At 70.4% G+C, this 57,671-nt stretch carries 40 protein-coding genes (1 of these 40 cut by a window edge); 16 read left to right on the top strand and 24 right to left on the bottom strand.

What is annotated here, in order from left to right; genetic code table 11:
* Positions 1–245 precede the first annotated feature (245 nt).
* Together WMF19_RS35905 and WMF19_RS35900 are read left to right on the top strand one after the other, a co-directional pair.
* Complete coding sequence (locus WMF19_RS35905) at positions 246–2,387, top strand: hypothetical protein (protein ID WP_437894487.1); 2,142 nt, start codon at positions 246–248, stop codon at positions 2,385–2,387.
* A 64-nt stretch (positions 2,388–2,451) separates the two neighbouring features.
* Positions 2,452–2,832, top strand: coding sequence for an STAS/SEC14 domain-containing protein (locus WMF19_RS35900; protein WP_272095325.1), 381 nt, complete (start codon positions 2,452–2,454; stop codon positions 2,830–2,832).
* Positions 2,833–2,907: 75 nt separating this feature from the next.
* Here the strand turns inward: WMF19_RS35900 and WMF19_RS35895 are convergent, their stop codons facing one another.
* Together WMF19_RS35895 and WMF19_RS35890 are read right to left on the bottom strand one after the other, a co-directional pair.
* Positions 2,908–5,214 carry an Rv1355c family protein gene (locus tag WMF19_RS35895; RefSeq protein WP_437894486.1) on the bottom strand — a complete coding sequence of 769 codons (2,307 nt, stop codon included), beginning with the start codon at positions 5,212–5,214 and terminating at the stop codon, positions 2,908–2,910.
* Positions 5,215–5,287: 73 nt separating this feature from the next.
* Entirely contained in the window at positions 5,288–5,716 is a 429-nt protein-coding gene (locus tag WMF19_RS35890) for a hypothetical protein (protein ID WP_437324276.1), read from the bottom strand.
* A 652-nt stretch (positions 5,717–6,368) separates the two neighbouring features.
* Here WMF19_RS35890 and WMF19_RS35885 point away from each other — a divergent pair.
* The 5 genes from WMF19_RS35885 (at position 6,369) to preA (ending at position 13,141) form a co-directional block, all read left to right on the top strand.
* Positions 6,369–7,817, top strand: a complete 1,449-nt coding sequence (locus tag WMF19_RS35885; protein WP_437793161.1) for a CoA-acylating methylmalonate-semialdehyde dehydrogenase — start codon at positions 6,369–6,371, stop codon at positions 7,815–7,817.
* Positions 7,817–8,689, top strand: a complete 873-nt coding sequence (locus WMF19_RS35880; RefSeq protein ID WP_437894485.1) for a nitrilase-related carbon-nitrogen hydrolase — start codon at positions 7,817–7,819, stop codon at positions 8,687–8,689. The genes WMF19_RS35885 and WMF19_RS35880 overlap by 1 nt, the downstream gene beginning before the upstream one ends.
* Before the next feature lie 201 nt (positions 8,690–8,890).
* Positions 8,891–10,294: a dihydropyrimidinase gene (gene hydA / locus WMF19_RS35875; protein ID WP_437894484.1), complete on the top strand. Its 1,404-nt coding sequence runs from the start codon at positions 8,891–8,893 to the stop codon at positions 10,292–10,294.
* A gap of 36 nt (positions 10,295–10,330) precedes the next feature.
* Entirely contained in the window at positions 10,331–11,749 is a 1,419-nt protein-coding gene (locus tag WMF19_RS35870) for an FAD-dependent oxidoreductase (protein ID WP_437894483.1), read from the top strand.
* A gap of 3 nt (positions 11,750–11,752) precedes the next feature.
* Positions 11,753–13,141, top strand: coding sequence for an NAD-dependent dihydropyrimidine dehydrogenase subunit PreA (gene preA, locus WMF19_RS35865; protein WP_437894482.1), 1,389 nt, complete (start codon positions 11,753–11,755; stop codon positions 13,139–13,141).
* A gap of 67 nt (positions 13,142–13,208) precedes the next feature.
* Here preA and WMF19_RS35860 read toward each other — a convergent pair whose 3' ends face one another.
* Positions 13,209–16,817 (bottom strand): DNRLRE domain-containing protein, encoded by a 3,609-nt coding sequence (locus tag WMF19_RS35860; protein WP_437901713.1) that lies wholly within the window; start codon positions 16,815–16,817, stop codon positions 13,209–13,211.
* A gap of 493 nt (positions 16,818–17,310) precedes the next feature.
* On the opposite strand from WMF19_RS35860, the gene WMF19_RS35855 reads away from it, so the two are divergent.
* Entirely contained in the window at positions 17,311–17,829 is a 519-nt protein-coding gene (locus tag WMF19_RS35855) for a hypothetical protein (protein WP_437324270.1), read from the top strand.
* 21 nt (positions 17,830–17,850) lie between these two features.
* Here the strand turns inward: WMF19_RS35855 and WMF19_RS35850 are convergent, their stop codons facing one another.
* Positions 17,851–19,074, bottom strand: coding sequence for a hydroxymethylglutaryl-CoA synthase family protein (locus WMF19_RS35850; RefSeq protein WP_437894481.1), 1,224 nt, complete (start codon positions 19,072–19,074; stop codon positions 17,851–17,853).
* 397 nt (positions 19,075–19,471) lie between these two features.
* On the opposite strand from WMF19_RS35850, the gene WMF19_RS35845 reads away from it, so the two are divergent.
* Complete coding sequence (locus WMF19_RS35845; protein ID WP_437894480.1) at positions 19,472–20,773, top strand: hypothetical protein; 1,302 nt, start codon at positions 19,472–19,474, stop codon at positions 20,771–20,773.
* A 138-nt stretch (positions 20,774–20,911) separates the two neighbouring features.
* Here the strand turns inward: WMF19_RS35845 and WMF19_RS35840 are convergent, their stop codons facing one another.
* The 6 genes from WMF19_RS35840 to hrpA all read right to left on the bottom strand — a co-directional run bounded on the left by WMF19_RS35840 (position 20,912) and on the right by hrpA (position 33,215).
* Positions 20,912–22,468, bottom strand: a complete 1,557-nt coding sequence (locus tag WMF19_RS35840) for an SUMF1/EgtB/PvdO family nonheme iron enzyme (protein WP_437894479.1) — start codon at positions 22,466–22,468, stop codon at positions 20,912–20,914.
* A 176-nt stretch (positions 22,469–22,644) separates the two neighbouring features.
* Positions 22,645–26,601 (bottom strand): serine/threonine-protein kinase, encoded by a 3,957-nt coding sequence (locus tag WMF19_RS35835; protein ID WP_437894478.1) that lies wholly within the window; start codon positions 26,599–26,601, stop codon positions 22,645–22,647.
* Positions 26,602–26,811: 210 nt separating this feature from the next.
* Complete coding sequence (locus WMF19_RS35830; RefSeq protein ID WP_437894477.1) at positions 26,812–27,543, bottom strand: hypothetical protein; 732 nt, start codon at positions 27,541–27,543, stop codon at positions 26,812–26,814.
* 8 nt (positions 27,544–27,551) lie between these two features.
* A complete protein-coding gene (locus WMF19_RS35825; protein ID WP_437894476.1) occupies positions 27,552–28,589 on the bottom strand; it encodes a hypothetical protein in 1,038 nt (345 codons plus the stop codon).
* Between the two features lie 254 nt (positions 28,590–28,843).
* Complete coding sequence (locus tag WMF19_RS35820) at positions 28,844–29,251, bottom strand: hypothetical protein (protein ID WP_437894475.1); 408 nt, start codon at positions 29,249–29,251, stop codon at positions 28,844–28,846.
* A 184-nt stretch (positions 29,252–29,435) separates the two neighbouring features.
* Positions 29,436–33,215 (bottom strand): ATP-dependent RNA helicase HrpA, encoded by a 3,780-nt coding sequence (gene hrpA, locus WMF19_RS35815; protein ID WP_437894474.1) that lies wholly within the window; start codon positions 33,213–33,215, stop codon positions 29,436–29,438.
* A 649-nt stretch (positions 33,216–33,864) separates the two neighbouring features.
* Between hrpA and WMF19_RS35810 the strand changes: the two genes are divergently transcribed.
* Positions 33,865–35,715 (top strand): hypothetical protein, encoded by a 1,851-nt coding sequence (locus WMF19_RS35810; protein ID WP_437894473.1) that lies wholly within the window; start codon positions 33,865–33,867, stop codon positions 35,713–35,715.
* A 104-nt stretch (positions 35,716–35,819) separates the two neighbouring features.
* Here the strand turns inward: WMF19_RS35810 and WMF19_RS35805 are convergent, their stop codons facing one another.
* From WMF19_RS35805 to WMF19_RS35795, 3 genes are all read right to left on the bottom strand, one after another.
* A complete protein-coding gene (locus tag WMF19_RS35805; protein ID WP_437894472.1) occupies positions 35,820–37,649 on the bottom strand; it encodes a glycoside hydrolase family 28 protein in 1,830 nt (609 codons plus the stop codon).
* A 380-nt stretch (positions 37,650–38,029) separates the two neighbouring features.
* On the bottom strand, positions 38,030–38,185 hold the full coding sequence (locus tag WMF19_RS35800; protein WP_437894471.1) for a hypothetical protein: 156 nt from the start codon (positions 38,183–38,185) through the stop codon (positions 38,030–38,032).
* Between the two features lie 647 nt (positions 38,186–38,832).
* On the bottom strand, positions 38,833–40,212 hold the full coding sequence (locus tag WMF19_RS35795; protein ID WP_437901712.1) for an LLM class flavin-dependent oxidoreductase: 1,380 nt from the start codon (positions 40,210–40,212) through the stop codon (positions 38,833–38,835).
* 580 nt (positions 40,213–40,792) lie between these two features.
* On the opposite strand from WMF19_RS35795, the gene WMF19_RS35790 reads away from it, so the two are divergent.
* Positions 40,793–42,934 carry a right-handed parallel beta-helix repeat-containing protein gene (locus WMF19_RS35790; RefSeq protein WP_437894470.1) on the top strand — a complete coding sequence of 714 codons (2,142 nt, stop codon included), beginning with the start codon at positions 40,793–40,795 and terminating at the stop codon, positions 42,932–42,934.
* A 297-nt stretch (positions 42,935–43,231) separates the two neighbouring features.
* Here WMF19_RS35790 and WMF19_RS35785 read toward each other — a convergent pair whose 3' ends face one another.
* Complete coding sequence (locus WMF19_RS35785) at positions 43,232–43,531, bottom strand: H-type lectin domain-containing protein (RefSeq protein ID WP_437894469.1); 300 nt, start codon at positions 43,529–43,531, stop codon at positions 43,232–43,234.
* Between the two features lie 188 nt (positions 43,532–43,719).
* On the opposite strand from WMF19_RS35785, the gene WMF19_RS35780 reads away from it, so the two are divergent.
* The 3 genes from WMF19_RS35780 (at position 43,720) to WMF19_RS35770 (ending at position 44,853) form a co-directional block, all read left to right on the top strand.
* A complete protein-coding gene (locus WMF19_RS35780; RefSeq protein ID WP_437894468.1) occupies positions 43,720–44,007 on the top strand; it encodes a helix-turn-helix domain-containing protein in 288 nt (95 codons plus the stop codon).
* A gap of 221 nt (positions 44,008–44,228) precedes the next feature.
* A complete protein-coding gene (locus tag WMF19_RS35775; RefSeq protein ID WP_437894467.1) occupies positions 44,229–44,531 on the top strand; it encodes a hypothetical protein in 303 nt (100 codons plus the stop codon).
* A gap of 127 nt (positions 44,532–44,658) precedes the next feature.
* A complete protein-coding gene (locus tag WMF19_RS35770; protein ID WP_437894466.1) occupies positions 44,659–44,853 on the top strand; it encodes a hypothetical protein in 195 nt (64 codons plus the stop codon).
* Here WMF19_RS35770 and WMF19_RS35765 read toward each other — a convergent pair.
* The 4 genes from WMF19_RS35765 to WMF19_RS35750 all read right to left on the bottom strand — a co-directional run bounded on the left by WMF19_RS35765 (position 44,840) and on the right by WMF19_RS35750 (position 49,190).
* Positions 44,840–47,041 carry a hypothetical protein gene (locus tag WMF19_RS35765; RefSeq protein WP_437894465.1) on the bottom strand — a complete coding sequence of 734 codons (2,202 nt, stop codon included), beginning with the start codon at positions 47,039–47,041 and terminating at the stop codon, positions 44,840–44,842. The two genes, WMF19_RS35770 and WMF19_RS35765, sit on opposite strands and share 14 nt — an antisense overlap.
* Before the next feature lie 161 nt (positions 47,042–47,202).
* A complete protein-coding gene (locus tag WMF19_RS35760; RefSeq protein ID WP_437894464.1) occupies positions 47,203–47,445 on the bottom strand; it encodes a type II toxin-antitoxin system RelE family toxin in 243 nt (80 codons plus the stop codon).
* Positions 47,442–47,699, bottom strand: coding sequence for a hypothetical protein (locus WMF19_RS35755; protein ID WP_437894463.1), 258 nt, complete (start codon positions 47,697–47,699; stop codon positions 47,442–47,444). The genes WMF19_RS35760 and WMF19_RS35755 overlap by 4 nt, the downstream gene beginning before the upstream one ends.
* 462 nt (positions 47,700–48,161) lie before the next feature.
* The gene (locus WMF19_RS35750; protein ID WP_437894462.1) at positions 48,162–49,190 is read right to left on the bottom strand and encodes an alpha/beta hydrolase family protein; all 1,029 of its coding nucleotides are present in this window, start codon (positions 49,188–49,190) and stop codon (positions 48,162–48,164) included.
* A gap of 634 nt (positions 49,191–49,824) precedes the next feature.
* Here WMF19_RS35750 and WMF19_RS35745 point away from each other — a divergent pair.
* On the top strand, positions 49,825–50,535 hold the full coding sequence (locus tag WMF19_RS35745; protein ID WP_437894461.1) for a hypothetical protein: 711 nt from the start codon (positions 49,825–49,827) through the stop codon (positions 50,533–50,535).
* Between the two features lie 263 nt (positions 50,536–50,798).
* On the opposite strand, the gene WMF19_RS35740 is transcribed toward WMF19_RS35745, so the two are convergent.
* A complete protein-coding gene (locus tag WMF19_RS35740) occupies positions 50,799–51,215 on the bottom strand; it encodes a hypothetical protein (protein ID WP_437894460.1) in 417 nt (138 codons plus the stop codon).
* A gap of 272 nt (positions 51,216–51,487) precedes the next feature.
* Here WMF19_RS35740 and WMF19_RS35735 point away from each other — a divergent pair, with 272 nt between their 5' ends.
* A complete protein-coding gene (locus WMF19_RS35735) occupies positions 51,488–52,060 on the top strand; it encodes a CAP domain-containing protein (RefSeq protein WP_437894459.1) in 573 nt (190 codons plus the stop codon).
* Positions 52,061–52,522: 462 nt separating this feature from the next.
* Here the strand turns inward: WMF19_RS35735 and WMF19_RS35730 are convergent, their stop codons facing one another.
* From WMF19_RS35730 to WMF19_RS35710, 5 genes are all read right to left on the bottom strand, one after another.
* A complete protein-coding gene (locus WMF19_RS35730; protein ID WP_437894458.1) occupies positions 52,523–53,233 on the bottom strand; it encodes a hypothetical protein in 711 nt (236 codons plus the stop codon).
* 128 nt (positions 53,234–53,361) lie between these two features.
* Positions 53,362–54,102 (bottom strand): hypothetical protein, encoded by a 741-nt coding sequence (locus WMF19_RS35725; RefSeq protein ID WP_437894457.1) that lies wholly within the window; start codon positions 54,100–54,102, stop codon positions 53,362–53,364.
* A gap of 167 nt (positions 54,103–54,269) precedes the next feature.
* Positions 54,270–55,814 (bottom strand): hypothetical protein, encoded by a 1,545-nt coding sequence (locus WMF19_RS35720; protein WP_437894456.1) that lies wholly within the window; start codon positions 55,812–55,814, stop codon positions 54,270–54,272.
* Positions 55,815–55,852: 38 nt separating this feature from the next.
* Positions 55,853–57,445 (bottom strand): hypothetical protein, encoded by a 1,593-nt coding sequence (locus WMF19_RS35715; RefSeq protein ID WP_437894455.1) that lies wholly within the window; start codon positions 57,443–57,445, stop codon positions 55,853–55,855.
* A 17-nt stretch (positions 57,446–57,462) separates the two neighbouring features.
* Positions 57,463–57,671, bottom strand: the 3' end of a protein-coding gene (locus WMF19_RS35710; protein WP_437894453.1) for a PEGA domain-containing protein. It continues 865 nt past the right edge of the window; 209 of the gene's 1,074 nt are visible here — the last part of the coding sequence; the start codon falls outside the window, past its right edge — the gene reads right to left on this strand; it ends in the stop codon at positions 57,463–57,465.

Genomic DNA, 57,671 nt, shown 5'->3' with positions numbered 1-57,671 from the left:
GACGACGGCGATGCACGTCGGCGCGCGGCACGGGCGGCACTTGACGCGGGATGTTGACATCCGGTACAGAGGATATGGAAGTACGCGCAAGTGGATCTGCCTCCTTCCCGGCTTCCAGGTGAGCTCCTGCGGGGTGTTGGCGAGCTCGCCGAACGGCGTCGTGCTTCCTCGCCACGTCGGCGAAGCAGCATCGTTGCCTGTTCCTCCTCTGGAGCGCGTGGCATCACGGCAGAGGGGGCGACCGCGTGACCGTGATTCCGAAGGTCGGCTTCGGGCAGGACGCGCGCTGGACCGCCGCCGGCAGCGCCGATGGAGCGCCGCTGGATCGGGCGCTCCTCGGGGGCGATCCGGCGATCGGGGTGCCGGAGGCGTGCTGGCTGGACGGCGGCGCGGTCCGGCTGCGCATCGAGGGGCGGGATCCGAGCTACCCGGTCGTCCTGCTCGGCTCGATGGGCGCCTGGATCGAGCCCGACTATCGGACCTCGTTCCCTTTCGGCAGCGCCGTCCGGGTGCGCCTGTACGCCCGCGACGTCGAGATCGGTCCGCTCTCCGCCGTGCTGGTGCTCCAGTCGATGGGCCTGCGGGGGCCGCTCATCGGGCTGTCGTTCCAGGACGCGACCCCCTCGCGCGCGGCGGGGCAGATCCACGACGTGCTGCGCGCCCTCGTCGATGAGGGCGTGGCCAAGGCGGCCGCGGCGAGCCTGTTCAGGCCCTCGGCCACGGACGCGGGGCAAGTGCGCGAGATCATCGACGACCCCAGGAGGGTGCGCAACATCCTCGGCTTCCTGCTGCGGAGGAAGGGCGTCGTCCGCCGCTCCGCCGAGAGCGCGCCGCCCCTCTGCGTGATGCTCCGCGAGGTGGGGGCCGGGACGGTCACGTGGTTCGGCATCAAGGGCTGGAGCGAGGACGCCGCGGTCGAGATCGCCGGGCAGAACTCCGTCTTTCGCTTCAACGTCCGCGCCGACGAGGTGCGCCCGGGCGAGCTCGTCTCCGCGCTGCCGGCGCGCGTGGAGCGCCTCCGCAAGAGCCTGCAGCAGCGGGGCGTCGAGGCCGACCTCACCGCGCGCTTCCTGCACCCCCAGTGGCTTCACATCCCGCCGATCGAGGCCGAGGTGGTCGACGTGTCCTTCGCGGGCCTGCGGATGGCGCTGACGAGGGGGCACCCGCCGCTGCTCCCCAGGCTCAAGCTCTCGCTGGAGCTCCCCGACGGCGACGACGGGGTCGTCCACCTGCGGGGCGAGGTGCGGTCGGTGTCGGCCGTGGAGGGCTCGGACACCCAGCTCTGCAGCGTGCACGTGACCGCCGCGCGGCGCGAGGACGAGCGGCGCTGGCTCAGGCTCGTGTCCCGCATCCTGCACGCGACGACCTACGGGGGGACCGCGTGGCAGGCGGAGCTCTGGGATCTCTTCGACTCGTCCGGCTATTTCAACCTCTCCGGGCGGCGGCCGGAGCACTTCGAGGCCATCAAGCCGAGCTTCCTGACCATGGCGCAGAAGGCCGCGGCGGTGCCGCACCTCCTGTACAACGTGGCGTGTCTGTCCGAGCACGGGATCGAGGGCAATTTCTCGATCATGAAGCCATACCACAGCACGTGGATGATTCATCAGCTCGCGAAGCGGCCAAAGTCCGCGTCGAACCTGAGCTCACGGCAGGTGCTCCGCGACATGTTCACTCGCTGCTTCGAGCACGCGATGGCCGACCCGGAGTGCCGCTGGATCATCGCCTACGCGGAGGCGCACGTCGCGTGGAACGAGCGATCGCTGTTCGAGTTCGCCCGCGCGCGCCAGGAGACGGGCCACGTGCTGTCGCTGCCTTTCCGCCTGATGGGGGTGGACGCGCGCGCCGCGCCGCGCGCTCCGCACGTGGCCGGCGGGCCGATCGAGATCGGCGAGCCGACCCCCGGGGAGCAGGCGGCGCTGCTCGGCCTCGTGTGCGCGACGTCGCCGCGCATGTACGCCGAGGCGCTCGATCTCGTGCCAGGAAGGCTCGGGATGGGGCCCTGCGTCGAGCGCTGGCGCAGCGCGGGCCTGGAGCGGGAGCGCGCGCTCCTCGTGGCGCGCCAGCACGGCGAGCCGCTGGCGGTCGCGGTCCTCGAGCTCGGCGAGCTCGGCACGAACCTCTTCCGCCTCCTCGACTCGGTGCGCATTTTCCCGATGCACCCCGGCGGAGACGCCGCGCTCGGCCCGCTGCTCGACGCGGCGTGCGGCTGGTTCCGCGCCCATGACAGGAAGTCGTTCATCTACTTCGGTGAGCGCGGCAAGCTGACGTACGAGGGGCCAGCCGGCTTGCTCGACCTCGGCGAAGGACGGCTGTGGATCGTGGCCAGGGAGCTCGTCCCGGAGTTCGTGGAGCACGTCTACCGCCTCACGGAGCCGAAGCCGCGATAACGGCCTGGATCGGCGGCGGCGCGACGCTATGGTCTCTTGGTCTCGGTTCTCCAGGTGAGGCGGCATGTACCAGCTCAAGATCGACCTCATCAACGCTCTCATCGAGGTCACGCTGCAGGGCGTCGTGCGCACGGAGGAGGCGCAAGCGTACGCCGCGGAGTACAAGAAGGCCCTTGGCTCGCTCTACGGCCGGAGGATTCGCGTCCTCGTGGACTTCCGAGGCTTTTCCATCGCCTCCGAGGAGGCGACGGAGCTCCTTCGCGACATCGCGGCGACCTCGACCGCGATGGGGGTGATCAGGGCCGCCGAGCTCGTGCAAAGCGATCTCGCGGCGCTGCAGGCGAGCCGGATCGCCCGTGAGGCGGGGACCGCGCAGCTCGTGCGGGTCTTCAAGGACGAGGGGGCCGCGCGCAGCTGGCTCCTCGGCGATCGCCCGACGCCGTGAGGGCCGGCGCCGCGCGGGCCGCCGCGGCTCCGCGCAGGCCGCCGCGGAGCGGCGCGGGCAGCTCGCGCGGCCGGGTCAGCGCACGACGAGCACGTCGTCGAGGGGGCGGCGGAGGGAGCGCGCCGACACGGGGCCCGCGAGCGACAGGCGGAAGAGCAGGACCTCCGCCGTCGCGTCGGTGACGTCGAACAGCCGGAGATAGCGCTCCCGGAGCCCGGTCGCGGCCTCCGCGGTCTCCGCGTCGAGCCCCTCGCCGCGGCCCCGGATCAGCCGCGCGAACAGGTAAGGCAGCGTCGTCATCGGGTAGACCGCGATGCCCAGCTGCGCCGCGGTGAGCCACGCGCGCTCGACCGCCCTGCCGCCCTGGAAATAGTCGGTGAGCCGGGCGCGCGGCAGGGTGATCAGCCCGACGGCCGTCGCGCAGCGGATCGCCTTCTGCGCCATCCTCTCCAGCCCCCGGCCGCCGCCCCAGCGCCGCACGAGCTCCAGGGCGCGGTAATCCCGGCAGATCTTGAACCCCGCGAGATCGGTCGGCGAGAGCTCGAGCGTGCCGACGAACAGCCCGTCCCGGCGCGCCTCGGCCTCCGCCTCGGTCCAGCGGACCTCCCTCATCATGTCGGCGTGGGTCTGCCTCGCGAGCATCCGGAGCCGATCCCCGGCGCCGATGAGGGCGCCGATCTCGTCGAGCTCCGCCGGCGCCTCGAGCAGCTCGAGGCGCGCCCCGGGGACGGACTCGACCGCGGCGCGGAGGGCGGCCCGGTGCTCCTCCGCGAGCGGCGCCCGCTGGCCAGGGCGCCGGTTCGTGTGCCGGATCCCGATGGCGTCCGCGAGGCCGTCCATCAGGTGCTCCTCGGCGCCGGGGGGCGGCGCGCCGAAGAACGCGAACGTCGCGGCCAGGTCCTCGTCGCCCTGGCGCGGGAACGGCGAGACGCGCACGCTGAGCCCCTCGCGGTGCGCGGCGAGGACGACGTTCTCGGCGGCCGCGCCGAGCGCGACCACGCCGCCCGCGCCCTGGAAGTCGGCGAGCGACTCGGAGCGCGCGCGGTCGTGGAACAGCCCGAGGCGACGGCCCTCGTGGACCCAGAGCCAGGGCTGGCAGTTGCCGCCCGAGGGCGCCGCGACGCCCGCCGCGACGAGCCGCCGCAGCCGCGCCGGGTCAAGCTCGACGGCGCCCGCCTCGGCGGCCGGGAGCGGCCCCGCCGCCGCGGCGAGGGCAGGGCCCGGCGCGCGCGGCGCGTCTGCGGCGGCAGGCTCCCCCTCGGGGCCGCCGATGAGCTGCTCCAGGTCGACATAGTACCGGCCCGACCGCACCGGCTCGCCGAGGGCGATCCGCCGCGCCGTGTCCGCGGCGGCCGCCCCGCCGTGGACGACCGCCGACCCGAGCTGAGGCCATGTGCTCACCGATTGCTGCACCTCGATGAGCGACGCGCGGAGCCGGAGCGAGATCGCGTCTTGCCCGATGATCTGCATGACATAAGGCACCTTGTCCTCGGTCGACAGGCCGCGGAGGCGCTCGGGCGTGAGATCGCCGACGAGCCCATGGAGGATCGGCCGATCGCCCTCCAGATCGAAGCGCTCGACGTCGATGAGCCCCCGGTCGCTCGTCTCCATCACGACCGGTATGCGGTGGGCGCGCGCGTTCGCGCGGAGCAGGAGCTTGATATCGAGGCTGTCGCACTCGTCCACGAGGACATCGAGCTTGCCCCCGTCGAGCAGGAAGCGATCGATATTGTCCGCCGTGACCCCCTCGGGGAAGCACTTCACGTCGAGGAACGGATCGAGCTCGGCGATTTCGCGCGCCGTGGCGACGACCTTCGGCATGTCGAGGTTATGCGCGCCGGTCCGGATCCGGTTCAGGTTCGAGAGATCGAGGTGGTCGAAGTCCGCGAGGCGCAGCTCGCCGGCGCCCCGCTCGAGCGCGATGGTCATCGCCACGGACTGCCCCACCGAGAGGCCGACGACGCCCACGCGCCGGCGGGCGAGCGCCGCCTGCTCCTCGCCGCTGATCTTGTGCTTGTTCCGGTCGGTCCGCAGCTCGACGAACTCCGCCTCATCGAGCAGGTGCACGAGGCGGTGCGACCACGGATAATAGACCCAGACTCCATAGGCCTCGATCGGGACGCCGTTCAGGCGCTCTCCCACGAGCCGCGCGACGTCCCGTTCACCGAGGCGCTCCCGGGGGTGGCGGGTCTTCACGAGATCGGCGAGCTGCCGGTCGATCGTGTCGAAGATCTCGATCCGGGCGTCGTCGTGGAGCAAGCGGCCGAGCTCCTCCGCGTCGTCCTCGCGCGCCGGGCGGAAGAAGCGGGGCCGCCACGCGCCGTTCGGGGCCTCTCGCGCCTCTCGGAGGGAGATGAGCTGCTGCCAGTGGGTCGTGTTCATCGCGGTGGTCCGGTCCCTGTCCTACCACCCCCGCGCCCCGCGCGTCGCCCCGATCTCCCCGGCGGCCCCCGGGTCAGCGCGGCGCGCGGGACGGCCGGCCCTCGATCTCGAGTCTCATCTTCGTGACCTTGTGTTGCACCAGGGCGGCCTCAGGCCCGGTGATCTCCAGATAGCGCAGCGCGGCCACGACGTCGTTGCCCCGGAACGCCTTGACCCGCGGGTTGAACCAGCTGAGCGCAGTCCCGATCTGCCTGACGAGGAGCGCGTCCGTGCAGATCGCCACGGTGAGCGCGGTCTTGCTGACGTAGTCGTTGATGGATGCCCGCTGCTTCGCGTTGGGTCCCCCCCCGGCGGTCACCACGAGAGTCTTCGTGCAGGTGGGCGGCAGGCTGCCCGCCGCCACCATATACGATTCCCATTCCTCGTCGCTCGGCGGTTCCCTGCCGTGGACGGCGATGAGCACGTGCTCCGTCGTGTCGAACAGCATGCTGGGTCTGGTCATCGTCTCACCGAGCGCGCACCGATCTTACGTCTGCGCACCGCCGAGCCGCCAGCGCGCACAGCCATCCCCTGGGATAGTCGTGCGCCTGGCCACCGGGCAAGGATCCGCGAGGTCCATGGGGTGCACCTAGGACGGTTCGATCGACGGGGCAACGACGACGAGCGACTTTCGATGCGGTGCTCCGGTCGAGGTGCCGCGCCGTGCTTCGGCGCGACTCCTCCCTGCCCGCGCGTGACGCCCTGGCCGTGCGCAACGCGCCGCGCGCGGCCAGGGAGGAGCCGCGCCGGGCCGGCTCGACGTGGGGCGTCGAGGCGGATGGAGTCGCTCGAGCGGCATGGTCCTCTCGTTCGCGTCGTTCGCGCCGCCCACCCAGGGCATACCCGAGTTATTTCCAAAGTATTTCATGACGTCCTGCTGGGCAGTTGCACGGTGGGCCGCCAGCTGCGCTGTGGTCTATACTACGGGATGTGCGCTGGGGATCTTCCGCAGGCGGGCGCGGCGCGCGCCGCTTCGCAGCGAGGCTTGACGGATGGCCCCCACCGCATGTAGCGCTCGATCGGTGGGCTGTGATGCCCAGCAGCCAGGTGCGGCGCCCGGCCTGTCGGTCGGGGCTGCCGAGTGACGACCTCGCCGGGGGGAAAGGTTTTTCACGATGCGTGTGCTGGAAAACTTCGTCGGCGGAGCCTGGTCTCGAGCTTCGGGGACGACGCGCCTCGAGGTGAAGAACCCGGCGACCGGGGAATCTCTTGCGGAGGTCCCCCTCTCGACGGCGGCCGACGTCGACGCGGCGGTGAAGGCCGCGCAGGCGGCGTTCCCCGCATGGAGCGCGACGCCGCCGGTGCAGCGGGCGCGCTACCTCTTCAAGCTGCGCGAGATCTTCGACGCCCACCGCGACGAGATCGCGGCGATCTGCACCTCCGAGCACGGCAAGACGCTGTCGGAGGCCCGGAACGATTTCGGTCGCGGTATCGAGAACGTCGAGCACGCGGCCGGCATCCCGGCCCTCCTGATGGGGCAGGGCCTCGAGGACGTCGCGTCCCGGATCGACTGCCACACGATCCGCCAGCCGCTCGGCGTCTTCGCGGCGATCACGCCGTTCAATTTCCCCCCGATGGTGCCGCTCTGGTTCTTGCCGTACGCGATCGCGACGGGGAACACGTTCGTGCTCAAGCCGTCGGAGCAGGTCCCGCTCTCGCAGCAGCGCATCTTCGAGCTGATCGAGCAGGCCGGGCTGCCGCCCGGGGTGGTGAACCTGGTCCACGGCGGCCGCGACGTCGTGAACGCCTTCTGCGCGCACAGGGACATCGCGGGCGTGTCGTTCGTCGGCTCGTCGGCGGTCGCGCGCCACGTGTACAAGAGCGCCGCGGAGGCGGGCAAGCGGGTCCAGGCGCTCGGCGGGGCGAAGAACTTCCTCGTCGTGATGCCGGACGCCGAGCGGCAGATGACGGTCGCCAACGTGGCCGAGTCCATCTACGGCTGCTCCGGCCAGCGATGCCTGGCCGGCAGCGTCGTCGTGTGCGTCGGCGACACCTACGAGGCCGTGCGCGACGGGCTCGTGCGCCACGCGAAGGGGATCGTGCTGGGCGACGGGTCGAAGCCGGGCGTGACCATGGGCCCGGTGATCTCGGCGGCGCACAGGGACCGGGTTCTCTCGTACATCAACCAGGGCGTGGCGGAGGGGGCGACGCTCCTCCTCGACGGCCGGGACGCCAGGGTCGAGGGGTATCCGGACGGCAACTGGGTGGGGCCCACGGTCTTCGACGACGTGCGGCCAGGGATGGTGATCGCGACCGAGGAGATCTTCGGGCCGGTCGCGTGCCTGATGCGCGCGAGCGACCTCGACGAGGCGATCGCGATCGCGAACCGGAGCGAGTACGGCAATGCGGCGTCGATCTACACGTCGAGCGGCCGCGCGGCGCGCGAGTTCCAGCACCGCGTTGGCGCCGGGATGGTCGGCGTGAACATCGGCGTCGCGGCGCCCATGGCCTTCTTCCCCTTCGGCGGCCAGAAGGGCAGCTTCTTCGGCGATCTGAAGGCGCACGGCCCGACGGCCATCGACTTCTACACGGAGCGCAAGATCGTCATCACGAGGTGGTTCTGATGGCAAGGAATGTACTTGGCGGGCTGATCCAGTGCTCCACCCCGATCGGCGACGACGGCGCCTCCGTCGCGGCCATCCGGGACGCGATGTTCGAGAAGCACCTGCCGTTCATCGACGAGGCGGGGAAGAGGGGTGTGCAGATCCTCTGTTTGCAGGAGGTCTTCAACACACCTTACTTCTGTCCTTCGCAGGACGCGAAATGGTGCGATGTGGCCGAGCCCGTCCCCGGCCCGACGGTCGAGCGGCTCGCGGCGTATGCCAAGAAGTACAAGATGGTGATGATCATCCCGATCTATGAGCGGGAGATGGCGGGCGTCTACTACAACACGGCCGCCGTGGTCGACGCCGACGGCACGTACCTCGGCAAGTACCGGAAGACGCACATCCCGCACACGAACGGGTTCTGGGAGAAGTTCTTCTTCAAGCCGGGGAACCTCGGGTATCCCACGTTCCAGACGCGGTATGCGCGGATCGGCGTCTACATCTGCTATGATCGCCACTTCCCGGAGGGGGCGCGGCTGCTCGGCCTGAACGGCGCCGAGATCGTGTGGAACCCCTCGGCGACGGTCGCCGGGCTCTCCCAGTACCTCTGGAAGCTCGAGCAGCCCGCGCACGCCGTGGCCAACGGCTACTTCATCGCCGCCTCGAACCGCGTCGGCACCGAGGCGCCGTGGAACATCGGCAAGTTCTACGGGACGAGCTACTTCTGCGACCCGAGGGGCAGCTTCCTCGCGACGGGGAGCGAGGACAAGGACGAGCTCGTCGTCGCCGAGATGAACCTCGACCTGATCGAGGAGGTGCGGAGGACGTGGCAGTTCTACCGCGATCGCCGGCCCGAGACGTACGGCGAGCTCACGGAACAGCTGCCCTGAGGGCCCGGGGCGGCGGGAGGACGGCGAGGTCAGGCAACGAGCGCGACGAGCGCGACGATCGATGCGAAGTCCACCGCGAAGACACCAGCAGCGCCGGGGCGCTGGTCGCGGACGGCTCTCTCCCCCGGTGTTTCCCTCGCCATGGCGGCGCCGCCCCCCGGAGGGGACCCGCCGCCCGGCGCTCACCCGCGGAGGAGCAAGATGGGCATCCTGATCAAGAACGGCGAGATCATCACAGCGAGCGACCGGTTCGTCGGCGACGTCTACTGCGAGGATGGGAAGATCGCCGCGGTCGGCGCGGGGCTGTCGAAGGAGCGCGCGGGGGACACCGTGATCGACGCCTCGGGGCAGCTCATCTTCCCCGGCGGGGTGGACGCCCACGTGCACATGGAGCTGCCGTTCATGGGGACCGAGAGCTCCGATGATTTCGAGACCGGCACGGCGGCGGGCGTCGCCGGGGGCACGACCTCGATCATCGATTTCGTGATCCCGGCCCGAGGGCAGGCGCTGCTCGACGGGCTCGCGATGTGGAACGAGAAGGCGAAGAAGGCGGTCTCCGATTACGCCTTCCACATGGCCGTCACCTGGTTCGGCGACGACACCCTCGAGGAGATGGCCGTCTGCACGCGCGAGCACGGTATCCCGTCGTTCAAGACCTTCATGGCCTACCGCGGGGCCATCGGCGTCGACGATCCGGAGCTCATCCAGGTGATGGAGGCCGCCAAGGGCCTCGGCGCGCTCGTGACCGTCCACGCCGAGCACGGCGACGCCGTCGTCGCGCTCCAGAAGAAGCTCCTGAAGGAGGGCAAGACCCACCCGCGGTACCACGCGCAGAGCCGCCCCGCGCCGATCGAGGGTGAGGCGACGGGGCGCGCGATCATGCTCGCCCGGATGATCGGCGAGCCGATCTACATCGTCCACCTCACCTGCAAGGAGGCGCTCGCCGCGGTCACCGAGGCGCGGAGCCGGGGCCAGGTGGTCATGGCCGAGACGTGCCCGCAGTACCTCCTGCTCGACGACTCGGTGTACGAGAAGCCCGGCTTCGAGGGGGCGGCCTACGTGATGAGCCCGCCGATCCGGCCGAAGGGCCACCAGGACGCGCTGTGGGCCGCGCTCTCGTCGGGGCTCATCCAGACCGTGGCGACCGACCACTGTCCCTTCAACCAGGTCGGCCAGAAGGACATGGGCAGGGACGATTTCTCGCGCATCCCGAACGGCGCCGCCGGCATCGAGAACCGCCTCGCCCTCCTCTGGACCTACGGGGTGCTCGAGGGGCGGATCGACGTCCACCGCTTCGTCGATCTCTTCTCGACGCAGCCGGCCAAGATCTTCGGGCTGTACCCGCGCAAAGGTTCGATCGTGCCGGGCGGCGACGCGGATCTCGTGGTCTTCGACCCGAAGGGGACGAGCACGATCTCCGCGAAGACCCACCATCACCGGTGCGACAGGAGCATCTTCGAGGGCTTCGAGGTGAAGGGGAAGCCGACGCACGTCATCGTGAACGGCCGGGTCCAGTGCGCGGACGGCAAGCTCGACGTGGAGCGGGGCGCCGGGCGCTACCTCCCGCGCCGGCTCGGCCCGACCCAGGGAGCCCAGGCCTTCTAGTCACCACTCACCGAGAGGAGCCGCGCGAGCACCAGCATGACCCGAGCCCCGATACGCCTCTCAGCCCTCCCGTCCGGTCGGATCGAAGAGCGATTCGAGGACAAGAGCCCGCGCTACACCGACGCCGAGGCGATCGCCGAGGCGAACCGGTGTCTCTATTGCGTCGACGCGCCCTGCGTCAAGGCGTGCCCGACGGCGATCGATATCCCGACGTTCATCCGGAAGATCGCGGCCGGCCAGGTGAAGGGCGCGGCCCGCACCATCCTCACGGCCAACCTGCTCGGCCAGTCGTGCGGGCAGGCCTGCCCCGTCGAGGTGCTCTGCGCGGGCGACTGCGTCTACAACGCGTGGGGGCGCGAGCCGATCGCGATCGGCCGCCTCCAGCGGTACGCGGTCGAGTCGGCCCTCGCGCGCGATCCGGGGATCTTCCGGGCGAAGCCGCCCACCGGCAAGAGCGTCGCGCTCGTGGGCGCGGGGCCCGCGTCGATCGCCGCGGCGGGCTACCTCGCCCTCGAGGGGCACCGCGCCGTGATCTTCGAGCGGAAGGCGATCCCCGGCGGCCTGAACACGCTCGGGATCGCGCCGTACAAGATGAAGGGGCACGAGGCGCTCCGCGAGCTCGAGTGGGTCCTGTCGCTCGGGGACGTCGAGCTCCGCGCCGGCGTCTCGGTCGTCGCGCAGGCGGCCGGGCCGGGCGAGGTCTCCGCGCGCGACCTGCTCGCGGAGCACGACGCGGTCTTCCTGGGGCTCGGCCTGGGCGCCGACGCGCGCCTCGCCCTCCGCGGGGAGGACGGCGACGGCGTGGTGGGCGCGACCGCGTTCATCGAGCGGCTCAAGGCCGATCCGGGCCTCGACCTCGCGGGCGTGCGGCGCGCGGTCGTGATCGGCGGCGGCAACACGGCGCTCGACGTCGCCCACGAGCTCGCGCTGCTCGGGGTCGACGTGGCCGTCGTGTACCGCCGCTCCGAGGCCGAGATGTCGGGCTACGCGCACGAGCTCGAGGGCGCGCGGGTCGCCGGCGCGCGCCTCGTCGAGAACCGGGTGCCGGTCGAGGTGGTGCGCGAGGGCGGCAAGGTCGTCGCGCTGCGGATCGCGCCCGCCGACGCGCCCGCCGACACCGGCGCGCGGGGCCCCGCGCCGGGGCCGGCCGAAGGGGAGCTCCTGCCCGCCGACCTCGTCGCGGTCGCGATCGGGCAGAGCCGGGCGACGCAGGTGGCGCTCGCGTTCGAGGGGGTGGTGCTCGACGCGAGGGGGCGCGTGGTGGTCGACCCGGCGACGCACCGCACGGGCAACCCGAGGGTCTACAGCGGCGGCGACTGCGTGAACGGCGGCAAGGAGGTCGTCAACGCGGTCGCCGAGGCGAAGATCGCCGCGCGCGCGATGCACGAAGCGATGATGACGATGACGACGCGGGCGGGCTGCGCGGCGCCCGGGCCCTCACCGCAAGGGAGCTGAGCGATGGCCGACCTCTCTATCGACTTCGCCGGGATCAAGAGCCCGAACCCGTTCTGGCTCGCCTCGGCGCCGCCGACCAACACAGGAGATCAGGTCCGGCGCGCCTTCGACGCCGGCTGGGGCGGCGCCGTCTGGAAGACGCTCGGGAACCCGATCGTCAACGTGTCGAGCCGGTTCGGCGGCATCGACTACGGCAACACGCGGCTCATGGGGCTCAACAACGTCGAGCTCATCACCGATCGCCCGCTCGACGTGAACCTCAAGGAGATGCGCGAGATCAAGCGGCGCTACCCGGACCACGCGCTCATCGCCTCGCTGATGGTCGAGACGAAGGACGAGTGGCGCGAGATCATCCGCAAGGCCGAGGACACGGGCGCGGACGGGCTCGAGCTCAACTTCGGCTGTCCGCACGGGATGTGCGAGCGCGGCATGGGCTCGGCCGTCGGCAACGAGCCGGCGGTCCTCCAGGAGATCGCGCGCTGGGCCGTCGAGTTCGCGACGACGCCGGTCATCGTGAAGCTCACGCCCAACGTCGGCGACATCCTGGAGCCGGGCGAGGCCGTGCTCCGCTCCGGGGCGCACGGCGTCTCGCTGATCAACACGGTCAAATCGCTCATGGGCGTCGATCTGGAGCGGATGGTCCCGCTCCCGCGGGTCGGCGGCGCGTCGACGAACGGCGGCTATTGCGGGCCCGCGGTCAAGCCGATCGCGCTCCACCTCCTGAGCCAGCTGGCGCGCCACCCCGGCGTCGGCCGGCTGCCCATCTCGGGCATCGGCGGCATCTCGAACTCCCGCGACGCCGCCGAGTTCATCGCGCTCGGCGCGACGAGCGTCCAGGTCTGCACGGCGGTGATGCACTACGGCTACCGCATCGTCGAGGAGATGATCGAGGGGCTCAGCGACTGGCTCGACGATCACGGGATGCGCTCGGTGAACGAGCTGCGCGGCAGGGCGATCCCGCAGGTCCAGGAGTGGGGCGAGCTCGACCTGTCGTACCGCGTGGTCGCGGACATCAGCGCCGACAAGTGCATCGGGTGCCAGCTCTGTTACGTCGCCTGCATGGACGGGGCGCACCAGTGCATCCACCTGCCGGGGAGGACGGAGGCGGAGGCGCGCGCGGCCGGCCACACCCACCTCCCGAAGGTCCTCCCGGATCGCGCGGTGACGGCGGATCCGAGCGGGGAGGCGGCGCCGTCGCGGGTCCCGTTCGTCGACGAAGAGGAGTGCATCGGCTGCAATCTGTGCGCGCTGGTGTGCCCGGTGCCGGGGTGCATCACGATGCGGGAGGTGCCTTCAGGCAAGCCCCCCGAGACGTGGAACGACCGTGTCCAGAAGGGGACGGATTTCGTGCCCGGCGGGCTGGAGTCGACCGCCCGCGCGCGGAGCTCGTGATCCCGGGCGCCTGGCCAGGCGGCCAGGAGCCCGCGACGACCGCGACCGCGCCGGTGCGCTGCCCGGGCTACGGGGCGAGCTTCACGACGATCGCGTCCTCGTGGTCGTACGTGCCCGCGCCGATCACGTTGCCGGCGCTGTCCACGGCCAGATCAAAGATCTGCCCGTGTTCCGCGTCGCCGATCGGGTCGACCGACCACAGCACGGCGCCCGACGGCGAGAGCTTCGCGACAGCGCCGCGGGGGTTGACGAACACATTGCCGGCGCTGTCCACGGCGACAGCGCTGATGTCCCAGTAGCTGGAGAGCGTGCCGAGGCCGCTCGTATCGACGCTCCACAGCGGAGCGCCCGAGCCGGTGAACCTGGTCACGGTCGTTCCCAGGGCGACGACCAGGTCCCCGGACGGGGTCGCGGCGACCTCGCCGTCGCCCGGCGCCCAGGAGACGACCCGGCTGAAGACGTGATTCCCGGCCGCATCGAACTTCGCCAGGTACGTGCCCTGAGCCGCGGGCGAGCTCGCCAGCGGTCCGCCGCCGAGGTCAAGGGCGCCAGAGAAGCTGCCGAGGACGATGACATTGCCCGCGCCGTCGACGGCGACGCTCGTGGGGTCGCTGTCGTACGGGTCCGCCGCGAAGGTCCTGGTCCAGATCGGCGCGCCCGCCGCGCCGAGCTTCGCGACGAGGAGCTCGCTGCCCGGCGCGCCGCCGAGGGGGCCGGTGCCGAGATCGACCGCGTCCCAGAGGACGCTGGCGAGCGCGGCGCCCGAGCCGGCCCGGGCGACCTCGACCTGGTAGAGGCCCTCGACCTCCGCGAGGAGCTCGCCCCACGCGCTGTACCGCTGCAGCCCGGCGTCCGAGCCCACGAGCAGCTCGCCGGCCCCCGACGCGGCGACGCTCAGGACTGTGTTGCCGTGGGGCGGGCGCGTGTTCCACCCCCCGTACCCCGCGGGGTCGAGCTTCGCGAGGAACTGGGTATTCCACAGCTCCATGGAGGCCGGCGCGCCGTTCTCGGCGAAGTCGATCGGGCCATAGGCGTAGCCGCCGAAGATCACGTTGTCCGCGCCGTCGACCGCGACGGCGCGCGCGCGCATCGACTCGTACCAGCCGTTGATGAAGAGCCTGCTCCAGAGGACGCTGCCGGGGGCGCACGGCGCGCAGCTCGGGCCCCCGCAATCCACGCCGGACTCGGCGCCGTTACGGATCCCGTCCTCGCAGGTGTCGTGGTAGCAGACCGTGAGCGCCGGCCGCTCCGTGGTGCTCGCGCTCTCGCTGCTCCGCAGCGAGCTCCGGGTCACCGCGGCCTCCTCGAGCAGCACGCCGTGGTTGGCGAGCTCGCCGCTCACCCAGGCCTGCGCGAGCGCGGTCACGTCGACGTTCCGGAAGCCGGTGGTGCCGCCTGGCCCGCCGGTGACGAAGGAGGCCTCGATCGCCGGATCGAAATGGCCGCCGCCGCCGAAGTTGCCCCACGTGACGCCCGACTCCGTCCACGCGGCGGTGGCGCGGTGGACGCGCACGGTGCTGCTCTCGATCTTGTACGTCTGGTACAGCGACAGCGTCGCCGAGGCGATCTCCGCGCTCGCCGGGACGCCGGCGAGGTTGAACCGGAGGAGGCTCCGCCGGACGCCGCCCGTGCCGGTGCCCGTCGAGAGCGTGGTGCTCACGCCGTCGTTCCAGGTAGGCGAGACCTGCCAGAGCGTCGCGTCGGCCACGTCGCCGCCGAGGCCGCGCCGGAAGGTCACGCACCGCGGGTCGCACGCGTCGCCGTGGCCGTCGGCGTCGCTGTCCACCTGCGACGGATTCGCGGCGGCAGGGCAGTTGTCGTCCGCGTCGATCACGCCGTCGGCGTCGCTGTCCTGGGCGAGCTCGAACGCGTACGCGGGAGAGCCCACGATGACCGAGCTCCCCGACATCGCGACGGTCTTGCCGAACGCGCTGCCGGTCGGCCCGCTGCCGGCGAGCTTGGCCTGCGGGCCCTCGACCCACTCGCCGCCCGTAGGCACGAACACGTACGCCGCGCCCGCGTCCGGTTGATCGAAGCGATCAGCCAGGATCGCGCCGACGATGGCCGCATTGCCGGAGACCGCGACGGCGCCTCCCAGGCCGTCCCCGGTCCTGCCGTCGTTCGCGATCAACCTGGCCTCCTGGTTCCAGCCGCTCGGACCGCGGTCGAACACGTAGGCCATGCCCCGCCCGAGGCGGTACCACGGCATCGGCGGGCTGTCGGTGCCCGGCGCGCCCACGACGATGCGCCCGCCCGAGATCGCGACCGAGCTGCCGAAGCGATCGAACGTATCCGGCGGGTGCGCCGCGAGCCTGCGCGCGTCGCCCCAGTCGCTCGCCTCGAACACGAACGCGGCGCCCGCGCCGTCGCCCTCCCACCACCACGAGTCCCCCGGCGAGCCCACGACCACCGTGCCGTCCTCGATCGCGACGGGCGGCGTGCTCCAGGCGTTGGCGCCGGCCGGGGCGACGAGCTCGACCTCCTCGCTCCAGGCGCCGCCGCTGCGGGCGAACACGTAGACCGACGTCTCGGCGGAGAGGACGGCCCGGTCCCCGTCGACCGCGACCGCCCCGCTCGCGGGGTTCGAGGCGCCGCCGCTCGCGACAAGCTTGGCCTGCTCGGACCACACGCCCCCGCTCCGCACGAACACGTAGGCGGCGCCCGCGCCCCCGGTCCCCCAGGGCGCGCCGACCACGGCCGTGTCCGCCGAGATCGCGACCGAGGTGCCGAAGCCGTCGCCTGCGGGCCCGTCGCCCGGGACGAGCCTGGCTTGTTGCGTCCAGGCGCCGCCGCTCTTCACGAACACGTACGCCGCGCTCCCGAGCGCCCCGACGATCGCGGTGTCGCCCGACATGGCGATCGCGTCGCCGTTCAGGTGGATCGGGGTCGAGCCGTCGACCGCGATGAGCGCCGTCCGCTCCGAGGCGGCGAGCGGATCCACCGTCACCGGGTACGCGGCCCCGGCGGTGTCCACGCGCAGCGACAGCGTGCGCTCGTCGACGCCGAGCTCCATCCACGCGGGCAGCGTCCGCCCCGCGGCGTCGGTGGCGTGGAGATCCGTGTACCGCATCGCCACCGCGCCGGACGCCTCGCGCAGCGCGACCCCGTCGCCGCCGGCGAGCGGCGTCGCGCGGAGATCGCCGCCCAGGGCGAGCTCGATCACGAGGTCCTGGTCCCCAGGGGCGAGGCAGGGAGGCGCCCCGGGCACCGTGAAGCCCTGCTCCAGCCCGAGCGGCCCGTTCACGTACCACTCCACGAGCTCCTCGCCCTGCCGGCGGAGCTCCACGCGGTTCTCCGTGGCGCTCGGGGACGCGCGCGCGACCTCGCGCAGATCGCCCGCGCATCCGTACCGGGCGGCGGCCATCGAGAAGCTCCACCGCGCCTCGCCCTCCTCCGGCGCGATCCGCACGCCCGACGCGCTGAAATCGGCCGCGAGCCGGTGCGCCGGGTTCGGTGCGCGCAGGCTCGCCTCGTTCCCGCCCGGGGACACCTCGATCACCCGGTAGCTCTCGGGCGCCGACCCCTGCACGGCCGCGATGTACGCCGCCCGCAGGCGCGCGGGGGCCACCGCCGTGTCGGGCACCGCGGGCGCCGCCGCCGCGCCGTCCACCGACGGCGCGGGGTCCCGCGGCGCCTCGGTGGAGGCGCAGCCCCCCACCATGGCGGCTGCGGCCATCACCTGTCCCATCCTCCCCATTCGATCTCGCATAGACTGGCTCTCCCTCTGGCTGGCGCTCCTCCGCGCAGGCGCACCGGGCGCCGGAGCGCTCCACGCCGGAGGGCAGCGAGCTCGCGGCGCCTCATCGCAAGGTCCGCGCCCTCGCCGCGGACGGGGGCCGCGCCCTCGCGATGGACGACGAGCGCAGCCGTCGCCGCGCGCTCTCTGCCGATCGAGGCGGAATCCAGGGCGCCTTCGCGGCCCGCTCCCGGCCCCTGGCCGGCCATCGGCCGCACGAGGATGTGCCCTCTCCGCCGGCCGTGCGCGCCGGGCGGTCGTCCGCCGGAGCGGCGAACGGGCGCGCGCGCGCCGGGGCGGGCTCGAAGCGCCCCGGTGCAGCGCCGTGCGGCCGGCGTTTGCGAGCGATGCGAGGTCGCGTCCGATTTCGTGACACCCGCGGCGCGGTGACCGGAACAAACACACGGAGGGCAGGAGCCCTCGCTGGAGGAACATGGTCCCGAAAGACGCAGCGACGATCACCCCGCGGAATCGCGGTCTCACGCCGAACGCCTACGCGAAGCAAGGGCGGGCGGGCATGTCCGATCACGAGGAGCGGGCCGAGCTGCTCGCCGATCACCGCCCGGAGCTCGCGCGCCTGCTGCAGCGCCTTCCGGCCCGCAGCAGCGCCTCCTCGCCGCTGGCGGGTTATCTCCTCTCGTTGCGAGAACCGACGGGCTACCTCATCGCGATCGGCCTGCAGCAGCGCGACCCGGCGCTCGAACCCGAGCGCGTGCTCCGCTCCGCCCTGGCCGCCGGCGAGCGCGCGCCGATGCTGGTCGGCGTGATGGCGCGCTCGGCGATGGCCGAGATCATCGCGCCGCTCGCGCCGGTCACGCGCGCGGTCGCCGCGCGCCTGAAGCGACCGGCCCCCTCCGGCACGCTGCGGGTCGTCGTCGCAGCGGCCGGCGGGGCGGAGCTCTTCACCGTGAAGCTCTCGGACCTCACGTCCCTCTCGTCCGGCTCCGGCTGAGCGAGCTGCCCGCTCCGGCGCTCACTCGTTGGCGTAGACGCGCCGCTCGCTCGAGTCGAGCCCCAGGTACACCACCCGGCTGTCGAGGCTCGCGGCCGCGCGCTCGGCGCCCTCGGGCGCCGGCCGGCGGTCGGCGGCCTCGTCGCCTTTGCGCAGCGCCTCGTACTCCGCGACGGAGGCGCGGTGGCACCCGTCGAGCGGGGCGTCGATCTCGAGGGCGGCCGCGACCGCCCCGGCCTCCGGCCCGATCCTGCCCGCGAAGAACTCGGCGCAGCAGCCCGATCCGTAGCTGAACAGCCCGACGCGCTGCCCCTCGAGCGCGCGGGCCTCCGTGTTGAGCAGGGACGCGAGCGCCAGGTAGAGCGAGCCCGTGTAGATGTTGCCGATGCGCGACGGCAGATCGAGCGACGGCTCCACCTCGACGGCGAAGCTCTCGTCGGCGGCCTGCTCGGTCAGGCCGTCCATCGCCAGCCGGTGGCGGTGCGCCTTGCGGGCCATCTTGCCGTAGGGGACGTGATAGCAGGTGCGCGCGAGGGGATCGCCGTCGCCCGCCACGCGGCGCCAGTCGCCGTAGGCCCCGGCGAGGGCGTCGAGGTAGCACTGCACCGAGTAGTGACCGTCGACGAGCGCCTCCTTGTGGTGGAGCGGCCGCCAGAAATCGTAGACGTCGCGCGCATACGTGCCGGTCTGGCCGACCTCGATCTCGACGAGGCGCGGGCGCTCGCGCACGAGCAGCGCCACGGCGCCGGCGCCCTGGGTGGGCTCGCCCGCGGAGCCGAGCGCGTAGCGCGCCACGTCCGAGCACACGACGAGCGCGGCGCGGCCGCGGGCCGAGCCCGAGGCGATCCAGTCCACCGCGTTGAGGAGGCCCGCGGTGCCCCCGAAGCAGGCGTGCTTGGCCTCGAAGACCCGGCACGCGCTCGGCAGCCCGAGCAGGCCGTGGAGGAAGGAGGCCGCCGGCTTCGCGTGGTCCACGGCGGTCTCGGTGCCCACGACGCAGAGCCCGATGTCCGCAGGGCTCGCGCCCGACCGCTGGAACAGCCGGCGGGCCGCGTTGGCCCCGAGGGTGATCGGATCCTCGTCGGGCGCGGCGATCGCCATCCGGCGGGTCCCCAGGCCGGTCAGGTACTTGGATGGCGCGATCCCTCGCGCCTCGGCGAGCTCGGTGAGCTCGACGAAGCGGCGGGGGACGGCGAGGGCGATCGCATCGATGCCGATGCGAGGAAAGTCATGACGTAGGCTCATACCTGCATCCTAGGGGTGCATTGTGCAGAGACCATCCAGCCCACGCGGAGCGTCGGAGGAGCCGAGGCGCCCGACGCGCCGCGGCGGCGGGTTCCAGCTGGCGCCCGCGCTTCGCGGCCGGTGACCGGTGGCGGGTGACCGGTGACCGGCCGCTTGCCCGCGTCTCCATCCACCGCGCCTCGCCGTGCGCACCACGTGGAATGACAAAGGCCCTTCCATGACACATGTCATGGAACAGCCCCCGAGAAAAATCGCGGTCGGGTCAAAATCGTCACCACATCTCGTTGCAATTGTGCAATCTGTAATGGCGCGTTCATGCGCCCTAGCGGTCGAGGTTCATGTGAAGCTCTCCCGGTCTACCATGTTGGTTCCGCTTGTTGGGTTGGGTGTCCTGGTGATGACCGGCGCCACAGGGTGCTCCTGCAGCTCCGGGGCGGAGGGCGAGGCGAGCGCGACGGCTGGAGCGAGCGTCGGTGGAGGCGACGGCGTGGGTGGGAGCGGCGAGGGCGGCGCGGGCGGGGGCGTGGGCGGCGCGGGCGGCGAAGACGGGGGGATGATCGGCAACGGCTCCAGCGGCTCCAACACGGGTGGCAGCGGCCCCGTGACGCCCGACACCGCCTGTGTCGCCACGGTCGCCCACGCCACGCTCACGAAGCGGCCGGTCGACATCGTGTTCGTCATCGACAACTCGCCAAGCATGGCGAACGAGATCATCAGCGTACAGAACAACATCAATGAGAGCTTCGCCTCGATCATCGGCGAGAGCGGCATCGATTACCGCGTCATCATGATCTCCGCGCACGGCGCTGCGGAGGTCGACGACTCGATCTGCGTCGGCGCCCCGCTCAGCGCCGCGAGCTGCTCCCCGGTCCCCGAGGCGCCGGGGAACAACCCGCCCGTCTTCTACCATTACAGCCACGAGATCAGGAGCAACGACGCGCTCTGCGTGCTCCTCGGGAGCTACAACGGCGGCCTGCCCGACGAGTTCGGCGTGGCGCCGGCCGGGTGGTCGGAGTGGGTGCGCGAGGACTCGCTCAAGGTGATCACCGTGATCACCGACGACCACGTGGGCTGCCAGTCGACGCACATGCCGCGCAACATCTATATCGACGACACGCGGCAGGACTGGGAGGACGTCGCCACGGACTTCGAAGAGATGCTGTTCGGCCTGGACCCGGCGGTCTTCGGCGACGTGACCGCGCCCAACTACGTCTTTCACAGCATCGTCGGGCTCCACGAGAACACGGTCGCCACGGACGCTTACGCGCCCGACGCGGACGTGGTCGAGGAGATGTGCGGCACCGCCGTGGCGCCGGGCACGGGCTACCAGACGCTCAGCAAGAGGACGGGCGGCCTCAGGTTCCCGCTCTGCCAGACGAGCTCTTATGACGTGGTGTTCCAGGCGATCGCGGAGGGCGTCATCACGGGCGCGGTGGTCGCGTGCGAGTTCGAGGTGCCGGACTCGCCGCCGGGGGAGGTCATCGATCTCTCGACCGTGGTCGTCCAGTACACGCCCGGCGACGGCAGCGATCCGCAATCGTTCGACCAGGTGGCGAGCGCGGCGGCGTGCACCCCGGGCTCCTTCTACATCGCGAACGACATGATCACGCTCTGTCCCGACGCGTGCCGGCTGGTCCAGGACGACGCCATGGCCGCTGTCGACGTCCTCTACGGCTGCGATCCCGAACCGGCGCAGTGAGATCGTCGGCCGGGCGGCGGCGCCGATGAGCGCGGCCGCCGCCCGCTGGCGGCCGGCGCGGGGCGCGTCGAGCGCTCTCTGTGCCCGCCGCGAGCGCGGCGGCCGGGCGGCCGCCTGGCGCGTATCCGGCGCGGGCGCTCAGAGACAGCAGCGGAAGCCGATGTCCGGAGACGGGGTGAGGCGATCCTGGTCCAGGAGCGCATCGCACCTGGCCGCCTTGAGCGCGTCGCGCGCAATGTCATCCGCGTCCTGCTGCGAGGCCCGCGAGCCGCCACGGACGAGGCAATTGCCCTGTGCGTCGCAGGAGTTCTCCCACTCCGCCACGTTGCCGCTCATGTGAAAGAGGCCCGTGATCCCGCCTTCGCAGGGCGAGATCGGCGGGATGGGGTTGGGGGGCACGGGCTTCTTGGCGAGCTCGCCGGTCGGGTCTTCCACCTTGCAGGTCGCCTCACTGTAGAGATCGCTGTACGGGTATTCGTTCACGCCCTGGCCGGAGCACGCGTTGAACCACTCGCTCCGCGTCGGGGTCGCGAAGTCGGCAGGCGAGTTCGCGCCTCCGCCGATCCTGCCGCAGAGGTGCTTGCCCATGTAGGAGCAGTACGCGTAGGCATCGCACCAGTCGACGTAGGTGACGGGCACTCGCCCCTCCGTGAAGGGCCACCCGCTCGAGGGACGGTAGATGTTCCCTGCGCACTCCGCCGGCATGCCGGCGAGCACCGGGTTCGCCATGAGGAAGACATCGTACTCCTGCTTCGTCACCTCGTATTGATCGATGCAGTAGCTCCCGCCGCCGCTCACGGGCGAGATCACCATCCACGCCGGGCACGCGCAGACGTGGTTCGTGGTGTTGCAGATCGACGTCGCGCAATCGGTGTTGGCGTTGCAACGCTGCCCCGCAGGGCACCGGGTGTTGCACCCGTCCGTCCCGCCGCAGTCGATGTCGGTCTCCTTGCCGTTCTTCACGCCGTCGCTGCAGGTCGCGTCCTGGCAGACCTGCTCGTGGCAGACGAGCTCGATACAGTCGGTCGATTTGGAGCACGCGTCGCCAGGCGGGCAGCCGGGGCAGATCCCGCCGCAATCGACGTCGGTCTCCTGGCCGTTCTTCACGGCGTCGCTGCAGGTCGGCTCCAGACACTGGCCGTTCACGCAGCTCAACGACTCGCAATCCGAGCCCGCCACGCAGCCCTTGCTGGTCTTGCATGGGGGGCACGCCGGGTTGCCGCCGCGCGGCCTGGCGCCCCCGCCGCAGTCGGTGTCCGTCTCGTCGCCGTCCTTCACGCCGTTGTCGCACTGCGCCGCCACGCACGCGCGCTCAGCGCCGCCGCTGCCCCCGCTCTCCTCGCACCGCCCCGAGAAGCAGTCCGCGGCCTCCGCGCACGCCTGATCGACACGGCACGGCGTCGCGCAGGCGCCGCCGCAGTCGATGTCCGTCTCGTTGCTGTCCTTCGCGCCGTTGGAACAGCTCGGCATGTCGCCGCCGCCCTGCCCGCCGGCGCCGCCCTGCCCGCCGGCGCCGCCCTGCCCGCCGGCGCCGCCGCCCTGTCCGCCGGTGCCGCTGCCCTGTCCGCCGCTGGTCGTGACGCCGCTCGAGGGCAGGTCCCCCGTCGTGGGAGGCCGGTATCTGTCTTCGCTGCTGCACGAGACAGACACGGCGAGGGCCACGAGGGGAATCAGAGCGACGGACGATCTGCGCATGGAGCTGCCTTCCTGTGTTCGAACACGAGGTCAGAGGTAGAGGATCAGCTTACTTGCGACGTCGCCTGTCCCGGGCGACAAAAAGATGCTCCCGCCAGACGGCCGGAATCACCGCCATACGGGCTCCCCTGGGCGCCGTGATGGCCTCTCGCTCTGGCCCCAGCGCGGCTGGCGCTTCAGGGCGGCTGTCCGTCGAGCCAGCCCTGCGCGAGCGCCAGGATCCGCGCGTTGTCGGGGACATCGCGCAAGAAGCGCTCGCGCCAGACAGGATCGCCGATCCTCCCGGCCCGCACGAGCAGCCCGTTGCGGGCCAGGGCGATGGCGCCCTTGGCCTCGGCCATCTGGCCCGTCGCGGCCAGCGCCTCGGCGTGGACAAGGCGCACCAGCGGGCCCTCCTCGTCACGGCGGCCCGACTCGAGCACGGACAGGGCCTCCGTCGTGGCGGCGAGCGCCTCGCCGGCGCGCCCGAGATCGAGCAGCGCGCGCGCGCGCGCCGCGATGGCCGCGGGGAGCCGCTCCGGCACCCCCCGCGCGAGCGACTCGGCCGCGTGCGCCTCCGCCTCGGCGAGCGCGGGCTCGCCCGCGAGGAGCAGGACGCGCGCGAGCTGGAGCCGGCTCTCGCACTCCCGCCGCCGGTCGCCGCGGCGCTCCAGCGCCTCGATCGAGCTCCGCAGGGCCGCCCTCGCCGCGTCGACCTCGCCCGCGTGGGCCAGCGCGAGCCCGAGGTTCTGCAGCGCGTTCGGGACCCGGTCGTCGAGCGCCATCCGCTCCGCCTCCTCGAGCCCGGCGCGGAGCACCCCCGCCGCCGCCTCGAAGTACCCGAACTGGACGTAGCAGAGGCCCATGTTGAGCCGCGCCCGGCACGCCTCGCGGCGATCGCCGATGTCCTCGAACGCGGCGAGCGCCGCGCTCATGCTCGCGATGCAGGCGCTCGGATCGCCGTTGTGCTGCCGGAGGAGGCCGTGCAGGTAGAGGAGCTTCGCCTCGATCATGAGATCCGCGGCCGACGCGTCCTCCGTCGCCCGCTCGACCGCGTCGATCAGCGCGTCGACGCACGCGTAGCGGCCGCCGAGCAGGAGCACGATCGCCCCCTCGAGCAGGCAGGCGTTCCTCGCGATGCGCGCGCCGTCGAGCGGCTCCGTGCCGAGGACGACCATCATCCAGCGCTCGACGCGCTCGTAGTGGCCCTGCTTGTGCCCCGCCCCCGCGAGCTGCGTGAACGCCGAGAACCACGCCACGGAGCCCGGCACGAGGTGCCGCGTCGCCTCGACCCCGCGCTGCTCCGCGAGGGCCGGCTCGCCGCGCCAGAGCAGCGCCTCGGCCTCGACGAGGCGGAGCGCGCCCACAGCGGCCGGATCCGGCCTGCAGGCGATGCCGCGCTCGGCGCAGGCGATCGCCTCGGCGAGGTCGTTGCCGCGCAGGGCGTTGTCGGCCGCGCGCAGGTACCACTCGGCGGCCTTCTCGGGCTCCTCGCCGCGCTCGAAGTGCTCGGCGAGGGCCCTCGGATCGCCCTCGCCGGCCGCCTCGAGGAAGCTGCCCGCGAGCGCGTGGCCGATGCGGAGGTCGCGCGCCGTCAGCATGCCGTAGGCGGCCTCGCGGACGAGCGCGTGGCGGAAGCAGTACTCCGCGTCGTCCCGCGGCCGCCCCTCGCCCCGCCGCACGATCACCTCGCGCCGGAGCAGCTCCGCGAGGACCTGCGCGATGTCCGCGCTCCCGAGGAGCGCCGCGACCGCGCTCGACCTGAACGTCTCGCCGAAGATGCTCGCCGCCCGGAGGAGCCGCCGCGCCTCGGCGTCGAGCGTCTCCAGCCGCGCCTGCACCATGGCCACCACCGTCTCCGGCTGGCCCTCGCTCTTGCCCTCGGCGGCCGCGCGGATCTGCTCCTCGAGGAAGAACGCGTTGCCGTCCGCGCGCTCGACGAGCCGCCCTACGAGATCGTGCCGCGCGTGCGCGCCCAGCGCCTCGCGCACGAGCCGCTCGCTCGCGCGGCGCGGGAGCGGCGTGAGGTGCAGCTCGTGGGCAAGCCGGCCCTCCCAGAGCTTCGGGAAGAGCCGGCGCACGTCGGGCCGCCCGAGCGCCAGCACGAGCAGCGGCATGTCCTTCAGCTGGCGCAGCGCCTCGTCGACCATCGTGACGGTGGGGAGGTCGCCCCACTGGAGGTCCTCGAGCACGAGGAGCACGGGCCCCGCGCGGCACGCCGCCCGGAGGAAGTCCTCCCAGGCGAGGCGGAGCTGGTCGCCCATCAGCACGGCGTCGCGCCGCGCGAGCCGGAGCTGCACGTCGTGCTCGTCGGGGAAGGGCGCGCCGACGAGCTCGCCGAGGAAGGCCGCGACACGGGGCGCGTCGATGCCCCCGTGCTGCTCCACGCGGCTCCGGACCTTCCGCTGCCGCGCCTCCAGGGGCTCGCCGTCCGCGACGCCGAGCGCGTCCCGGAGCGCGCTCGCGAGCAGGCCGAAGGCGGCGCCGGCGCCCATGGGGTCGCCCTGGCCGATCCAGACCTCGAACCTGTCTCCCCGCTCGCGGAGCTTGCGGATGAGCTCCTTGCGCAGGCGCGACTTGCCCATCCCCGCCTCGGCCGTCACGAGCACCGCGCCCGCGGCGCCCTCGTCGATGCAGCGATCGACCTCGGCCACGAGCATGGCGAGCTCGCGCTCGCGGCCCACGTAGGTGGTCGGCTTGCCCAGCAGCTGCGCGGTCCGCTCGTCGCGCGCCCCGTGCAGGACGCGGCCCGCGGCGTCCTCGGTGACGTCGAACCGCATGCCGATGAGGCCCGCGGTCACCTCGTCGATGCGGACGCCCGCGGGGAGCGAGCGGTCGTCGTGGGCCGCGAGCATCTGGAAGGCGCGGTCGATGAGCTCGCCGACGGGCACGCGCGCCGAGAGCTCCGCCCGGCCGGTGGCGAGCGCGACGGGCGCGCCGCCGAGCAGCTCCTGCAGCGCGAGCGCGCACCGGGCGGCCCGCGCCGCGAGGTCGGTCGGCGCGCCCGCGCCGGACAGCACGATGAGCGGCGAGCGGCCCTCGAGGAGCTCGAGCTCGCCGCGGTACTGCTCGGCCACGTCATGCAGCTGCCAGAGCTCCGCCTGGCGCGGCTCCGACGCGGCGCCTGCGTCGTCCCGGCGCGGCTCCGACGCGGCGCCTGCGTTGCTCCAGCGCGGCTCCGACGCGGCGCCTGCGTTGCTCCACCGCGGCTCCGCCGCGCTGCTTGGGTTGATCGCGCGCTCGCGGGTGACCACGAGGCAGGTCACGCGTCGCTCGCCGGTCGTGAGCTCCACCGCGCGCGGCGGGAAGGAGCGGGGCCCGCCGACGCTGCTCTCGGGCGCGCCGATCGTGGCGAGCTCGGCCGCCACGGCGCCGCCGTCGGCCGGCCGGTCCAGCGGCGATTTCGCCAGCATGCGGGCGACGAGGTCATCGAGCTCGGCGGGGGTGCCGGGCCGGAGGTCGCGCGCGCGGGGCGGCTCCTCGAGGAGGACCTTCATCAGCACGGCGAGCCCGGCGTTGCCCTGGAAGGCGGCGCGGCCGGTGAGGCAGCGGTAGAGGATGCAGCCGAGGGCGAACACGTCGGCGCGGGTGTCGACGCTGAGCTCGCCGCGCGCCTGCTCGGGGGCCATGTACCCGGGCGTGCCCAGGACGAGGCCGGCGGCCGTGAGCGGCTCGTCGGCGACGGCGCGGGCGAGGCCGAAGTCGATGAGGTGCACGCGCTCGAGCGAGCCGCCTTCGAGCAGCAGGTTGCTCGGCTTCAGGTCGCGGTGGACGAGGCCGAGCCTGTGGACGGCGCCGAGCGTCCTCGCGACGTGGAGGCCGAGATCGAGGGTCTCCTCGAGCGTGAGGCCCTGGCGGGTGAGCCGGTCGGAGAGCGTCTCGCCGTCGAGCCACTGCATGGCGAGGTACGGCTGTCCCCACGCGGTGGCGCCGTGCGCGACGTAGCGCACGACGCCGGGCACGCGGGCCGCTGCGAGCACGTGGGCCTCGCGCGCGAAGCGGACGAGGTGCTGCGCGCTCTCGGTGGTCAGGAGCTTGATCGCGACCGCCTCGCCGGTCTCCTGATCGCGGGCCCGGTAGATGGCCCCCATCCCGCCCGAGGCCGCGAGGTGCTCGATGCAGAACCGGCCGTCGATGATGTCACCTGCCTGCATCGCTCACCGAGGGCTCGGACGGGGAGCCTCGCCGGCGCGCAGCCTGCCAGCGGGGTGAGCGCTGCGTCCAGTGCTCATTGGGAGCGGGAGCGTCGCGGCCAAGCGGGCGTACGTCTTAAGGAAAATCCCGATCGGGTGGCCGGCCGCGCGAGCGCGGGTAGGCACGATCCTGGGCGGTGCGGCGATCCTGGGCGTGATCGCGCGGCGTCCTCACGGCATTTCATCGAGCGGGAGCGCCGCGGAGAGCGCCCGCGTGATCCGCCCGACTTCGGCCGTGTCCTCCGCGGCGATCTCGATCGAGAGACGCGCCCCATCCATCGCAGCGGCGATCACGCAGGCGTCGCCGCGGTCGGCGACCTGCACCCAGTCGTTGGAGAACCAGAGCGGCGCGAGCCCGAGCGGCGCGAGCAGCGGCGCAACTTGCGGGAGCAAGCCGGCGCTCGCCGTGCGCGCGACGAGGCGGGTCGCTGCGGGCAGGACGTTCAGGCGCAGGAGCCGGACCACATGGGTGCAGATGGCCTCCGGGAGCGAGCCCGCGACGGGGCGGAGCCAGAACCTGAGGATCTCGTCGAACGCCTCGGTGCGACCCTCCGGGAACACGACCACGCGGGGGCCTCCCGGCGCGCCGGCGTGGAGGTAGAGATCGAGGTAGGGGTCGTCCTTCGCGACGCCGATGAGGACGTACTCGGCCGGCGGGACGAACGACCGGGTGCGATAGCGCTCCGTGAGCGCGGCGATCGCGAGGCGGGTGCCGCGGATCGAGATCCAGTCGGGATCGCCGCCCATCGCCGCCAAGAACCCCTCGTACACCGCGGGCAGCGGGCCGCCGGCGAGGCGCGCGAGCTCGTCGAGCTCCGCCCGGCTCGCTCCCCGGATGTAGCGGGGGAACGCCGGGTCGAAGTCGGCGACGAACGCGACGACGCTCTCCATGGTGCCCTTCATCTTCCCTCTCAGAAGAAATATTCCTCGATCTCGCCCTTGATCTTCTCCCGGGCGTCTCGGGCGCACGACACCCATTTCTTCCGCAATATCTCCTCGATCTCGAGATCGCTCTTCTCTGCCTCTGCGCGGGGCCTGGCCTGGGTCTTCTTCTTCCGCGCGCTCGCGGGGAGCCCCTTGCCCAGCGCGGGCAGCCCGCGCTTCGCTTCCTCGTTCAACTCCCGCTCGAGTCGTTGCTGGTACTCGAGAACCTCGCCGTTGAGGGCATCCTCCCGCTTCTGCAGCGATCTCCCTTTGAGTGTTCCCGCTTTTTTCTCCGCTTCGATCGCGGCCGAGAGTCTCTCCCGGTACTCGGCAGCCATGCGTTTTGCCTTCTCCTCGTTGGCATCCTGTATCGACTGCTCCTTCTCCTTCTCCCTCCGCTTCGCGTCGGCCTCGGCCTGCTTGTCCGCGAGGGAGCGCATTGCGCGTCGGTTGTCCTCGCGCTCCTTGCGCATCTCCTTCCCCTCCTGTTTCACCTTCTCTTCGCACGCGCGCAGCAGCAGCGCGAGCTCCTGCTTTCTCTCCTGGATCTGGGCTTCGATGAAGAGGTTCCGGCGCTCGACGACGTACGTGTCGACCCCGCAGAGCTGGGTGCCGAGGTTGCCTTTGCAGGTATCGCAAGAGTCACAAAACACGCCGTCGCGCCCGGATCCCTTCTCGAACCACATTTCGGCGAGGCCGATCGGGATCAGGCGCCTCTCTACGGCGTGCTGAAGGAGCTTGGGCGCTGCACAGACGCCGATGTCGTTGTCGTGAACCTTGAACCAATCGAACGCCTTGGAACCGCGCGTCGGAACGAAGCACCTGAACTCCTTGTCGAGCGGCGGGCACCAGTCTTCCCAGTCCGAGCCACCGACGAGCCCCGAGAACGCCTTGAGCTCGACGAGCCCTCCGCTCTGGTCGAGGCACACGAGCACGCCGAGCATCTTCCCCTTCTCGCGCAGGGCTCTCATAAAAGGTGAGCCCTTCTCCTCGAGCCGAGAGAGAGCCTCTACGAGCTTGTGCATGCGCTGCTTGGCATATGCTGTTCGACCAATGGCGTGCTGCTCCTTGCAGTGGATGCACGGCCCGCCGTGCGGGACGCCGGGGGAGGTGGCCTGGCCATCACAGTGTATCTCGATGTTCGATGGTTGCCTGTCCGCGAACCGCTCCAGCAGCTCGCGATACAGCTTGTCGAGCTGCTCCTCGAGCTGCTTCTCGAGCTGGTCGCCCGACCCTGGATCGCGCCCCCACGCGCCGTAGTCCTCGGGGCCCGGCGTGTTCACGCAGAGCCGCCCCCGCCCTCGTCGAGCCCCCAGGCGCGCGCGTCGTAGCGGCGCATGGCGCGCTGCCAGTCCTCGCCGCGGATGCGCTCGAAGAGCTGCCCCACCCGCTCGTCCGGCGGCCTCCCGCGCGCCGCCAGGACGGCGCGGATGGGCGGGTACTCGTCGAAGTTGGGCGCGATCTTGAACATCAGCGCCACGAAGGTGGCGATCGACGACTCCCACGTGAGGCCGTGCGACCGTGCCCTGGCGACGCCGCGCTCGATCCTGCGGCGCATGACGGGGGCGGGGACCCCGCCGACCGCGTCAGGGTGGTGCTCGCGGAGGTGCGCCCCGAGCGCCTCGACGAAGCGCGCCTCCTGCGCCTCCGCGAGCGCTCGCCGCTGCTCGTCGCGAATCTTGAGCATGGACCCGCGGGCGAGTATCGCACAGCGCCTTCGAGATCGCGTCCCCCGGTTTCATCCGCCGCTCCAGCGCGGCCTGCCAGCGACACCAGCCCTCGATCGCCGCGTGGAGCGCCATGATGAGCTCCGCCATGTGTCGAATGGGAATGCGTCCGGCGGCGCCTCGACGCTCGTCGCGCCGGCGGGGCTACGCCATCATCCGCTTCCACTGCTCCGTGAGCCGCTGCGGCGAGACCGGGACAGCCGCCTTCAGCTCGGGCGCGAAGAGCGACACCCTGAGCTCCTCGATCAGCCAGCGGAACGACTCGAGCTCTTCCGCGGGCACCCCCTTGTCGCGCAGCCCCTGCTGGTGCTTGAGGTAGTCCTGCCAGAACGGCAGCACCTGCGCGGCCTTGCTCTGGTCCTTCTGCGGCCCGTTGGGCAGCCGCTCGAGCCGGATCTGCGCGGCGCGCAGGTACCGGGGCAGGTGCGCGAGCCGGTCGACCGGGGCGCGCGAGAAGAGCCCCACCGGCAGCAGGAAGTCGACCTGCGTCCGCACGTCGTCGAGCGCCGGCCTCGACGCGCCCGGCTTCCCCGTCATCGACCGGAGCATCGCCTGCACGCGGTCGAGCTCGACGCCGATCTCCCGCGCCAGCCCCGCGAGCTTCCCCAGCACGCCCTGCAGCGACCCGCGGCCCTTGTCCAGGCGCGCGAGGAACGCGGCCTTCGTCCTCGGAAAGGCGCCGGGATCGCCGAGCTGGAACGCCTCGTCGAGCGCGCGCAGCGCGATCTGCCGGGCGAGACCGGGCTCGCCCGGGGCCACCTTGGCGCCGAGGCCGCTCACGGCCACGGCGCTCCGCAGCGGCTGCTCGAGCTGGCTCATCTTGCCCCCGAGCTGCAGCAAGAGGAGCCGCCGCAGCCCGGCGCGCGTCGCCTCGGCCGCCGCGGCCCTCGAGGCGAGCACGCGCACCGACACGGACGTCTCCCCGTCGATCAGCGCCGGGTAGCCGAACACCTTGTGGCGCCCGGCGTCGACCTGGACGCGCTCGGGCAGCGCCTCGACGCTGAACGACGTGAGCCCGTCCCGCTCCAGGCCCGCCTTGCCGACCCTCGCCCAGGCCTCGCGCGCCCGGCCGGACAGCCGCTCCTTGAGCTCCCGGAGCTCGCGCCCCTCGCCGATCACCCGGCCGTCCTCGTCGACCACGCGGAAATAGAAGCGCAGGTACGGCGGCAGATCCTGGGGCCGGAACGCGTCGGCGGGCACGCGCTCGCCGGTGCGGTCCTCGACCGCGCGCGCGAGGACGGCCCGCAGCGGGCCCTGGAACGGCCGTAGCTCCGCCGCGATCTCCCGGGCGACCTCGCGGAGAGGGGCGAGCGGGACGAGCGCCTTGCGGAGCGATTTCGGCAGCGACTCGAGCAGCTGCGCGATCTTCTCGGCGTGCCACCCGGGGATCATCCACTCGAGCTCGTCGGGATCGGCCTGCGGCAGGAGCACGAGCGGCAGCGAGAGGGAGATGCCGTCGTCGTCCTCGCCCGGATCGAAGCGGTACGAGAGCGGCACGGCGGCGCCGTAGAGCTCGAGCGAATCGGGGAAGCGCTCGGGCGTGAGCTCCGCGGCCTCGTCGAGCAGGACGTCGGCGAGCGACAGGTGGAGCGCCCGCGGGTCCTCCGCCTCGGCCTCCTTCCGCCACGCCTCGAACGTCTTGCCGCTGTAGACGCCCTCGGGGACGCGCCGGTCGAAGAAGAGCTCGAGCGCGTGCTCGTCGGCCAGCATCTCGCTCCTCCTCGCCTTGTCGCGCAGCCGGCTGACCTCCTCGAAGAGCCGCCGGTTCGCGTCCATGAACGGCGCGCGCGTCGCGTACTCCTGCCGGACCAGCGCGTGGAGGAGGAAGATCTGGCGCGCGGACTTCGGGTCGATCGCCCCGAAGTCGACCCGCCGATCCCGCGCGATCGGCAGCCCGTACAGCGTCACCTGCTCCCGGGCCATCACGGCCGCCGGCTTCGCGGCCCAGTGCGGGTCGCTGTGGCTGCGCTTGCAGAGCGGCCCGGCCGCGGCCTCGATCCACGCGGGATCGACGGCCGCCGCCATCCGGGCGAAGAGCTGCGACGTCTCGACCAGCTCGGCGGCCATGATCCACGCGGGCGGCCTCTTCGCGAGGCCCGACGACGGGTGGAGCTGGAAGCGCGTCTGCCGGGCGCCCAGGTACACCTTGTTCTCCTGGTTCCACATGCCGATGCGGCTGAGCAGGCCGGGCAGGAGCGCGCGGTGGATGGCGTCGCCCTTCGCGGGCGCGTCGTTCGGCGAGAACCCCATCTCCTTCGTGATCCGGCTGATCTGCCGGTGCACGTCGGCCCACTCGCGCATGCGGAGGTACGAGACGAAATGGTCGCGGCAGGCCTTCCTGAGCTGGTTCTGGGTCAGCCGGCCCTGCGCGTCCTGGTAGAAGCTCCACAGCTTCAGGAGCCCCACGAAATCGGAGGCCTCGTCCTTGAACTTCCGGTGCGCGTCGTCGGCCTGCTTCTGGGCGGCGAGCGGCCGCTCCCGCGGATCCTGCACGCCGAGCGCTGCGGCGATGATCAGCACCTCGGCCAGCGCCCCCTCGCTCTCGCCGCCCAGGACCATCCGGCCGAGCCGCGGGTCGAGCGGCAGCCGCGCGAGCTTCCTGCCGATGTCCGTGAGCTCAGCCGCGTCGTCGAGCGCGCCGAGCTCCTCGAGGACCCTGTAGCCCTCGTCCACGGCGCGCTTCGACGGCGCGTCGAGGAAGGGGAAATCCTCGATGGCGCCGAGCCCGAGCGCCTTCATCTGGAGGATGACGCCCGAGAGGCCGACGCGGAGGATCTCCGGATCGGTGTACGCGGGCCGCCCCCGGTCGTCCTGCTCGTCGTAGAGCCGGAAGCACACGCCGCTCTGCACGCGGCCCGCGCGCCCCTTGCGCTGATCGGCGCTCGCGCGCGAGATGGGCTCGATCTGGAGCTGGGTGACGCCCGTGCGCGGGCTGTAGCGGTTGACGCGGGCGAGCCCGGAGTCGATGACGTACACGATGCCCGGGATGGTGAGCGACGTCTCCGCGACGTTGGTCGCGAGCACGATCCGCCGCCCCGGCAAGGACTGGAACACGCGCTGCTGGTCGCCCTGAGGGAGCCGCCCGTAGAGCGGCAGCAGCGTTGTGTGCGGCAGGCCGTGGCGCGTGAGCTCGGCCATCGTGTCGTGGATCTCCCGCTCTCCGGGGAGGAACACGAGGATGTCGCCGCGCGGATCGATCGAGGTGATCTCCTCGACCGTGGCGGCGACGGCGTCGGCGATCTCGGCCTCCCCGCTCTCCGGGCGGCGGTGGATGACCTCCACGGGGTACGTGCGGCCGGAGACCTCGATGACCGGAGCGCCGCCGAAGTAAGCCGCGAACCTGTCGGTCTCGAGCGTCGCGGAGCTGACGATGACGCGGAGATCCGGGCGCTTCGGCAGCAGGCGCTTGAGGTAGCCGAGCAAAAAATCGATGTTGAGGCTGCGCTCGTGGGCCTCGTCGATGATGAGCGTGTCGTAGCCCGAGAGCCGCGGATCGCCCTGGATCTCGGCGAGGACGATGCCGTCGGTCATGTACTTGACGTACGTGGCCGGGCTCGTCCTGTCCGAGAAGCGGATCTTGTAGCCGACCTCCTTGCCGAGCTCGACGCCGAGCTCCTTGGCGACGCGGGCCGCGACGCTGGTCGCGGCGATGCGGCGCGGCTGCGTGACGCCGATCCGGCCGGAGAGGCCGCGGCCCATGGCCAGGCAGATCTTGGGGAGCTGCGTCGTCTTGCCCGAGCCGGTCTCGCCCGCGACGATGACGACCTGGTGCGCCTCGATGGCCCGGGCGATGTCGAGCACCCGCGCCGAGATGGGCAGCTCCTCGGGAAAGCGGACCGGGCCCCCCGAAGCGGGCGGGGACGAGGTCCGGCCGCCGGGGGCGGGCGGAGGGGAGGACTGCTCTTGCTGAACGCGGGGGCTCACGGTGCGCGAGGGGGTAGCACCTCCTGCCGCGGGGCGCCGTCCGAAGCCGCTCGCTCGCCACCCGCGACCCGCGCGCCCATCGACGGACCCCTGCGGACGAAGATGGAGGGATGCGCGGTATGACAGCGCGAGCGCGCGGCGCGGAGTCGTCGGCATTCGGCATCGCGGCGGAGGGCGTCGTCACGCCGGAGGGAACGCGTGGATAAAGAAGCCGGATCGCTGCGCGAAGAAGTGTGGCGCGGCGACCCGAAGTGGCGGGACCGCGAGCGTCGCGACGCATCGTTGCTGCCTGCATGCCTTGCGGGACAGACGCACGCCCCTGGTCAAGATCCTCGGGGAGGTGCCCCGGTCGATAGGCAACAAAAAGGGCGAAACACGAGTCAGACCGGCTTGGAATTCCTTCTCCCTTGGATCGTCGTGGACAGCGACGTTGAACGCGCTGGAGCCGATCTCGACGCCCTCGTCGCGCCTTGACGTCAGCGCCCCGAGATGTTCGCTGATCGACCCTCGATCGCCGTCGTCCGAGCCTTGACAATCTCCTTGTATTACAAATAATCAGGCGACTGTTTGCTGCCATCAACCGATTCGGGGGAGGTCACAGATGAGATTGCGCGACAGAGGACTGTCGGTAGGCGGTTCGTCGCTGGTCATGCTGGGCATGTTGCTGAGTGCAGGCAGCAGTGAGGCCGCCACGTGGTACGTCAAGGCTGATCCGCCGCATGCAGGCAACGGCTCGAAGAATCGTCCCTTCAACTCGTTACAGGCCCTGGAGGCTCGTTCCGGCCCCGGCGACACCCTTTATGTAATTCAGTCCCATGGCGTGCTCGACGGTGGGATTCAGCTGAAGGACGGACAACAGCTGATTGGATTGGGCCCCAAGGTGACGGTCGCCAACCCCCATAGCGCCCGCGCGACGCTCACCAATACGAGCGGCGCCCGCTACGACGGCGACGTGATCCGGCTGGCCAAGAACAACGTGGTTCGGAACATTCATATCGACAACGCGTTCCGCTCGTCGATTCTCGGTATCAACGCCGAGAATCCACGTATCGAGGACAACCTGATGACCAACGACATGGCGGTCCACGATCTGTTCGAGATCGAGGGGCCGCCGCCCTCGACGTGCAGCGGCACGACGTGCACCGGCGAATGGCCGAATGGCTACATCCTCTTCGCGCCTCAGACGAACCACTTCGGCGCCATTACCCTGGTGTCGTGCGGTCCGGACGCGCGGGGGATGCCGAAGCTCGATGTGCAGCTGCAGACCCAGAGCTACTGCAGCTTTCTCGGCGCACCGGGATCGATCGCCGACGCTGGGACCGTCACCATCAAGCGCAACGTGATTCGCGACAGCAATTCTGACGGGATCATGCTCATCGACGACACGGGCGTGACCTCCACGTTCGACGTCGATCACAACGTCATCAAGGACCTGTCGCAGGACCTTCCCGATCCGACGACGGTCGGGATCACCGACCACGTGGTCCGGTCGAGAGGCATCACGCTCATCACGATCGACCACTCCGTCTCGAACCTGGAGTTGACCAACTACGACGCGTCGAACCTCTCGCCTTTCGGAACGTTCGCGGCCGATGGCCTGGTGTTCCTGGCCTGCGGCTACAGCCCCCTCGTGGACGCGGACGTGTGGGACGTCTCGATCAGCAATCCGTTCCTCACGGGCGACAACGCCAACGGCGATTCGATCGAGATCCAGCACCACGCGAGCGCGGACGGCATCCTGAACGTCGACATTCGCCGTGCTCATCTGAGCGATCCAGCGAGCACGAACGTCAAGCTCATCGATGCCGCCAACCCGCAGAACGGCACCTACAATGTCTCGATCAGCGACTCCGTTCTCAGCAACAGGAACACGAACGGCATCTACGACCCCGTGACCAACAACAACGGCAACGAGGACGCGCAAATTCGGTACAGCGGGACGGAGACGCCTCAGACCAAGGCAATCAATCTCACCGTTCGGAACGTCGACATCTCGGGCCTCGGCCGCGGGATCGGGTTGAGGGTGGCACCGACCCGGACCGTGAACACGAACAAGATCGACCAGCTTCACATCCTGGTCGAGAACTCCTCGTTCGAGGACCTGACGGGAGAGGCCGTCTACTGGTCGCAGTCGAGTACCGTGCCGATTGGAGCGGTTGGCGGGGCTATCATCGATCTGGGCGGCGGGACGCTCGGGAGCGTCGGGAACAACCGCTTCGTCAACAATGGCGTACCCGGCAATCTGCCGCCAGGAGTGAATCCAGCCGGCATCGATCCTGTCGCCCCGGTCGACGGAGACGTGTCGGTGTCGTTCTCGCCGGCAGACGAGGTTCCGGACTCGCGCATTTACCTGTTCGCCGAGCACAACTACTGGGGAGGCGGGGCGCCGGTCATCTCGACGACCCCGGGCGGGGCGCCGATCACGGACATCTATTTCACGCCGCCTGGTGTCGTCTTCGCGGGCGTCACCGATTATTTGACCGTGGATCCGCAGCCCTAGCGCGATTCCGGCACCGAGGCGCCCCCGGTCCGAGTCGTTGTCGGTGCCCATGCCTTCAGCCCGTCCGCTACACCGGCCCCGCGGCGGGAGCGGGCGGCGTTCTTTCACTTGAACGTGATGTTGGACACGTACTGGTTCACGTTCCAGCCGTTTCGCCCCGTGACCTTGTTGCCCTGGATGGTGAAATTGTCGAAGTGAATCCCATTGAAGTTCACTGTGCTCGACTTGCCGTGAATGTAGATCTCTTTGTTCACGGCAGAGGCAACATTGTTGATGAACACTTCCTTGACCGTGGCCCGGTTGGGAGCGTTGCGCCAGGTCGCCGTTGCATCTTCTTCGAAGTCGATGATCCTGCCGTCGACCGTCTCGACCCTGACGTCCTGCCAGGTGATGTTCTGGATGACAGCGGTGTCATCCGCGTTGATCCCGAGGGCCCGGCCGGCCTTGACGATGTCGAGGTCTTTGAAGGTGATATCCTCGATCACCTGGCCGTAGGTCTTGGTTCCGATCTTCGTCGCCGCTGAGTTGCTGTAGGCAACCACCTTCTCATAGGTGATGGCCTTGGTGTCCAGCTTGCCTTCTTGCTCGCGCTTCGGCGACATGCTGTCATCCCCGCTGTAGATGAAGGCGTTGTAGAGCTTACCGTTCGTGGAGCAGTCGAAGTCCACGCCGTCGGTTTGGTTGTAAGCTGTTGTGGTGGGGCGGCGATTGATCACCTTGAAGTTTTGGATGGTCACCTTGTCGCTGTCGAAGATCAGCGTGTTCCAGAAGACTGGATCGCGCACGACGATGCCGTCGACCAGCACGTCCGTGCTGTCGTCGATCCGGAGGGTGTTGATCTTGAAAGAGGGTGTATCGTTGTTGGTGCCACGGATCTTCGAGCCGTTGCCGTCGATCACCCCCCGCCCGAGGATCTTCGTGTTGCTCACCTTGTTCATGTGAACCACGCCGTGGGAAGTGTTTTCGACGGCCGGTGCGCCCGTGCCATTGTAGTCGCCCGTGCTGGTCGAGCCGTCCAGGATGGCGCCGGCCGCCAGATACATGGTCATGTTGCTCTTCAGCCACAATTCCCCGGTCTTGTAGCGTCCGGGAGGCACGTACAGGATGTTCTGCGCGGATCCGGAGGCGGCGTCGATGGCGGACTGCACCTTGGAGGTGACGAGCGCAGCACCCGTGTTGTCCACGTCGTAGTCTGCGAGGTTCTTCACGTTGGGATCGCCCAGTTTCGGCGGATTGACCTCTTGGTCGTCGATGAGGACGAACAGCAATTCCTTGGAGGCGATCTGCAGGATCAAGTAGTTGGGCCCGCTGTCGAAGGTGAGCGTGTCACCGTTCTTGGTCGCCGACAGCATTCGGCTCTTCGGGCTCAAGGTGTAGGAGCTGAAGCCGCCGTTCACCGTGACGGTGACGGTCGCCTTGCAGCCGCTTGCCACGCCGAAGTGGGCGTAGTGCACCTGCATCTCCTGGCCAAACTTGGTCATCTTTTCGACGAATTGCGCCGCCCCGTTGGCCGTCACCGTATAGAGCGGGCTCTCGGAGGCGCCGGGAAGGGTAGGGTAGGTCAGCACTGCCCCGTCGGAATCGCAATCGATGGGCGCGGCCCCGCCGGAGCCTCCACCGCCCGTCTCACCTCCCGAACCTCCACCCGTCTCACCGCCCGAGCCCGAGGCAGCCCCACCATCCGCGGCACTGCCGCCCGCGTTGGTTGCACTGCCGCTTCCGCCTGCGCCATTGCCGCCGATCTCACCTCCGCCGGTGCCCGCTCCTCCGCCGGTGCCCGCTCCTTCGCCGGCTGTGACGCCGCCCGAACCTGGAGGAATGACCGTGCCGCCGCTGCTCGTTCCGCCTCCGTCGTCATCGCCGGTTCCGGAGCAGCCTGCTCCGAAAGCCAACGAGACGCCCAATGCGAGGCCCATCATGGTAGAAAGGTTCATCTTTGCTCCTCCAAACCGCAGCGGCCACCTTGGCGCTCGCGCGTCAATATTGCAGTGACGCAGGCGGATAGGACAAGCAAACGCGTTCCGCAAAGTCGAGATTCTCGGAGCCGTTCCTGACTCGTGCAGTCCGAGTGTACGAGATCATCGACAGAACAATCCTCATGCGATGAGACAGGCCTTCCACTCGTGAATCGCCTGCGATTGCCGCGACGTAGCACCAAGCGGAAGGCATCCTACCGTATGGCTGTACCGTACTGAGCTCGTCCAAACGGCCGCCGTCGCGGTTCGCGGCGCGTCGAATCCAACATCAGCCCACGGCAGCACAGCGCCCAGCGCGGTCGACACCCGCTCGCGCTCGACCTCGCCATGCACCATCGTCAGCAGCGGCCTGCAACGTCGGTCGGCTCGCCGAGCGCGGTGAGGAAGCGGGCGATGTTGCTCGGTTCGGTGATCATGGCGACGAGCTTCATCCTGCCCTTGCAGGCCGGGCACTCGGGGACATCGGGCGCCATACCGCATGTCCACTTGTACACCCAGAAGCTTCTCAGTCGGGGCCGCTGCGGACATGGGGCCTCCCGGCGCTCGGCGAGGGTGCGAGCGTCCTGCCCTGAGCTACCCCCCTTGCGCGCCCCGCGCAGAAGTCGACGAGCGCGCCCGCTTCAAGGCGCTGGCGCCGCGTCCCCGAGGCCGTCGGCGGCCCGCCCCATCCGCTCCAAGATCTCGCCCACTGCCCCGCCCGTCATGTGCTCGAGGTAGCGCACGCCCGCGATCTCGCCCCGGGTGGTGCTCCCCGGCGCTCCCGCCGGCGGCGGAGGCGCGACCGGCCCCGCTGACGGCGTCTCCGACGACGGACGCGCGGCCGCCGACCCCGCTGGGGGCGCCGGCGCCGGCTCGCGGCTGCACCCAGGTCCCGCCAGGAGGACCCACGCCGATGGAGAGGAGCAGGCGCAAGCGAAGGGGATGGGCCGACGGGTGGCGCATCGGTACAAGAGAATCGTGACGTTGCGGAGCTCGTTTGCTTGTCCTATCCGCAGGGACCCTCGCCGGAGTCGGGACGGAAGACGGAGGCCTCGGTTTGCCCGTCTCGGGTTTTCAAGGCGACTGTAGCACGTGACATCGATATCCTCGTGCGCGACGGCTGTGGAGTTGACGGGTTATCGAACGGGCGCCCCGGCAGCGCTCAGCGCGCCGCGGCGGGGGTCGGGAAGAATCGGTTGGGGGGCCGCGCGAGCCCCAGGTTCTCGCGCAGCGTTCGCCCTTCGTACTCACGCCGGAACAGGCCCCGGCGCTGGAGCTCGGGGACGACGCGATCGACGAAATCGTCGAGGCCGCCCGGCAGGTAGGGGAACATGATGTTGAAGCCGTCGCAGCCGTTCTGGATCAGCCACTCTTCCATCTGGTCCGCGATGGTCCCGGGCGTGCCGACGAACGCGAGCCCCCCGAAGCCGCCGAGGCGCTGCGCGAGCTGCCGCACCGTCAGCCCTTCTCGACGCGCCAGCTCGATCGCGCGTTCCCGCCCGCTCTGGCCGGCGTTCGTGGGCGGGATCTCGGGGAGCGGCGCGTCCGGATCGAACCGCGAAGCGTCGCAGCCGAGCGCGATCGAGAGCGAGGCGATGCTGCTGTCGAAGTGCACGAGGCTGTCGAGCCGCGCGCGCTTCTCCTGCGCCTCCTGGACGGTGTCCCCCACGACGACCAGCGCGCCCGGCAAGATCTTGAGTGTGTCGGGGTGCCGCCCCAGGCGCTCCAGCCTGCCCTTGACGTCGGCGTAGAAGCGGCGCGCGCCTTCCAGCGTGGATTGCGCCGCGAACACGACCTCTGCGGTCTCGGCCGCGAGCTGCCGGCCTGCTTCCGAGGCGCCCGCCTGCACGATCACCGGCCAGCCCTGCACCGGGCGCGCGATGTTCAAGGGACCGCGCACCGAGTAGTGCTTGCCCCGGTGATCCAGGACGTGTAGGCGCGCCGCGTCGAAGTAGATCCCGGCCTCGACGTCGCGCACGAGCGCATCGTCGGCGAAGCTGTCCCAGAGCCCGGTGACCACGTCGAAGAACTCGCGCGCGCGCCGGTAGCGCTCGTCGTGCTCGACGTGCTCGGTGAGCCCGAAGTTCAGGGCTGCGTCCGGGTTCGCGGTGGTGACGATGTTCCAGCCGGCGCGCCCGCCGCTCAGGTGATCGAGGGACGCAAAGCGCCGGGCCACGTGGAACGGCTGATCGAACGTTGTCGACGCGGTCGCCACCAGGCCGATGTGCTCGGTGGCGCCGGCGAGCGCGGAGAGCAGCGTGAACGGCTCGAACGACGTGACCGTATGGCTGCGCACGAGGGCGTTGAGCGGCATGTTCAACACGGCCAGGTGATCGGCCATGAAGAACGCGTCGAAGCGAGCCTGCTCCAGGCGTTGCGCGAAGCGCTTGAGGTGCGCGAAGTTGAAGTTCGCGTCCGGGTAGGCCCCTGGGTAGCGCCAGGCGCCGGTGTGAATGCTGACAGGGCGCATGAACGCGCCCAGCTTCAGGGTGCGTGCGACCACCGTTGAACCCCGAGCCGCGCGAGCGGCCACTCCGAGCATTTCGCCGTCATGCGGCGTGTCTACTATAGCGGATGCTTCGACGCTAGCGCGGATGGCGACCCGACCCGGGTTGGCCGACCAGCGGCGGCCCGGCGGCCTGACCCAGGTTGCGGCGGGCGACCCGACCCAGGTTGCCGGCGGGCGACCCGACCCAGGTTGCCGGCGGGCGACCCGACCCAGGTTGCGGCGACCCGACCCAGGTTGCGGCGACCCGACCCAGGTTGCGGCGACCCGACCCAGGTTGCGGCGACCCGACCCAGGTTGGATTGCACGCAGCCAGAAATCTCTGACAGGGTAGAAATCCACTGCCACCAGCCTTATTCGCTCGTACTGAACCCCTCCTCGCCCCGACGCCTCGCGAACCGACGGCTGTCCGAACGATGCGCAACCGTACGATCGTTGCGCAAGATCGCGTGATCGCTCCAGCCATCGAATCGCGCCATCGAGGTGATCGCCTCTTCGTTCCCCCACGATGAGCGTCATGGCCGCCTGCTTGCAATGTCCTCGCATCGAAGCACCTGGCGCACGCGTCGTGTACGCGACGCCAGCGTCATCAGCCAAACAACGAGGACCACGACCCATGAACCGATCGCGCAAGAACCGGATGACTCCCACGATGCATCGGTACGCTCCGCCGGGCGCCCTGCTGCTCGCCGTCGGGCTCTTTCCCGCATGCGCGACGCAAGGCGGACCCGATGAGTCCGACTCCGACACGCTCGGCGCCGGGCTCGCCTCGAGCGCGACCATGACCTGCTCGAAGCTGACCGTCCTCAAGGGGTCCACCGGAGGCCAGGGCGCTCAGGCCCTGGCGACGAAAGATCTGAGCGGCACGGCCGACACGTGGAGCAAGTATGTCGAGTTCAACCCCGGCAGCCAGGCTCAGTGCGAGTACGCATTGCCGGCCGGCGCCTCGGACGCCGACGTCTCGGCGCTCAGCCTGTCGGTGAACTACCGAGGACCCGCGAAGGCCGAGATGCTCTGGACCTTCGACGCCTGGGACTACGGCACCAGCACCTGGGTCAAGATCGGCGACAACGCGTTCGCTTCGTCCTGGGCCTGGAGCGCCGCCACCATCGCGCTCCCGTCCCCGCACGCTCGGTTCGTGTCGGGCGGCAAGCTCAAGATCCGCTATGGAACCACGAGCACCGCCGACGCGTCCGACGTCGACCTGCTGGTCCTCAACGCCACCCTCACCAGCGGGCCGCCGCCCGAGTGCGTCCCCGAGACCGACGCGCAGCTCTGCTCGCGGCTCGCCAGGAGCTGCGGCCCGCTCTCCGCCAATGACAGCTGCGGTAACTCCCGCACCGTGGCGAGCTGTGGAACGTGCTCTGGCGCCCAGACGTGCGGCGGTGGCGGGTCGCCTGGCGTGTGCGGCGACGCCGGCTCCACCTCCGACCCTAACCCCACCCCCAGCCCGGTGGCCGGGGCGTGCGGCGATCGCTCGAGCGGCAGGACGATCACCGTCGCGCCATCGGGCGGCGACCAAAGGACGATCCAGGCCGGCCTCAACGCGGCGGCCGCGGGCGACACCGTTGTCGTCAAGGCGGGCACCTACAACGAGAAGGTCTCCTTCACGAGGAGCGGCACCGCTGCAGCCGGCTGCATCACCCTCAAGGGCGAGGCCGGCGCGATCCTCGACGGGACCGGCAAGAGCGGCGTCGGAATCGACATCTCCAGCAAGAACTACATCAAGGTCACCGGCATGACGGTGCAGAACTTCAAGGGCAGCGGCGGCACGCCGATGGGCATCAGCGTGAGCGGCAGCTCGAGCTTCCTCGAGATCCGCAACAACCTCGTGCACCACATCGAGAGCTCCCAGGACGCCCACGGCATCGCCTTCTACGGGACGTCCGCGACGCCGATGACCGACCTCCTCATCGACGGGAACGAGATCCGGAACTGCAAGCTCGGCTCGAGCGAGGCGATGGTCCTCAACGGCAACGTCACCAAGTTCGTGGTGTCGCGCAACACGGTCCACGACAACGACAACATCGGCATCGACTTCATCGGCTTCGAGGGCACCGGCCCCTCGGGCTCGGACCAGGCGAGGGACGGCGTGTGCGTGGACAACATCGTCTACAACATCTCCTCGGCCGGAAACCCCGCGTACGACGGCGAGCGGTCGGCCGACGGCATCTACGTCGACGGCGGCAAGGACATCGTCATCGAGCGAAACAAGGTGGACTCGAGCGACATCGGCATCGAGATCGCCAGCGAGCACGCGGGCAAGACCACCAGCAACATCACCGTGCGGAACAACTTCGTGTCGCGGAGCTACCAGGGCAACATCATGATCGGCGGCTACGACACGAGCAGGGGCAACGCGGCGGACATCGCGGTGCTCAACAACACGCTCTACCAGGGCGCCGGCGGCGAGATCATCCTCCAGAACAACTCGAACGGCGTGCTCATCCAGAACAACATCCTCCGCGCCACGTCGGGCAACGACTACGTGAGCAGCGGCAGCAACAACAGGAACGTGACCGTCGACAACAACATCTTCTTCGGCGCGAGCCGCAGCTCGGCGGGCGCCTTCTCCGACCCGCACGCGAGGTTCGTCGACCCGCTCCTCGTCGGGCCCCCGTCGGACCTCCACCTGACCAGCGGCTCGCCGGCCGTCGACGCTGGCATCGATCTGGGCAGCCGGAGCGGCGCCACCGACATCGACGGCGGCGCGCGGACGAGCGGCACGCGCATCGACATCGGCGCCGACGAGCGCTGAAGCCGCGCCGACTCCGCGAGGCGCGGGGTCACGCAGGCCGGGTCGGGCGCCCTCGCCAGTAGGGTACAGCACTATGGTAGGATGCCTTCCGCTTGGTGCTACGTCGCGGTAATCGCAGGCGTTTCACGAGTGGAAGGCCTGTCTGAGCGCGTAGGTAAAAGAAGCCGGATCGCAGCGCGAAGAAGTGTGGCGCGGCGATCCGAAGTGGCGGGACATGCAGGTTTGGCTCGCTTCGCCCCGCGGGGTCGCCATGCCAAGGCCGAAGAGGGCGGCGCCCGCAGAGGTCGGCGCGGCGCGCTAATCGAGCGTATGGGCGATCCAGGTCACCGCGACGCCGTAGATCCGTGTGTCTGCCCATGTACTTATGACGACATCAAAGCTTTTTGTGGTGACGTTCTCCGTGCCCACGTCGAGGCGGGCGACTGCATTGTTATCGATGTTGATATGGGCGATGGATGCGTGCGCCGCGACGCCGCCGCCGTACGGCAGCCCAACCAGGATCGTCTTCCTGAAGACGCGCGGACCGCTGCCATCTCGGAATTGGACGAACTCCGGATCGTTGATGTCGATGTAAAACCTTCCACTCTTGATTTCCATGATCCCCCCTTTCGCCCCAGCTCACCGACACGGGCTGCGCCTGTGGATCGCCGTCCCGCCGAGAGTATTCCCGTCGAGGGAGAACATGCCTCCGGCTGCCGGCTCCGCAAGGGGGCGACGGGAAGCGCCGGCTGCCCGAACGCGCCTGATTCGCGCGGTGGTCAGAGCGAGCGAATGGCGGGCTTCCGGTGTGCGAGCTGGAGCGGCTGACGGGCTACACCAGCCGCTGGTTGAACCGGAAATTCGCAGAGCAGCTCGGCGCCAGTCCGAAAGGACTCGGCTCCATCCTGCGGCTCCAGCATTGTTACCAGGCGCTGCTCACGGGCTCCTCCGACGCGTTCCTCCAGAAGGCGTTTTACCGGCACTGCTACGACGAATCGCATTTTATCCGGGAGTTCAAGCGGTTCACCGGCATGCCACCGTCGAAGCTCCTGCGGACGAAGAACGACTTCGGCAGGCTGTTCTACGACGAGTGAGCTCCGATTTGTACAATACAGGATCGCCGGGCTCCGGTATTTCGGGAGCACACAGCCATGGTAAAGGCCGTCCCCTACCTGCGATTCAACGGCAACTACGTGCGCGGTCCCGCACGCGGCGCCCTGCGCCCCGAACCCCCAGTACGGCGGCCGCCGCGTCGGCGCTGGGGCAGCGGCCTCGAACGTCGGTCGGCTCACCGAGCGCGGTGAGGAAGCGGGCGATGTTGCTCGGCTCGGTGAGCATGGCGACGAGCTTCATCCTGCCCTTGCAGGCCGGGCACTCGACGACATCGAGCGCCAACGTGCGGCGCAGAAGCTCGGCGCGGGTCGTCGACCCCCCGGTAGCCGCCCCGCTTGCGTCTGGGAGCAGGCTCGTCGTCCGCCTTCGCGGGCTGTTGCGGCTTCGCCCCGACCAACGTCGCTACGTCTACCACCTGCTCGAAGACTGCCCGACGATCGCCGCCGGACAACGCCTTGCGCAGAAATTCACCCAGCTGGTCCGCGCCCGCGATGCCGGCGCGTAGGTAAAAGAAGCTCGACGCTCCTGCACGGGGGCCTCGCCGTGCTCATGGACGAGACCGTCGAGCGAGCGCTCGTGACCGACCTGCTCGTCTCTGCGGCCGTGCTCTCGACCGCGGCGCTCTTGATGAGATGAACCGGACCGCCGGTTTGTCGGCGGGGTTCTGCGCGGCGGGCGCGGTGGCCGCGGCGGTCCTGCCGACGCGCGCGTCCGGGATCTACGCCGCGGCGATGCTGGGTTCGCTGGCGACCGCGATCCAGCTGTGGCGGCGCGAGTCCGCGCCCCGCGCCGCCCGGGCGTCTCAGGATCGCGTCAAAGGGTCGTGATCGTCACGTCGTCGAAGCGCACGTCGCTCATCGCCCACGAGAACAGGGCGACCGAACCCCACGCGTACGTCACCTCGCTCGGCACCGCGAGCACCACCTGATCATTGACCTTGATCCGGTGCGTCGTCCCCTCGCGCTCGACCCGCACCGTCATCCATGCGTTCTGCGGCGGCACATAGCTCGTGTTGACCGCGAGCTCGGTGAAGACGCCGTTGTCCACCCGGACCAGGCGCGCGACGCTCAAGCTCGCGTCGAACATCACCCGGTAGTAGCTCGAGCCGGTGTCGTTGATGGCGTACATGAGGCCGAAGCCGTCGGGGTCGCCCGCGTAGATCTTCGCCGAGAGCGCTCCCTGCCCGAAGGCCGTGTGGGGCGCGACGAGGTAGGTCCCGCGCATGTCGACAGCTCCGTCGGCCGCGGTCTGGGGGTAATCGAACGCGCTGCCCGTCTCGGTCGCCGCTCCGCCTACCCCCTTCCAGCTCGGCGAGCTGTCGGTGACGCCCTCGTTGATCACGGTCCAGACGCTCGGCGCGACGCCTTGATCGAACGTCTCTTTGAAGGGGATGGTGCCCAGCTTGGCCACGTTGACCGAGCTCAGGTCCACGGTGACGACGGAGCCGGCCGCCTTCCCGCATGAGGTGGTCTTGATCTCCTCCCAGAGGACGTAATCGTGGGAGACCCAGGTGTGCCGCACCGACTGCAGGTTGACGTTCTCCACCGGGTAAAGCGACTGATCCTGGAGGCTCGCCGCGTAGATACCCTCGTATTCGTCCGTGAGCGTGCTCTTGGCAAGGTTGGGCAGGCCGTAGAGGCCGCCCCACGTGTCGTTGTGGAGGTCCTCCCATTTCTTGTAAGAATGCCCGCTCACCGAGGCCAGCTTGTATTGCCAGCCGAAGATCGAACCCGAGGAGAAATCGATCACGTCGAAGTCGTTCAAGGACTGAGAGGCCTGCTCGCTCACATCGAAGCTGAAGCTCGTGGACGGCCCCTCGACGCCCACGCCCGCGCCGACCGAGAACCCGTTCGACGTGGTGAACGTCGAGGACTCGTTGGCCGAGTGGGGCCTGTGGGCGTAGGGCGAGAGGCCCCCCGACAGGGGACGAATCGAGTGCTGGAGGGTCTCCTGGAAGTAGCCGCGGTTGTTCCCCGAGTTCCACTTGAGCCCGCCGGGGTTGTACTGGGTGCCATTGCCCGCGAAGACGACGTATTTGCCCTCGGGCGCGTTGGAGGCGAGGAGCGTCACAGTGAAGTTGCGGTCGATGACGGAGCGCTGGCCGTCGTCGCCGCACTCCCAGTTGATGGAGGGGGACGTCACGTTGTACGAGCGGTAGGTGCCCTCGGGCAGAGGCTCGGTCGCGAGCTGGGCGAGCGCGTGGGTCTTGTGGTCCGCGAGCAGGCCCTTGATCTCGGCGAGGAGCTCGCCCCGGGCAGGTAACGCCGTCTGCGCGACCTCGGACCTCGAGGCGATCCGGGGCTTTGCGTCGATGGTGATGGGCTCGGCCTCCGGCGCCGCGTCGAACAGCGCGTCGAGCTCGGCCTCGCTCCTTTCGAGCCTCTTTCCGAGCTCGGCCCGCTCGCCCGCGGTCATCCGGGCGTACCTCGCCTTCGCGGAGGCCGGCAAGCGCACCGAGCTGTGCTCCTCGGTCTCCTCGCCGGTGACGTCGCCAAAGACGCGCACGTCGAAGCGCTGGCCGCCTGGGCTGGGCGCCGCGTAGACGACTTGCGCGGACATCCCGATGCCCAGCGCCAGCGCGACCTTCTCGGCGTCGCGCGCGTTCTCGAGGATCACAGGCACCCCCGCGAGGCGCGCTGCCCGGAGCACGGACGCGTAGGAGCGGATGTCGTCCGCGCTCGCGGCCTCGGCGTCGATGAGCACGGCGGACGCCTCTGCCAGGCGGCTCGCGGGGCTCGGATCCGCGATGAGGTCCGCCCGGAACCTCGAAGGGGCGCCGTCCATGAGCTCCGCGAGCAGAGGGGCCTTTTCGCGTTGAATGGACGTGAGAGCGACGACAGGGCCCGTCGCGACATCGGCGGGCTCCGCGGCCGGGCCGCTGGGCTCCGCGGCGCCCGGCTCAGGGTCAAGGAAAGGATCCGCCTGGGTCTCTGGGGCAAGGCCCCCGCAGCCCGCGACGGCCAGGAGGGTGAGGGTCAGGGGAGAGAGGCGAGCCAGAAAGGTGAATTGTCGCATGGGGGTCCTCCCGGAACATTCGTTGCAGGGTGAGGTCGGACGCGCGGGCGGTGGGGGCGCCGATGCCCCTCGCTCCACGCGCTTCAAACCGTCTTCCGTAAACGGAGAGGAAGACCCGACACGGGCTCGGTCGATTTCTGGATCGACCGAGCCCGCGCTGTCTACAGGCTGTACACCCACCAGACGCGCATCACGCCGTCCCAGGGGTCGAGCGTGGTGAGGATGCGATACCGCCCAACGCGCAATCTCATGACACCGGCATGGTCAGCGGGGACGCGGCGGACGTCGCCCTCGCCGGTCGTGGCGAAGCGCTGCACGGCCGCGTCGATGCGTTCACCGTCACGCCAGTGGATCCGCTGAAGCGAGATGATGCCCGACGGCATCCACTCGACCTCCCAGCTCATCGACGCAGGCGCGCGCGCATCAGCTCGTCGAACTCCGCCCCAGCGCCTTCGGCTTCTGCCCGCCGCCGGAGCTCAGCCGTGACCACCTCGTGCGGGATCCCCTGGCCGTCCGCCCCAGCCTCCATCGCCGCGCGCTCCTCCTCCGTCAGCGGCTCGTCATCGATCGGCGCGCGCAGAACAGCCTGCCACACTGGGTCGTTCTCGGGGATGACCGGCAGCCGAGCAGGCACGGCGCTGTCTCGTCGAGGGCTCATGCCCGAGATGCTACTACGGGCCCCTCGTCAGATCGACGGCGCAGGATGTGGAAATTGTAGACTACTGACGGCAATGCGCGGCGTCAGCGGCGCCGATCCCGCTTCCAGCGCTCCTGCTCGGCGAAAGAGTGGGTCGAGCGCGGCGCAGAGCGTGCCGCAGAGCGTGCAAAGAGGCGCATCGGCGTGCCGCGGGCACACGTCGCCCTCCGGGCGTTCGGTCGGCTCACCGAGCGCGGGGGCCGTCCGCCCCGCCAGGGGCGACGGACGCGGGCCCCTGGAACGCGACCAGCGTGGCGAGCGTCAGCGGGGCTGCTCGGCCGGGGCGCTGTCCGGAGCGGTGCGCGGCGCGCTCGGCCGGGAGGACGGTAGCGGCGAGGGGTCCACCGCCGAATTCACGCGCCCGCGCCGGGCGGTGTCAACGTCCGCCTTGCCCGCGCACGTGGCGCGCAGGGCGCGGGCCGATCACGGCGGCTGTCGCTGCTGCTCGCGAAAGAACTCGATGCTTTGCCTCATCGCCTCCGGGACGGAGGTGAAATGATCCCCTGCAACCGGCACCACCTTGACGTCGAGCCCGCTGCGCTGCGCCAGGACGGCGAGCCGCTGGCTCGCGGGGCCGAAGAAGCGCTCCTCGCCGGACAGCCCGTGGTACAGCCGCACCGGGCACCGAAAGCTCGTCGCATAGGCAACCGGCGAGCGGATCTGGAACTCCCGTATGTCGTACGGGCTGAAAGGGATGAGCCTGGTGTGACCCGAGGACCAGTCAATCTGGTTGGGCGACCCGGAGAACGATGCGGCGGCGCGAAACCGGTCGGATCCCATCGCTGCGAGGAGGGTGAGTGTCCCTCCCACGCTATGGCCTGCGACATGGAGGCGATCGGGTTGCACATAGGGCAGCTTGGCCAGGGCGTCGGCGGCGGCGAGCACGTCGTCCACCTCGTGGAAGAACATCGAGAACCCGCCGGGGAGGCCGTTCTCTCCTCGCAGCATGGGCATGAGGACGACGAAGCCCGCGTCGCGATAGCGCTCTGCCATCTCCCAGTCATCGAGGGCGAAGGCGAACCCACCATGCAGGAACAGGACCGCGGGCAGGCGGCGTCCGTCGGCCGGGGGCTCACTGACCCATGCCTTGAGCTTGAGGCCGCCGGAGAGATACGATATCTCGCGCGCGCCCGGGGGCGGCGGGACGTTCTGGTAGCTCTGAGGTGCCGGATCCGTGGAGATGAGCTTGGTCTTGAACTTCGCGCGCGCCTCTGCATAAGGCTCGTCCTGCAGCTCGAGCCCTGGGGAGACCGGGGGCAGCGGCGCGGGCTCCGGCGCCGGCTCGGCCGTCTCCGCCGCGATCGGCGCGGCCGGCGCCGGCTCGGTGCCAGCTGGCGCGACGGTGGGCCCGCGAGCTGTTTGGGCAGCGCGCGGCACCTCCTGGCAGGCGAGCGCCGTGAGCGCCGTGAGCGCGATGATGGGTCGAAGCCGAGGGCGCGTGATGAGGGGCATGTCCAAGCCATGATCTATATCAACCATGGTAGTTCGTGGCAGCCCCTCAGATGAGGCGCCATGTGGGCGCACCTGTGCCCACACGCGCGGCGCCGTCCCGGGCGCTCGAAGGCCTCGTGATGCGGCTGCATACGAGATGAATACGTCGATCGGGACAACCGCAGGAATCACGAGGATAGCGTAACAGGAAGGAGCCAGGCGGACGAGCGGAGCGGGCTTTCATCAAAGCCTTTCCTTGTCATCCAGATGCTGGCGAGTCTGTACATCGAAGAGCGCTGGCCCCGAGGTGCAAGGCTTGTCCTCCGGTATCCGTCCTGTACGAGGGCCGGCTGCATCCGCACCGGTCGAATGGCATGGAGCGCTGGAGACGCCACCGCGTCGTCCCAGACCGAACGCCTCGACGAGGCGCCCGTCCCCGTCGGCCCTGGCTGGCCAGCGCGACCAATTTGCCGAGGGGGGAAGGAGAATTCAATCCTGTTCGTGGTAGGTTCACGCATTGCGCGCCTGCCCGATCGACGATGCAGCTCCGCTCGCATCCTTCGGCGGAGCCGTCCTCGAGCGCCGCGTGGACACGCAGGTGAACATTCTCGTTGATGGGGGCCCGATGATACGAATCAAGCTTCTTGGATTGTTGATGGCCGGTCTCTCGCTCTCGCTCGTGGCATGCGGCGAGGGCGAGGGGAGCAATGGGGGCAAGGCCGGCGGCGACACCGGCGGCGGAAGCAACACCGGCGGCGGGACCGACACCGGCGGCGGGACCGACACCGGCGGCGGAACCGATACCGGAGGCGGGACCGATACCGGCGGCGGAAGCGACACCGGCGGCGGAAGCGACACCGGCAGCGGAAGCGACACCGGCAGCGGAAGCGACACCGGCAGCGGAAGCGACACCGGAGGCGGAAGCGACACTGGCGGCGGGACCGACACCGGCGGCGGGACCGACACTGGCGGCGGGGATCCTCTCGACGGCGAGCAGCTCGGCGAGCTGACGGCCGCAGAGGCCCAGCAGGTGTGCGACGCCGTCGCCGGGTCACTCGATCTCTCGAAGGAGGACCTGTGCGACCTCACCGGGGTGCTCGCCAGCGTCGTGGATGGAACGGACTGCGAGACCGCCAGGGCGGATTGCATCCGCGCTCCGGAGGCGCCCGAGCCGCCCGGCTCGTGCGACACGGCCGGCTTCGCGGGCTGCACCGCCACGGTCGCGGAGCTCAAGGCCTGCATGATCGCCACGGGCGACGCCTTCGAGGCGATCACGTGTGCGTCGTCCATCGACGACTTCTCGCCGCAGCCCGCGGCGTGCGCGGCCGTCAACGTGAAGTGCCCGGGGCTCCTCGCAGGCGTCTGAGCAGGAGCGCGGGGGCGCGGTCGACATGCGTGCCCTCGCGCGCGAGCTCGGCACAGCCAGAAGCACGTGATCGGCCTGTCCCGCGAGCACGTCGGCGTTCCCCCAAGCTCCTCGCACGCCTCGTGCGCTTCAACCGGCTGGTGCGGCACCTCAAGACGGGCGCCACGGGACGTGGGCGGAGCTCGCCCAGCGGTTCGGCTACTGCGACCAGGCGCACCTCGCGCGGGATGTGGCGCGCAGGTAAAAGAAGCCGGAGCCTATTTCTATTTCTTCCCCACGCGCCTCTTCATCGCCGCGAGCTCCGCATCGATCTCGGCGTCCATGTTCCTCGACGGGAGCTCCCGGGCGGAGCTCGAGGACGGCTCCTCCGGAGGGGCGGCCGGTACCGGCTTCTCACGGTCGAGGCCGACCGCTCGCGCGACGCGCTCGGTGAGCGAGGCCTTCGGCTCCTCCGGGAGCTGCGGGACGTCGGCCGGGTCGAACGCCGTCAGGCACTGGCCGCACTGGACGACGTCCTCGGCGCTGTCCCATAGCGAGACGGCGACGAACAGGCTCACGTTGAACGTCTTCTTCGCCCGGTAGAAGACCCCGGCGGTCCCGCACTGCGGACACCCGCCCCGGAACTTCTCCCCCGATCGCTCCACCCGCTCGCGGGTGCCGAAGATGAGCGGGAGCTTCATGGATCGCTCCGTATCACGGTGCGCCCCGAGCGTCACGCGACGGATCCACCGCGCCCTGTGCATGGACGGGCACAGCGTGGAAGAGTCCCAGCGTCGCAGTCGACACGGGTGCCGTTCGCGCGATGCGCGTCGATCGAGTCATTGGATGTTCCCTCGTTGCCTTGAAGGACCTATGCACGTAGGTAAACGGTACAAGGTCTGTCGTGAGTTGGCATAGCCCATCATCGAATTAATTGTTGCGGCGCGCGGCCGAGCTGTAGGACAATCGTTCCGTGAATACGCTCGGCTCACGTCTCCACGGGTTCGCGCTGTTCTCCCTGATGCTCGCCCTCGCTGCCGGGTGCGGCAGCTCGTCCGACGACGCCGACGCCCCGGCGAGCGGCCAGGGCGACGACGAGCCGCCCCGGATGGTCGGGATGACGGCGGCCCACAACGCGGCGCGCGCCGCGGTCGACCCGCCCGCCGAACAGCCGCTGTCCCCGCTCTCGTGGTCGTCGGAGCTCGCCGCGGTGGCTCAGGCCCATGCTGACAAGTGTGTGTTCCGCCACAGCGCGAACGGCTACGGAGAGAACCTCTTCGCGACGTCGAGCGGCGCCTCACCCGCCCCCGAGGATGTCGTCGGCTCGTGGATCAACGAGGCGGTGAGCTACGACCTCGCGAGCAACGCCTGCAGCGCCGCCACGTGCGGCCATTACACCCAGGTGGTCTGGGCCGACTCCCTGCGGCTCGGCTGCGGGATCGCCATCTGTGCGGACGGCTCACCGTTCGAAGGGGGCAGCGCCTGGCAGTTCTGGGTGTGCACTTACGATCCTCCCGGCAACTTCGTCGGCGAGCGCCCCTACTGAGCCGAGCGCGCAGCGCGCCCTGAGCCGCCGGCGTGCGTCCCCGAGCGCCTTGCGGCGCAGGACGGTGCTCTTCAACGCTCGGGGCTCCGGGTCGCCTGCGGCGCCCTTCGCCCCGAACCCCCAAGTCGGCGGCCGCCGCGTCGGCGCTGGGTAAGCGGCCTGGAACGTCGGTCGACTCACCGAGCGCGGTGAGGAAGCGGGCGATGTTGCTCGGCTCGGTGATCATGGCGACGAGCTTCATCCTTCCCTTGCAGGCCGGGCACTCAAGGAGAAGCAACGATGGCTCCGTCACGGGAGCCAGGGCAACACCTCGCTCTCGTTCTAGGCGCGGCGCCCCGCTCCGAGGCGCCGCGCCGTGCCGCTCACCCGCACCGAGGGCAACCGCTTCGGCGAACGAACTCCCCACGCTCGCAGACGCTGCGTGACCGTCTGTAAGTTCCGATACTTGGCGGACCGCCGAGCCTACGCGCCCCGGGGGCCGGGAGGCTGGAGGTAGAACGGGCTTACCTCCTCATCGAGCGCCTCGTACTCCTCCGAACTCGACTTGTGATTCAGGTACATGAGGACCGCCCGCGCGGCCTCCTGCAACGGCATGGGCGGCGCTCTGGTGCCGTCCCATGCTTCGCAGAGCGCCCGGAAGCTCTCGAGGCGCTCGAGCAGCGCTAGCCACCATGCCCGCGTCTCCGGCTGATTCCGGCGGATTGGCCGGAAGGTGGCGAGCAAGCTGTCGATGTGGCCGAGCGCTGGACGACGCAGATCCGCGGGGGGGATCTTCGCGACCATCTTGGGTGACGCGAGATAGCCGCACCACACGAGGGCTGCGGCGAAGGTGGCCGTATCCGGGATTGCTGCCAGCTCCGCCTCCGTAGGCGGCGGGCGCGGGTCCTGGTCTTCTGGCTCGGGCGGCGCTTCAGGCGGCGCGCCTTCCCAGTCATCCCACCCTCCGGGCGGCTCCGGGATGGCGAACGCAACGAGCACGTCACGCGCAGCACGCAGGATCTCGGCCGGGATGTCTGGGGATGGCGACCAGTCCCGGCACAGCGCGAGCAGTCTCTCTACCTCCGAGGCTGCGTCTAGCGGCCGCGCACCCGCGCTGAGCCCTGCGTCGGGGCCTTCGCCGAGCACAGTCAAGAGGTCGGTCAGGTGCTCGACGGCGTGCTCGCGAGACGGCATCACCCCGAGTTTGCGCGCTGCGCGTGGCGACGCGAGCAAACCCGCAAGGTTCAGGGCTCCAGAGATACATTGCGCGAGCCGGGCGGCGCGCTTCGAAGCTTCGTCAGAGTCCATGGCGAGTCCCTCTATCACTTCGGTCTACAGAGCTGAATCCAGGGGACCAGTTGGCTTCCGATTGCCGGTTTTAACGTGATGGCAGCGCCCACGATATCGAGATCATTGTAGCAGGTGTAGGTACACCACTCTCCAATAATCAGATTGCCAAGATCCCAGATATTAGGGCACGTCCTACAACGACCATCGCCGCAATCGTTGAGCACGCATCTCTTGGCGAATGGACACTTCACGCTCGACTGGCACAGAAGGGGTGGATCCATGCACTCGACTTTGATCGGATATCCGACGGACAGCGTTGTCGGATCGAGCGTTGCGATCCACTCCTCGGCTAGCTGCCAGGCAAGCTCCGTGTTCTGGTCGATAATCTGGCGAAGTGTCTGCTCGTCAACGATGGTCGGGTCAACGACCTGTGTCTCGATGAGCCCGGAGAGCGCATAGGCTGCATAGGTGGCCTTAGCGTTCATCAAGGCGAGTTCCCTCGGGTCTGCGTTGTGCGCTGCATCGATCGCAGCTTCCTCTTCCGGGGTAAACGTCGTGCTATCCTCTGCGCCGTCGTCTGTCGGTGTGGGCTGCGTCTCGTCGGGCGCTGGCTGCATCCCGTCCGGGGTGGGTGTCTCGTCAGGTGTGGGCTTGCTGTCCTCCGTTTCTCCGCCTTTCCCGATTCGGATCGTACATGCCGGTATCATTATCGCGCCGACGGACCCGATGACAAGCAGAGCTCCGAGCCTGCCTACAAGACTGCGCTTCGACATGAGCTGCCTCCGAGCCCGGAATGCTAAGTAAAGCTGGAATGAATTTCTACGCGGAAAGTAATGCGGGCAACTCTCGCGAACGCCGCAACCGGGCCGTGGGGCGGCATCTGGACGTTCGCGACCGCTGAAGCTGGACGAGGCGGTTCGCTGGGCGGGCTTCAGTCCGGCTATTCAGGAAACCGGAGCGTCTCGGCGGCGATGCCCTCCTTTCCCGTGACCTCGTCGCCGGTCCAAATATCCCAGCTCACGCCGCTTTTGCCCGGCAGTCCGAGCTCATAGGAGACGCCCTCCAGCGTGAGCTGGTCCTCGTCGAGGTAGGCGATGCCGATCGAGTCGCCGCCGCGCCCGGGGCCGCCGTAGCCGCCGGGACCCCCGTCGCCCCCGTTGGCACCCTGACAGGACCACAGGCCGCCCCCCAAGGCGCCTCCCGGAGCGCCGCGACCGCCTCGGCCGCCTTCCTCGGGGGGCCCGCCGTCGCCGCCCTGCCCGGCCTCGGATGTCTCGATCTCGCTATCGCGCACGGTCAGCTTGGCATGAAGCGCGATGATGCCGATTGACGGATAGCCGTTCTCGCCACCTCGGCCGCCTCGACCGCCGCAGCCGCCGGCGCCGCCGGAGCCGCCGCCGGCTCCTCCCTTTGACCCCGCACCGCACACGGAGAGCCCTCCCCGATGGCCGCCACCCCCGCCGCCGCCCTGACCTGGCATGCCCCTGCTCCCGTCGCCGGCTTTGTCGGATTCCCACCCTGCCTCGGTGATGCGCCCCATGCCCTTGCCGGCGGCACCGGTCACACCTTGCGCGCCGCTGCGCCCGACAGATCCCTCTTCGCAATCGACGCCTGTCACCTCTCCGTCTCCCCCCCGCCCGGACGTCGGGCTGTACGCAACGAACGGCAGCCCGTCCCCGCCGTCACCAGCGCCGTCGGGAAGCCCGTCCCCTCCCTTCCCGCCGACGCTCGGAATCCCTCCTTCGCACGGGTTCACCGCCGCAGCGCCACCAGGGACGACGGCGGCCGAGCACGCGTCGCCCCCGTACTGCCCATCGGGCCCCTCCGCTGCCTCGTTCGGATAGGGCCATTTCTCGGCATCGCGGCCCCCCCACGCGGACGAGGCGCGAACTTGGCTCCGGATGAGCTCCACGGCCGTGCCGGACTGGACGAGCATCGTGATCGAGCCGTGCGAGACGAGCCGCATGTCGACGATCGTCGATACGCCGTCCGCGGCTCCCGTGTCGCCGGGGCTCGCGGGCACGACGGTCAGGATGGGCTCGAACGTGTCGACGATCTGAAGTGTCGGGCGCCCGCCAGGCTCGTGCTCAAAGCTCAAGCAGTGGTATCCGCCGACGAGATCGACGCCGGATGGCAGCGCCAGGGCGCCGTAGAACCCGTCGTTGCACGCGAAGACTCGCCCTCGTCCGGTGCGCGCGAGCTCGACGCCGCGCTGCAGCGTACGCACCGGCTTGTCCCTCGTTGTGCCGGGGTTCGCGTCGTCCCCGTTCCCGAACATGCCCGCGACGAACACCCCGCAGCCATCCTCGAGCACGTTGGCGGCGAGGCGCTCGAGACAGACCGACTCCGGCGGCGCGTCGCCTGGACACGACGACGCGCCGTCGCACGCCGCTCCGCCAGCGTCGCTCGGGCCTGGCGCGGTGCCGCAGCCGGCCGCGACGAGCAGCACCGCGGGGAACAAGGTGATCGCTGCTGTGATTCGCATGGTTCTCCCTCGATGTGACGCGGCGTGCTCCGGGCTCTTCAGCGGGGCGGCTCAGGGTCGGGCGCACCGAACTGAACGTAGGGCAACGAGTGGCCCGCCTCTCCCTCGCCCACAGGGTCATCGGGCGCCGCATTGCCTCCGGAACCGCCCTTGCCGGCGCTTCCAGGCTGGAGATGGGTGTCGGGGCCGATGCCCACGAAGGCGCCGAAGGATGCGACACCGTAGGAGGGGCCCCCGAGGCCGCCGCCGGCATCGCCCCCGCGACCGCCGTTGCCGCCCCACCCGCCTTCACAGGCGGGCCACAGCCCGGTAAACGGATGCTTCCCGCCGTGGCCACCTGCAGCGCCTCGGCCTCCCCACTGCCCCGTTCCGCCGACGCCGCCGTTGCCGCCCTTGCCCGCGGTCACGGTGGTCGCTTCGAGCGTCACCGAGCTCCCCTGCAGCGCAACGACGCCGATGCTCGCCCCGCCATAGCCGCCGCCCTGACCTCCCTGGCCCCCACAGCCGCCGCTCCCGCCCGAGCCGCCGGCCGCGCCGCCCTGAGGCCTGCCTGCTCGGCAGGCGATCATCTCGCCTCGCCCCTTGCTGCCGCCCCCGCCACCCCCCCCATGGCCGACGCCGCCCCGCTCCCCGTCCGGACCGCGAATGCCGACCCAGCCGTCCTCGGTGAGGTAGCCCATGCCCAGCGCGCCGTCAGCGCGACCGGCGTCTGTGCCGTCGGGGCCAGGGTCCCCTTCGTCACATCGGAGGGCATCCGCGCCGCGGCCCCCGAGACCCGTCTTCTCCGGGTCCTGGTTCGCCGCCGGTCTCGGCGCCCCCGGAGCGCCATCGCCCCCCGCGTCGAGCCCGCCGTCGCCCCCGTAGCCTCCGGTGGACTCGGCGCCGTCGTCGCACGCCGTCACGACCGGAAGAGCACCCGTCGGGGAGTCCTCCGTGCAGGCGTCCGCGCCGTCGATTCCCAGCACGCCGTCCGCTGCCCGCTCGCTGTCCGCGTCCTTCCCCGGCTCCCCGTCCTTGGCGTCGCACGCGACGATCGCGCTCGATCGCACGATCACCCCGGCCCCCGGGCTCACGATCATGGCGATCGACGACTTGCCATCGCGCGCGGAGGCGTCCGCCGCCACGACGCGCACGCCGAAGATCACCGACGTCGCGCCCTCGTCCCCCACGACCCGCAGCGGGATCCCCGAAGGCGGGGCGATGATCGTCGGGTGGTTGGCGCCATCGAACGACCACGCGCCGTCATCGCAGCTACGGCCGCCCCAGAGGTGGATCCCCGAGACCAGCGTGACCGCTTCCTCGAACGTCTCGCCGCACGCATAGACGTGGCGCAGGCCCCGCGCTTGCGCCTCCACGATCGCGGCTTGCAGCGAGCCGAGCGGATCGCGCCGCGTGCCCGCGCGCGCGCCCTCCGCTGGAGCGCTGGCGCTGACGAACACCCCGCACTCGTCCATCACGGGTCCCATGCCCGGCTCGTTCACCTCGCACGGCGACGGCGGGGGGGCGAGGCACATCCGCTCCTCACCGCAGTCCTCTGTGTACGTGCAGCCGGAGAGCCCTCCCGCGCCGCTCGTCGAGAAGGCGGCGACGGCGCACAGCCGCCGCACGTGTCGCCCCTGGAGAAAGTGCATGTCCCTGGCTCCTCGGATCACCACACCCCGTGCGCCACGAGGCCGATCTGCCCTGGCGTTGCGGCCGGCGAGAGCGCGACGCGGGTGCCCGTGGGCTCGGACTGCAGAAAGGAGAAATCCGTGAAGAACGAGGCGACCGTCATGGCGCCGACCACGCCGCTCGCGACCACCATCGCCGTGCCGAGGGCGGCGAACTGATCTCGCTCTCGCCGGAGGACCGCCAGCT

The organism is Sorangium sp. So ce124 (assembly GCF_051525235.1).
In the GTDB taxonomy this organism is placed as follows: Bacteria; Myxococcota_A; Polyangia; order Polyangiales; family Polyangiaceae; genus Sorangium; species Sorangium atrum.
Note: the sequence above shows the minus strand (reverse complement) of the source record. Positions and strands in the feature narration are given on the sequence as shown.

Excerpts from the sequence above, each read along its gene's own strand:
- WMF19_RS35810 (WP_437894473.1), top strand. The coding sequence starts at position 33,865 with ATGCTGGGCATGTTGCTGAGTGCAGGCAGCAGTGAGGCCGCCACGTGG.
- WMF19_RS35805 (WP_437894472.1), bottom strand. The coding sequence starts at position 37,649 with ATGAACCTTTCTACCATGATGGGCCTCGCATTGGGCGTCTCGTTGGCT.
- WMF19_RS35745 (WP_437894461.1), top strand. The coding sequence starts at position 49,825 with ATGGCCGGTCTCTCGCTCTCGCTCGTGGCATGCGGCGAGGGCGAGGGG.
- WMF19_RS35890 (WP_437324276.1), bottom strand. The coding sequence starts at position 5,716 with ATGACCAGACCCAGCATGCTGTTCGACACGACGGAGCACGTGCTCATC.
- WMF19_RS35720 (WP_437894456.1), bottom strand. The coding sequence starts at position 55,814 with ATGCGAATCACAGCAGCGATCACCTTGTTCCCCGCGGTGCTGCTCGTC.
- WMF19_RS35900 (WP_272095325.1), top strand. The coding sequence starts at position 2,452 with ATGTACCAGCTCAAGATCGACCTCATCAACGCTCTCATCGAGGTCACG.
- WMF19_RS35740 (WP_437894460.1), bottom strand. The coding sequence starts at position 51,215 with ATGAAGCTCCCGCTCATCTTCGGCACCCGCGAGCGGGTGGAGCGATCG.
- WMF19_RS35760 (WP_437894464.1), bottom strand. The coding sequence starts at position 47,445 with ATGAGCTGGGAGGTCGAGTGGATGCCGTCGGGCATCATCTCGCTTCAG.
- WMF19_RS35765 (WP_437894465.1), bottom strand. The coding sequence starts at position 47,041 with ATGCGACAATTCACCTTTCTGGCTCGCCTCTCTCCCCTGACCCTCACC.
- WMF19_RS35850 (WP_437894481.1), bottom strand. The coding sequence starts at position 19,074 with ATGAGCCTACGTCATGACTTTCCTCGCATCGGCATCGATGCGATCGCC.
- WMF19_RS35845 (WP_437894480.1), top strand. The coding sequence starts at position 19,472 with ATGACCGGCGCCACAGGGTGCTCCTGCAGCTCCGGGGCGGAGGGCGAG.
- WMF19_RS35830 (WP_437894477.1), bottom strand. The coding sequence starts at position 27,543 with ATGAAGGGCACCATGGAGAGCGTCGTCGCGTTCGTCGCCGACTTCGAC.
- preA (WP_437894482.1), top strand. The coding sequence starts at position 11,753 with ATGGCCGACCTCTCTATCGACTTCGCCGGGATCAAGAGCCCGAACCCG.
- WMF19_RS35880 (WP_437894485.1), top strand. The coding sequence starts at position 7,817 with ATGGCAAGGAATGTACTTGGCGGGCTGATCCAGTGCTCCACCCCGATC.
- WMF19_RS35725 (WP_437894457.1), bottom strand. The coding sequence starts at position 54,102 with ATGTCGAAGCGCAGTCTTGTAGGCAGGCTCGGAGCTCTGCTTGTCATC.
- WMF19_RS35715 (WP_437894455.1), bottom strand. The coding sequence starts at position 57,445 with ATGCACTTTCTCCAGGGGCGACACGTGCGGCGGCTGTGCGCCGTCGCC.
- WMF19_RS35835 (WP_437894478.1), bottom strand. The coding sequence starts at position 26,601 with ATGCAGGCAGGTGACATCATCGACGGCCGGTTCTGCATCGAGCACCTC.
- WMF19_RS35790 (WP_437894470.1), top strand. The coding sequence starts at position 40,793 with ATGAACCGATCGCGCAAGAACCGGATGACTCCCACGATGCATCGGTAC.
- WMF19_RS35750 (WP_437894462.1), bottom strand. The coding sequence starts at position 49,190 with ATGCCCCTCATCACGCGCCCTCGGCTTCGACCCATCATCGCGCTCACG.
- hydA (WP_437894484.1), top strand. The coding sequence starts at position 8,891 with ATGGGCATCCTGATCAAGAACGGCGAGATCATCACAGCGAGCGACCGG.
- WMF19_RS35885 (WP_437793161.1), top strand. The coding sequence starts at position 6,369 with ATGCGTGTGCTGGAAAACTTCGTCGGCGGAGCCTGGTCTCGAGCTTCG.
- WMF19_RS35895 (WP_437894486.1), bottom strand. The coding sequence starts at position 5,214 with ATGAACACGACCCACTGGCAGCAGCTCATCTCCCTCCGAGAGGCGCGA.
- WMF19_RS35755 (WP_437894463.1), bottom strand. The coding sequence starts at position 47,699 with ATGAGCCCTCGACGAGACAGCGCCGTGCCTGCTCGGCTGCCGGTCATC.
- WMF19_RS35860 (WP_437901713.1), bottom strand. The coding sequence starts at position 16,817 with ATGGCCGCAGCCGCCATGGTGGGGGGCTGCGCCTCCACCGAGGCGCCG.
- WMF19_RS35770 (WP_437894466.1), top strand. The coding sequence starts at position 44,659 with ATGAACCGGACCGCCGGTTTGTCGGCGGGGTTCTGCGCGGCGGGCGCG.
- WMF19_RS35870 (WP_437894483.1), top strand. The coding sequence starts at position 10,331 with ATGACCCGAGCCCCGATACGCCTCTCAGCCCTCCCGTCCGGTCGGATC.
- WMF19_RS35775 (WP_437894467.1), top strand. The coding sequence starts at position 44,229 with ATGTTGCTCGGCTCGGTGAGCATGGCGACGAGCTTCATCCTGCCCTTG.
- WMF19_RS35855 (WP_437324270.1), top strand. The coding sequence starts at position 17,311 with ATGGTCCCGAAAGACGCAGCGACGATCACCCCGCGGAATCGCGGTCTC.
- WMF19_RS35825 (WP_437894476.1), bottom strand. The coding sequence starts at position 28,589 with ATGCACAAGCTCGTAGAGGCTCTCTCTCGGCTCGAGGAGAAGGGCTCA.
- WMF19_RS35785 (WP_437894469.1), bottom strand. The coding sequence starts at position 43,531 with ATGGAAATCAAGAGTGGAAGGTTTTACATCGACATCAACGATCCGGAG.
- WMF19_RS35820 (WP_437894475.1), bottom strand. The coding sequence starts at position 29,251 with ATGCTCAAGATTCGCGACGAGCAGCGGCGAGCGCTCGCGGAGGCGCAG.
- WMF19_RS35840 (WP_437894479.1), bottom strand. The coding sequence starts at position 22,468 with ATGCGCAGATCGTCCGTCGCTCTGATTCCCCTCGTGGCCCTCGCCGTG.
- WMF19_RS35795 (WP_437901712.1), bottom strand. The coding sequence starts at position 40,212 with ATGCTCGGAGTGGCCGCTCGCGCGGCTCGGGGTTCAACGGTGGTCGCA.
- WMF19_RS35730 (WP_437894458.1), bottom strand. The coding sequence starts at position 53,233 with ATGCCGTCTCGCGAGCACGCCGTCGAGCACCTGACCGACCTCTTGACT.